This is a genomic window from Trinickia violacea (assembly GCF_005280735.1).
Classification (GTDB): domain Bacteria; phylum Pseudomonadota; class Gammaproteobacteria; order Burkholderiales; family Burkholderiaceae; genus Trinickia_A; species Trinickia_A violacea.
In genome coordinates, this window is the sequence record NZ_CP040077.1 from 3,084,350 (window position 1) to 3,141,273 (window position 56,924).

General features: G+C 62.0%; 55 protein-coding genes, 1 tRNA gene and 1 pseudogene (2 of these 57 running past the window's edge). 25 read left to right on the forward strand and 32 right to left on the reverse strand.

Annotated features, from left to right (window positions below; all coding sequences use genetic code 11):
• From phoR to FAZ95_RS14110, 11 genes are all read right to left on the reverse strand, one after another.
• Positions 1-169 carry the 5' end (the start) of a phosphate regulon sensor histidine kinase PhoR gene (gene phoR / locus FAZ95_RS14055; protein WP_137333024.1) on the reverse strand. It extends 1,145 nt beyond the left edge of the window, so only the first 169 of its 1,314 coding nucleotides appear in the window; its start codon is at positions 167-169; its stop codon lies beyond the left edge, outside the window.
• 135 nt (positions 170-304) lie between these two features.
• A complete protein-coding gene (phoB, locus tag FAZ95_RS14060; RefSeq protein WP_137333025.1) occupies positions 305-1,006 on the reverse strand; it encodes a phosphate regulon transcriptional regulator PhoB in 702 nt (233 codons plus the stop codon).
• Between the two features lie 18 nt (positions 1,007-1,024).
• Positions 1,025-1,729: a phosphate signaling complex protein PhoU gene (gene phoU, locus FAZ95_RS14065; RefSeq protein ID WP_137333026.1), complete on the reverse strand. Its 705-nt coding sequence runs from the start codon at positions 1,727-1,729 to the stop codon at positions 1,025-1,027.
• Between the two features lie 29 nt (positions 1,730-1,758).
• A complete protein-coding gene (gene pstB / locus FAZ95_RS14070; RefSeq protein ID WP_137333027.1) occupies positions 1,759-2,607 on the reverse strand; it encodes a phosphate ABC transporter ATP-binding protein PstB in 849 nt (282 codons plus the stop codon).
• Between the two features lie 15 nt (positions 2,608-2,622).
• On the reverse strand, positions 2,623-3,519 hold the full coding sequence (pstA, locus tag FAZ95_RS14075) for a phosphate ABC transporter permease PstA (RefSeq protein ID WP_137333028.1): 897 nt from the start codon (positions 3,517-3,519) through the stop codon (positions 2,623-2,625).
• Positions 3,516-4,502 (reverse strand): phosphate ABC transporter permease PstC, encoded by a 987-nt coding sequence (gene pstC / locus FAZ95_RS14080; RefSeq protein WP_137333029.1) that lies wholly within the window; start codon positions 4,500-4,502, stop codon positions 3,516-3,518. Before pstC ends, pstA begins: the two co-directional genes overlap by 4 nt.
• A gap of 143 nt (positions 4,503-4,645) precedes the next feature.
• Complete coding sequence (gene pstS, locus FAZ95_RS14085; RefSeq protein ID WP_137333030.1) at positions 4,646-5,677, reverse strand: phosphate ABC transporter substrate-binding protein PstS; 1,032 nt, start codon at positions 5,675-5,677, stop codon at positions 4,646-4,648.
• Between the two features lie 393 nt (positions 5,678-6,070).
• Entirely contained in the window at positions 6,071-7,429 is a 1,359-nt protein-coding gene (glmM, locus tag FAZ95_RS14095; RefSeq protein ID WP_137333031.1) for a phosphoglucosamine mutase, read from the reverse strand.
• Positions 7,430-7,456: 27 nt separating this feature from the next.
• Positions 7,457-8,353, reverse strand: coding sequence for a dihydropteroate synthase (gene folP / locus FAZ95_RS14100; protein ID WP_137334548.1), 897 nt, complete (start codon positions 8,351-8,353; stop codon positions 7,457-7,459).
• Positions 8,354-8,442: 89 nt separating this feature from the next.
• On the reverse strand, positions 8,443-10,332 hold the full coding sequence (ftsH, locus tag FAZ95_RS14105; RefSeq protein ID WP_137333032.1) for an ATP-dependent zinc metalloprotease FtsH: 1,890 nt from the start codon (positions 10,330-10,332) through the stop codon (positions 8,443-8,445).
• Positions 10,333-10,526: 194 nt separating this feature from the next.
• Positions 10,527-11,189: an RlmE family RNA methyltransferase gene (locus tag FAZ95_RS14110; RefSeq protein ID WP_137333033.1), complete on the reverse strand. Its 663-nt coding sequence runs from the start codon at positions 11,187-11,189 to the stop codon at positions 10,527-10,529.
• A 198-nt stretch (positions 11,190-11,387) separates the two neighbouring features.
• On the opposite strand from FAZ95_RS14110, the gene FAZ95_RS14115 reads away from it, so the two are divergent.
• Positions 11,388-11,918, forward strand: coding sequence for a YhbY family RNA-binding protein (locus tag FAZ95_RS14115; RefSeq protein WP_137333034.1), 531 nt, complete (start codon positions 11,388-11,390; stop codon positions 11,916-11,918).
• Positions 11,919-11,993: 75 nt separating this feature from the next.
• Here FAZ95_RS14115 and FAZ95_RS14120 read toward each other — a convergent pair whose 3' ends face one another.
• The 6 genes from FAZ95_RS14120 to gloB all read right to left on the reverse strand — a co-directional run bounded on the left by FAZ95_RS14120 (position 11,994) and on the right by gloB (position 20,881).
• Positions 11,994-12,506, reverse strand: coding sequence for a DUF4149 domain-containing protein (locus tag FAZ95_RS14120; RefSeq protein ID WP_137333035.1), 513 nt, complete (start codon positions 12,504-12,506; stop codon positions 11,994-11,996).
• Between the two features lie 12 nt (positions 12,507-12,518).
• On the reverse strand, positions 12,519-12,995 hold the full coding sequence (greA, locus tag FAZ95_RS14125) for a transcription elongation factor GreA (RefSeq protein ID WP_137333036.1): 477 nt from the start codon (positions 12,993-12,995) through the stop codon (positions 12,519-12,521).
• Positions 12,996-13,136: 141 nt separating this feature from the next.
• Positions 13,137-16,391 (reverse strand): carbamoyl-phosphate synthase large subunit, encoded by a 3,255-nt coding sequence (gene carB, locus FAZ95_RS14130; RefSeq protein WP_137333037.1) that lies wholly within the window; start codon positions 16,389-16,391, stop codon positions 13,137-13,139.
• Between the two features lie 169 nt (positions 16,392-16,560).
• Positions 16,561-17,715: a glutamine-hydrolyzing carbamoyl-phosphate synthase small subunit gene (gene carA / locus FAZ95_RS14135; protein ID WP_137333038.1), complete on the reverse strand. Its 1,155-nt coding sequence runs from the start codon at positions 17,713-17,715 to the stop codon at positions 16,561-16,563.
• Positions 17,716-18,247: 532 nt separating this feature from the next.
• Entirely contained in the window at positions 18,248-19,918 is a 1,671-nt protein-coding gene (locus FAZ95_RS14140; protein WP_137333039.1) for a transglycosylase SLT domain-containing protein, read from the reverse strand.
• Positions 19,919-20,077: 159 nt separating this feature from the next.
• The gene (gloB, locus tag FAZ95_RS14145; protein ID WP_137333040.1) at positions 20,078-20,881 is read right to left on the reverse strand and encodes a hydroxyacylglutathione hydrolase; all 804 of its coding nucleotides are present in this window, start codon (positions 20,879-20,881) and stop codon (positions 20,078-20,080) included.
• 19 nt (positions 20,882-20,900) lie between these two features.
• Here gloB and FAZ95_RS14150 point away from each other — a divergent pair, with 19 nt between their 5' ends.
• The 9 genes and pseudogenes from FAZ95_RS14150 to FAZ95_RS14195 all read left to right on the forward strand — a co-directional run bounded on the left by FAZ95_RS14150 (position 20,901) and on the right by FAZ95_RS14195 (position 29,678).
• Positions 20,901-21,746, forward strand: coding sequence for a class I SAM-dependent methyltransferase (locus tag FAZ95_RS14150; protein WP_137333041.1), 846 nt, complete (start codon positions 20,901-20,903; stop codon positions 21,744-21,746).
• A complete protein-coding gene (gene rnhA, locus FAZ95_RS14155; protein ID WP_137333042.1) occupies positions 21,736-22,182 on the forward strand; it encodes a ribonuclease HI in 447 nt (148 codons plus the stop codon). The genes FAZ95_RS14150 and rnhA overlap by 11 nt, the downstream gene beginning before the upstream one ends.
• Positions 22,183-22,238: 56 nt before the next feature.
• Positions 22,239-22,973: a DNA polymerase III subunit epsilon gene (dnaQ, locus tag FAZ95_RS14160; RefSeq protein ID WP_137333043.1), complete on the forward strand. Its 735-nt coding sequence runs from the start codon at positions 22,239-22,241 to the stop codon at positions 22,971-22,973.
• 72 nt (positions 22,974-23,045) lie between these two features.
• Positions 23,046-23,120: transfer RNA gene (locus tag FAZ95_RS14165), tRNA-Val, on the forward strand.
• A gap of 195 nt (positions 23,121-23,315) precedes the next feature.
• Positions 23,316-24,371: an aldo/keto reductase gene (locus FAZ95_RS14170; protein ID WP_137333044.1), complete on the forward strand. Its 1,056-nt coding sequence runs from the start codon at positions 23,316-23,318 to the stop codon at positions 24,369-24,371.
• A gap of 235 nt (positions 24,372-24,606) precedes the next feature.
• Positions 24,607-25,320 (forward strand): PadR family transcriptional regulator, encoded by a 714-nt coding sequence (locus FAZ95_RS14175; protein WP_137333045.1) that lies wholly within the window; start codon positions 24,607-24,609, stop codon positions 25,318-25,320.
• A 17-nt stretch (positions 25,321-25,337) separates the two neighbouring features.
• A pseudogene (locus tag FAZ95_RS14180) lies at positions 25,338-26,142 on the forward strand (siderophore-interacting protein).
• A 1,196-nt stretch (positions 26,143-27,338) separates the two neighbouring features.
• Positions 27,339-28,157, forward strand: a complete 819-nt coding sequence (locus FAZ95_RS14190) for a TetR/AcrR family transcriptional regulator (RefSeq protein WP_175425606.1) — start codon at positions 27,339-27,341, stop codon at positions 28,155-28,157.
• Positions 28,158-29,132: 975 nt separating this feature from the next.
• Complete coding sequence (locus FAZ95_RS14195) at positions 29,133-29,678, forward strand: hypothetical protein (protein ID WP_137333048.1); 546 nt, start codon at positions 29,133-29,135, stop codon at positions 29,676-29,678.
• Between the two features lie 394 nt (positions 29,679-30,072).
• Here FAZ95_RS14195 and FAZ95_RS40695 read toward each other — a convergent pair whose 3' ends face one another.
• Complete coding sequence (locus FAZ95_RS40695; RefSeq protein WP_137333049.1) at positions 30,073-30,573, reverse strand: CPCC family cysteine-rich protein; 501 nt, start codon at positions 30,571-30,573, stop codon at positions 30,073-30,075.
• Positions 30,574-30,978: 405 nt separating this feature from the next.
• On the opposite strand from FAZ95_RS40695, the gene rpoD reads away from it, so the two are divergent.
• Positions 30,979-33,009, forward strand: a complete 2,031-nt coding sequence (gene rpoD / locus FAZ95_RS14205; RefSeq protein WP_137333050.1) for an RNA polymerase sigma factor RpoD — start codon at positions 30,979-30,981, stop codon at positions 33,007-33,009.
• A gap of 105 nt (positions 33,010-33,114) precedes the next feature.
• Here rpoD and FAZ95_RS14210 read toward each other — a convergent pair whose 3' ends face one another.
• The 5 genes from FAZ95_RS14210 to FAZ95_RS14230 all read right to left on the reverse strand — a co-directional run bounded on the left by FAZ95_RS14210 (position 33,115) and on the right by FAZ95_RS14230 (position 36,254).
• Positions 33,115-33,318 (reverse strand): cold-shock protein, encoded by a 204-nt coding sequence (locus tag FAZ95_RS14210; protein WP_137333051.1) that lies wholly within the window; start codon positions 33,316-33,318, stop codon positions 33,115-33,117.
• A 781-nt stretch (positions 33,319-34,099) separates the two neighbouring features.
• On the reverse strand, positions 34,100-34,567 hold the full coding sequence (locus FAZ95_RS14215) for a hypothetical protein (RefSeq protein WP_137333052.1): 468 nt from the start codon (positions 34,565-34,567) through the stop codon (positions 34,100-34,102).
• Between the two features lie 78 nt (positions 34,568-34,645).
• Entirely contained in the window at positions 34,646-34,876 is a 231-nt protein-coding gene (locus FAZ95_RS14220; RefSeq protein ID WP_137333053.1) for a site-specific integrase, read from the reverse strand.
• Positions 34,873-35,568 (reverse strand): AlbA family DNA-binding domain-containing protein, encoded by a 696-nt coding sequence (locus FAZ95_RS14225; protein WP_137333054.1) that lies wholly within the window; start codon positions 35,566-35,568, stop codon positions 34,873-34,875. Before FAZ95_RS14225 ends, FAZ95_RS14220 begins: the two co-directional genes overlap by 4 nt.
• Positions 35,565-36,254 carry a hypothetical protein gene (locus tag FAZ95_RS14230; RefSeq protein ID WP_137333055.1) on the reverse strand — a complete coding sequence of 230 codons (690 nt, stop codon included), beginning with the start codon at positions 36,252-36,254 and terminating at the stop codon, positions 35,565-35,567. The genes FAZ95_RS14225 and FAZ95_RS14230 overlap by 4 nt, the downstream gene beginning before the upstream one ends.
• 193 nt (positions 36,255-36,447) lie before the next feature.
• On the opposite strand from FAZ95_RS14230, the gene FAZ95_RS14235 reads away from it, so the two are divergent.
• From FAZ95_RS14235 to FAZ95_RS14275, 9 genes are all read left to right on the forward strand, one after another.
• The gene (locus tag FAZ95_RS14235; RefSeq protein WP_137333056.1) at positions 36,448-36,807 is read left to right on the forward strand and encodes a tlde1 domain-containing protein; all 360 of its coding nucleotides are present in this window, start codon (positions 36,448-36,450) and stop codon (positions 36,805-36,807) included.
• Positions 36,808-36,961: 154 nt separating this feature from the next.
• The gene (locus FAZ95_RS14240) at positions 36,962-37,180 is read left to right on the forward strand and encodes a hypothetical protein (protein ID WP_137333057.1); all 219 of its coding nucleotides are present in this window, start codon (positions 36,962-36,964) and stop codon (positions 37,178-37,180) included.
• A gap of 42 nt (positions 37,181-37,222) precedes the next feature.
• Positions 37,223-37,468, forward strand: coding sequence for a hypothetical protein (locus FAZ95_RS14245; RefSeq protein ID WP_137333058.1), 246 nt, complete (start codon positions 37,223-37,225; stop codon positions 37,466-37,468).
• A 154-nt stretch (positions 37,469-37,622) separates the two neighbouring features.
• Positions 37,623-37,868: a hypothetical protein gene (locus FAZ95_RS14250; RefSeq protein ID WP_137333059.1), complete on the forward strand. Its 246-nt coding sequence runs from the start codon at positions 37,623-37,625 to the stop codon at positions 37,866-37,868.
• A gap of 228 nt (positions 37,869-38,096) precedes the next feature.
• On the forward strand, positions 38,097-38,384 hold the full coding sequence (locus FAZ95_RS14255) for a GYD domain-containing protein (protein WP_137333060.1): 288 nt from the start codon (positions 38,097-38,099) through the stop codon (positions 38,382-38,384).
• A gap of 163 nt (positions 38,385-38,547) precedes the next feature.
• Positions 38,548-41,469 (forward strand): AMP-binding protein, encoded by a 2,922-nt coding sequence (locus FAZ95_RS14260; RefSeq protein WP_254699704.1) that lies wholly within the window; start codon positions 38,548-38,550, stop codon positions 41,467-41,469.
• Between the two features lie 183 nt (positions 41,470-41,652).
• A complete protein-coding gene (locus tag FAZ95_RS14265) occupies positions 41,653-42,303 on the forward strand; it encodes a dienelactone hydrolase family protein (RefSeq protein WP_137333061.1) in 651 nt (216 codons plus the stop codon).
• Between the two features lie 105 nt (positions 42,304-42,408).
• Positions 42,409-44,424 carry a thioredoxin domain-containing protein gene (locus tag FAZ95_RS14270; RefSeq protein WP_137333062.1) on the forward strand — a complete coding sequence of 672 codons (2,016 nt, stop codon included), beginning with the start codon at positions 42,409-42,411 and terminating at the stop codon, positions 44,422-44,424.
• A 198-nt stretch (positions 44,425-44,622) separates the two neighbouring features.
• Positions 44,623-45,903, forward strand: coding sequence for a DUF445 domain-containing protein (locus FAZ95_RS14275; protein ID WP_137333063.1), 1,281 nt, complete (start codon positions 44,623-44,625; stop codon positions 45,901-45,903).
• A gap of 133 nt (positions 45,904-46,036) precedes the next feature.
• On the opposite strand, the gene FAZ95_RS14280 is transcribed toward FAZ95_RS14275, so the two are convergent.
• From FAZ95_RS14280 to FAZ95_RS14315, 8 genes are read right to left on the reverse strand one after another with little or no spacing between them, the layout of a single operon-like run.
• A complete protein-coding gene (locus tag FAZ95_RS14280) occupies positions 46,037-46,357 on the reverse strand; it encodes a Rieske (2Fe-2S) protein (protein ID WP_137333064.1) in 321 nt (106 codons plus the stop codon).
• A gap of 1 nt (position 46,358) precedes the next feature.
• Positions 46,359-46,727 (reverse strand): SUF system Fe-S cluster assembly protein, encoded by a 369-nt coding sequence (locus FAZ95_RS14285; protein WP_137333065.1) that lies wholly within the window; start codon positions 46,725-46,727, stop codon positions 46,359-46,361.
• An 8-nt stretch (positions 46,728-46,735) separates the two neighbouring features.
• Positions 46,736-47,188 carry a Fe-S cluster assembly sulfur transfer protein SufU gene (sufU, locus tag FAZ95_RS14290; protein ID WP_137333066.1) on the reverse strand — a complete coding sequence of 151 codons (453 nt, stop codon included), beginning with the start codon at positions 47,186-47,188 and terminating at the stop codon, positions 46,736-46,738.
• Complete coding sequence (locus tag FAZ95_RS14295) at positions 47,185-48,438, reverse strand: cysteine desulfurase (RefSeq protein WP_137333067.1); 1,254 nt, start codon at positions 48,436-48,438, stop codon at positions 47,185-47,187. The genes sufU and FAZ95_RS14295 overlap by 4 nt, the downstream gene beginning before the upstream one ends.
• On the reverse strand, positions 48,435-49,769 hold the full coding sequence (gene sufD / locus FAZ95_RS14300) for a Fe-S cluster assembly protein SufD (protein ID WP_137333068.1): 1,335 nt from the start codon (positions 49,767-49,769) through the stop codon (positions 48,435-48,437). The genes FAZ95_RS14295 and sufD overlap by 4 nt, the downstream gene beginning before the upstream one ends.
• Entirely contained in the window at positions 49,766-50,548 is a 783-nt protein-coding gene (gene sufC, locus FAZ95_RS14305; RefSeq protein WP_137334550.1) for a Fe-S cluster assembly ATPase SufC, read from the reverse strand. The genes sufD and sufC overlap by 4 nt, the downstream gene beginning before the upstream one ends.
• 28 nt (positions 50,549-50,576) lie before the next feature.
• A complete protein-coding gene (sufB, locus tag FAZ95_RS14310) occupies positions 50,577-52,025 on the reverse strand; it encodes a Fe-S cluster assembly protein SufB (RefSeq protein WP_137333069.1) in 1,449 nt (482 codons plus the stop codon).
• On the reverse strand, positions 52,022-52,528 hold the full coding sequence (locus tag FAZ95_RS14315) for an SUF system Fe-S cluster assembly regulator (RefSeq protein ID WP_137333070.1): 507 nt from the start codon (positions 52,526-52,528) through the stop codon (positions 52,022-52,024). The genes sufB and FAZ95_RS14315 overlap by 4 nt, the downstream gene beginning before the upstream one ends.
• Before the next feature lie 1,104 nt (positions 52,529-53,632).
• On the opposite strand from FAZ95_RS14315, the gene FAZ95_RS14320 reads away from it, so the two are divergent.
• The 5 genes from FAZ95_RS14320 to FAZ95_RS14340 all read left to right on the forward strand — a co-directional run bounded on the left by FAZ95_RS14320 (position 53,633) and on the right by FAZ95_RS14340 (position 55,990).
• On the forward strand, positions 53,633-53,878 hold the full coding sequence (locus FAZ95_RS14320; RefSeq protein ID WP_137333071.1) for a hypothetical protein: 246 nt from the start codon (positions 53,633-53,635) through the stop codon (positions 53,876-53,878).
• Positions 53,879-54,260: 382 nt separating this feature from the next.
• The gene (locus tag FAZ95_RS14325; RefSeq protein WP_137333072.1) at positions 54,261-54,599 is read left to right on the forward strand and encodes a 4a-hydroxytetrahydrobiopterin dehydratase; all 339 of its coding nucleotides are present in this window, start codon (positions 54,261-54,263) and stop codon (positions 54,597-54,599) included.
• A gap of 49 nt (positions 54,600-54,648) precedes the next feature.
• Positions 54,649-54,912, forward strand: a complete 264-nt coding sequence (locus tag FAZ95_RS14330) for a hypothetical protein (RefSeq protein ID WP_137333073.1) — start codon at positions 54,649-54,651, stop codon at positions 54,910-54,912.
• A 42-nt stretch (positions 54,913-54,954) separates the two neighbouring features.
• On the forward strand, positions 54,955-55,251 hold the full coding sequence (locus FAZ95_RS14335) for a four-helix bundle copper-binding protein (RefSeq protein WP_137334551.1): 297 nt from the start codon (positions 54,955-54,957) through the stop codon (positions 55,249-55,251).
• Positions 55,252-55,342: 91 nt separating this feature from the next.
• Entirely contained in the window at positions 55,343-55,990 is a 648-nt protein-coding gene (locus FAZ95_RS14340; RefSeq protein ID WP_217497402.1) for a dienelactone hydrolase family protein, read from the forward strand.
• Here FAZ95_RS14340 and FAZ95_RS14345 read toward each other — a convergent pair.
• Positions 55,987-56,924, reverse strand: partial view of a CapA family protein gene (locus tag FAZ95_RS14345; RefSeq protein ID WP_137334552.1) — the 3' portion only. 175 nt of this gene lie beyond the right edge of the window; the window shows 938 of its 1,113 coding nt (coding positions 176-1,113); the start codon falls outside the window, past its right edge; the stop codon is at positions 55,987-55,989. The two genes, FAZ95_RS14340 and FAZ95_RS14345, sit on opposite strands and share 4 nt — an antisense overlap.

A 56,924-nucleotide genomic window follows, 5' to 3' on the forward strand; every position in this document is an offset into this window, starting at 1 on the left:
GCAGGCGCCAGAGGCGCTGCGTGTGATAGAGCGCAAAGAAACCCTGAGCGACGAGCGCGATCACCGCGACTATCAACGCCGCCTTGACGCCGGCGAATGCGCCGAGCGCCACGCACAGAACAGCAAGCAGCACGAGCGACACAATCGAGCGCGCCCAAATGATGTTCATGTGTGTAGAAATCCCGCGATCGAGAGGAAGACGCACGCCGCGATAGAACATCACGGCGGCTGAAACCGGCACCGCCGGCTAGCCCCGGCCGACGGCTGAATCCAACGCTGAATCCAACGGCTATGCAGCGATCGTTTAAGCGCTCTTCGCGAGCCGGTAGCCGCTGCCGCGCACCGTTTCAATCATAGCATCGCAGCCGGCGGGCTTGAGCGCGGCACGCAGTCGCTTGATGTGCACGTCGACGGTGCGTTCCTCCACGAACACGTGATCGCCCCACACCTGGTCGAGCAATTGCGTGCGGCTGTGCACGCGCTCCGGATGGGTCATGAAGAAGTGCAGCAGACGGAACTCGGTCGGGCCGAGATCCAGCTTGATCTCGCTGCCCTCCGCGTGCGCGGCGACGCGATGCGTGGCCGGATCGAGCTTCAGGCCGTTGATCGCGACGACGTCCTCGGTCAGCTGCGGCGCGCGGCGGCGCAGCACCGCCTTGATGCGCGCCATCAACTCCTTCGGCGAGAACGGCTTCGTCACGTAGTCGTCCGCGCCGATTTCGAGGCCGAGCACCTTGTCCTGCTCATCGCCGCGCGCGGTCAGCATGATGATCGGAATGTGCTTGGTGCGCTCGTTGTTGCGCAGATCGCGTGCGAACGCGATGCCTGACTTACCCGGCAACATCCAGTCGAGCAGGACGAGATCGGGCAGCACATCGCTGATCAGGGTCTGCGCCTGCTCGGCGTTGTACGCACGAATCGCACAATGTCCCGCGTGCTGAAGATTGACCGAAATCAGTTCGGAAATCGCGGGCTCATCTTCAATGACGAGAATGCTGCTGGGCATCGGCACCTCTGGACCTTTTTAGCTGAGAGCTTCGCGCTCGAGCGCGTCGCGCGACTTGTGCCGCACGTCCGTACCCTTCACGATGTAGATGATGAATTCGGCGATGTTCTTCGCGTGATCGCCGATCCGCTCGATCGCCTTCGCGATGAACAGGAACTCGAGCCCCGCCGAAATCGTGCGCGGGTCTTCCATCATGTAGGTGACGAGCTTGCGCACGAAGGCGCGGAATTCCTCGTCGATCGCCTTGTCGTCGCGCACGATCTGCGCGGCGGCCACGGTATCGAGGCGCGCGAACGCATCGAGCGCGCGGCGCAGGATCGATACGGCCATGTCGCCCGACACCTTGATCTCGGAGATGTTGACCGTGCGCGACGCGCCGTCTTCCATCAGGCGCTTCACGCGCTTGGCGATCTTCTCGGCTTCGTCGCCGGCGCGCTCGAGATTGGTGATCGTCTTCGAGATCGCGAGCAGCAGACGCAGGTCGCGCGCAGCCGGCTGGCGGCGCGCGATGATGTTGCTGCATTCCTCGTCGATCTCGACTTCCATCGTGTTCAGGCGCTCTTCCGCGGCGATCACCTGATCGGCCACTTCGGCGTCGAATTCGTTGAGGGCCTGCATCGCGTGGGTGATCTGCGATTCGACGAGGCCGCCCATTTCGAGCACCTTCGAAGAGACCAGGTTCAGATCGGCGTCGAATTGGCTCGACAGGTGTTTATCGGACATGATGAGCTCCCGCGGTCCTAGTTTTTGCCTCAGCCGAAGCGGCCGGTAATGTAGTCTTCCGTTTCCTTGCGGACCGGCTTGATGAAGATCTTTTCCGTATCGCCGAATTCGATCAATTCACCGAGATACATATAGGCAGTGTAGTCCGAACAACGCGCCGCCTGCTGCATGTTGTGCGTCACGATCACGACCGTGTAGTCGCTCTTCAACTCCGCAATCAGCTCTTCGATGCGGCCCGTCGAGATCGGGTCGAGCGCCGAGCACGGCTCGTCGAGCAGCAGCACTTCCGGACGGATCGCAATGCCGCGCGCAATGCACAGACGCTGCTGCTGGCCGCCCGAGAGGCCGTAGCCGCTCTGATTGAGCTTGTCCTTCACTTCGTTCCAGAGCGCCGCTTTGGTGAGCGCCCACTCGACGCGGTCGTCCATCTCCGAGCGCGGCAGCGTCTCGAACATCTTCACGCCGAACGCGATGTTGTCGTAGATCGACATCGGGAACGGCGTCGGCTTCTGGAACACCATGCCGATGCGCGCGCGCAACAGCGAGATATCGCGCTTGGTCGTCAGCAGGTTTTCGCCGTCCATCATGATCTCGCCCTCGGCCCGCTGTTCCGGGTAGAGCGCGTACATCTTGTTGAACGTGCGCAAGAGCGTGGACTTGCCGCAGCCCGACGGGCCGATGAACGCCGTCACCTTCCCTTCCGGAATGTGCAGGTTGATGTTCTTCAGCGCGTGGTACTTGCCGTAGAAGAAGTTCAAGTTGTTGACTTCGATCTTCGGCGTGATCGGTGCAAGCGGACGGCCATGCGTCGCGGTGTCGAAACCGGCCGGCGCCGTGGCGCGCTCGATGGGATTGAGGTGGCTCTCTGCCATATTCATCGGATTGCTCCGCCGTTACTTTTTCGAAAACATCACGCGCGCCAGGATATTCAAGCCCAGCACACCCAATGTAATGAGGAACACACCCGCCCACGCAAGCGACTGCCACTGCGCAAACGGACTCATTGCGAATTTGTAGATCGTGACCGGCAGGTTCGCGATCGGCTGATTCATGTTCAGCGAGAAGAACTGATTCGACAACGCCGTGAAGAGCAGCGGCGCAGTTTCGCCGGCGATACGCGCGATCGCGAGCAGCACGCCCGTCACGATGCCGCCCACCGACGCCTTCAGCGTGATCGACAGAATCATCTTCCACTTCGGTGTGCCGAGCGCGAACGCCGCTTCGCGCAGCGCGTTCGGCACGAGCTTCAGCATGTTCTCGGTCGTGCGGATCACGATCGGAATCTGCAGGAGCGCGAGTGCGATCACGCCGGCCCAGCCGCTGAAGTTGCCCATCTTCGCGACGACGATCGCATACACGAACAGACCGACGACGATCGACGGCGCCGACAGCAGGATGTCGTTGATGAAGCGCGTGATTTGCGCGAGCCAGCCCTTCTGCCCGTATTCGGCCAGATAGACGCCGGCGAGAATGCCGATCGGCGTGCCGACAACCGTCGCGAGCACGACGAGCATCAGGCTGCCGACAATCGCATTCGCGAGACCGCCGCCATCGGTGTTCGGCGGCGGCGTCGACTGCGTGAACAGTTCGATCGACAAGCCGCCGATGCCGAGGCGCAGCGTCGTGTACAGAATCCACACGAGCCAGAGGAGGCCGAAAGCCATCGCCGCGAGCGACATCGTGAGCGCGACCGCGTTGGTCGAACGGCGACGCTTCTGCAAGCGATTGCGCACCGCTTCGAGTTGTTCCGGGCTTGCGGAGCCCGGCATTTTCATGGATGGCTGGCTCATTTCGCGCCCTCGCTCTTTTCGAGGCGCAGAAGCATCAGCTTCGAGATCGCCAGCACGATGAACGTAATCACGAACAGGATCAGGCCGAGTTCCATCAGCGCAGACGTATGCAGGCCGGGGCTCGCTTCCGCGAATTCGTTGGCGAGCGCCGAGGTGATGCTGTTGCCGGGCGAGAACAGCGACACGTTGTCGAGCAGGTTCGTGTTACCGATCACGAACGTGACGGCCATCGTCTCGCCGAGCGCGCGGCCGAGGCCGAGCATCACGCCGCCGATCACGCCGGTCTTCGTGAACGGCAGCACGATCTTCCACATCACTTCCCAGGTCGTGCAACCGATTCCATATGCCGACTCCTTCAGGAGCACCGGCGTCACTTCGAAGACGTCGCGCATGACCGAAGCGATGTACGGGATGATCATGATCGCGAGGATCACGCCTGCGCACAGAATGCCGATGCCGATCGGGGGACCCTGAAAGAGCGCGCCCAAAAACGGAATCGGGCCGAGCACGTGGCCGATCGGCTTTTCGAAGTACTGCGCGAAAATCGGCGCGAACACGAGCAGACCCCACATGCCGTACACGATCGACGGAATCGCCGCGAGCAGTTCGATCGCGATGCCGAGCGGACGGCGCAGCCAGGCGGGAGAGAGTTCGGTTAGAAAGAGCGCGATGCCGAAGCTGACGGGCACCGCGATGATGAGTGCAATGAGCGACGTCGCAATCGTGCCGTAGATGGGCACGAGCGCGCCGAAGGTGTCGCTGGGGGGATCCCAGTCGGACGTCCACAGGAAGGCGAGGCCGAATTTGTGGATGGTCGGCAGTGATGCGACGAACAGCGACACGATGATGCCGCCGAGCAGCAGCAAGGTCACGATCGCCGAAAGTCGGGTAAGCCCGCCGAAGATGACGTCGCCGGCGGGGCTTGGCGCGCGCTGCGTCCCCTGGCTGGCAGGTGGCGTCGACGCGAGGTTAATGTCGGACATTTGACCTTTTTCCTGATGTCGCGCGTCACGTACCGCACGACCGATGCCGCAAGCCGCCCAGCCTCTTTCGAGGACTGGGCGGCGGATCACGATGTGCCGCAGTGCCGGTTCAACTGGCGCCGCGGCTGGCCGAAAGCCTTGTATTACTCAGCAACTGCCTTGCCGGAAGCGTCCTTGACCTTCGCCTTCCACTGCGTCTTGATTTCCGTCACAACCGAATCCGGCAGCGAGATGTAGTCGAGTTCGTTCGCGGCTTGCGTGCCGTTCTTGAACGCCCAGTCGAAGAACTTCAGCGTTTCCGCGCCTTGCGCCGGCTTGTCTTGCGTCGTGTGCAGCAGCACGAACGTCGCGCCGACGACCGGCCATGCGTCCTTGCCCGGCTCGTTCGTCAGGATCTGGTAGAACGACTTCTTCCAGTCCGCGCCAGCAGCGGCGGCCTTGAACGTTTCCGTGTCCGGCTGAACCACGGCGCCGGTCTCGTTCTTCATAGCCGTGTAGACCATGTGGTTCTGCTTCGCGTACGCCCACTCGACATAGCCGATTGCGCCCGGCAGACGCTGCACGAAGGCTGCGACGCCGTCGTTGCCCTTGCCGCCCGTGCCCGTCGGCCAGTTGACGGTCGTGCCTTCGCCGACCTTCGACTTCCACTCGGGGTTCACCTTCGACAGATAGTTCGTCCAAATGAACGACGTGCCCGAGCCGTCAGCGCGGCGGACCACAGCGACGTCGGTATCCGGCAGCTTGAGGCCCGGGTTCAGCGCAGCGATCGCCGGGTCGTTCCACTTCTTGATCTTGCCCAGGTAGATGTCGCCGAGCACCGGGCCCGACAGCACGATCTGGCCCGGCTTGAAGCCCGGCAAGTTGATTGCGGGCACCACGCCGCCGACAACCGTCGGGAACTGGAACAGGCCGTCCTTAGCCAGTTCGTCGTCCTTCAGCGGGGCGTCCGAGCCGGCGAAGTCAACGGTCTTGGCGTTGATCTGCTTGATGCCGCCCGACGAACCGATGCCTTGATAGTTGACCTTGCCGCCACCCGACTTCTGGTAGGCATCGGCCCACTTCGTGTAAATCGGTGCTGCGAAGGTGCTGCCCGCGCCGGTAATGTCGGTGGCTTGCGCTGCGATCGCGAAGAGCGCGCTAGCCAGGCCAGCAAACGCGGTTTGCATCAATTTCATGAGACAACCTCCAGGTGGTGTGAGCGGTAAATTGCGACACCGCGAAGGTTAGGGCCTCTCTGTGACAGTAATATGACTATCGGTGAAGGAACTGTGACAGAAACTTTACCGACATGAAAGGAAATTAGCCGATGTTAGGCTGATGTAAGGCGAAGTTAAGCTCTGTCTGTAGAGACTAGACGAAAAAACGCTTGACGGGAAATATGACAATCCCAAAGTCGGGATTCTATATAAACAAGGTTTTGTCCGTTCGCGCATGGATCGCGTGACACGGAAGGAAGCGGCTTTCAAAAAAGCCCAATGAGCAGATGAAAGCTCACGGGGCCGTAGGTGCGACAGTCTGACGCACCTACGGCCCCGCTAGCTGGCTAATTGCCGGTGCATGTGCGCCGCTCAGGCCGTGGCTTCCTTCACCACGCGCGCGATGCTTTCCGCGTGCTGCAACGCGTCCGGAGCACGCTCGGCTTCCACCATCACGCGCAGCACCGGCTCCGTGCCCGATGCTCGAATCAACACGCGGCCCGCGCTGCCGAGCGCACGCTCGGCAGCGCCGATCGCTTGCTTGATCGCATCGCTGCCCTTCCAGTCGGCGCCCGGCCGCATGCGAACGTTGATGAGCGTCTGCGGAAACAACGTGACGCCTTCGAGCAGGTCGGCAAGCGAGCGGCCGCTGCGCTTCATCGCGGCGAGCACGAGCAGCGCCGAGACGATGCCGTCACCGGTCGAGTGCCGGTCGAGCGACAGGATATGCCCCGAGCCTTCCGCGCCAAGCTGCCAGCCGTGCTCGCGCAGCTTTTCGAGCACATAGCGATCGCCGACCGCCGCGCGCACGAACTTCACGCCTTCGCGCTCGAGCGCGACTTCGACCGCCATGTTCGTCATCAACGTGCCGACCGCACCGGGAACGTTGCCGTGCGTCGCGATGCGGTCCTTGACGAGCACATACAGCAGTTCGTCGCCGTTGTAGAGGCGGCCCGCCGCATCGACGACCTGCAGACGGTCCGCGTCGCCGTCGAGCGCGATGCCGAGATCCGCGCGATTCGCCCGCACCGCCCGCACCAGCGCATCGGGCGCCGTGGCGCCGACGCCATCATTGATATTGAAGCCGTTCGGCGCGACGCCGATCGGAATGACGTCCGCGCCGAGTTCGTGGAACACGTGTGGCGCGACGTCATATGCCGCACCATGCGCACAATCGACGACGAGCTTGATCCCGCGCAGATCGAACGCCGCCGGGAACGTGCTCTTGCAAAATTCGATATAGCGGCCGGCTGCGTCATCGAGCCGGCGCGCTTTGCCGAGGCGCTCGGACGGCGCGCACTCGAGCGGCCCCTCGAGCTGCTTCTCGATTTCCAGTTCGACGTCGTCGGGCAGTTTGTTGCCGTCGGCCGAGAAGAACTTGATCCCGTTGTCGAAATACGGGTTGTGCGATGCGCTGATCACGACACCGGCCGCAAGCCGCAGTGCGCGTGTCAGATACGCGACGCCGGGGGTCGGCATCGGGCCGGCCAGCATCACGTCGACACCTGCAGCCGAGAAGCCCGACTCGAGCGCGGCTTCGAGCATATAGCCCGAGACGCGCGTGTCCTTGCCGATCAGCACCGTGGGACGCGTGCCTGTCTTCGCCCAATTGTCCGCGCCGGCGAGCACCTTGCCTGCCGCATACCCAAGCCGCAATACAAAATCCGGCGTGATGGGCGCCTCGCCGACCTTGCCCCGAATGCCGTCTGTACCGAAATAGCGACGTGCCATCTTGAAAAATTCTCCTAATCGACTGACTCAGCCGCGTCGTGTCGCATCGCGCACGGCGGCCCAAATTTTCATCGCGTCCACGGTTTGCGCGACATCATGTACGCGCACGATCGCAGCGCCTCGTTCGGCCGCGCACACTGCCGCTGCGACGCTCGCCGCGACGCGCTCGGGCGCGGGACGCGCGATCACCGCCCCCAGCATCGACTTGCGCGACAGGCCCGCGAGGACCGGAAACGGCCTCGCGCCGACAGGCGGCCGCGGTGCGGTCTCCGGCAAATGCGCGAGCAGTGCATAGTTGTGCTCGATCACCGACTTGCCGAATCCGAAGCCGGGATCGACGCTGATGCGCTCACGCGCGACGCCCGCCTCCATCAACGCGTTGACGCGAGCTTCGAGAAACGCGCGCACGTCGGCGACCACATCGTTATAAGACGGCTCGCCGCGCTGCATTGTCTGCGGTTCACCTAACATGTGCATTACACACAGCCCACAGCCGCTCTCGCGCACCGCGTCGATGGCGCCTTCCTGCCGGAAACCCCAGATATCGTTGATCAAATCGGCCCCCGCAGCGAGCGCCTCGCGCATCACCTGCGGCTTATAGGTATCGACTGACAACGGCACGTTCGCATCACGCAACACCTCGATGAGCGGCACGACGCGCTCGAGCTCTTCGTCGAGCGGCACCGGAGGCGCGCCTGGGCGGGTCGACTCGCCGCCGATGTCGATGATGTCCGCCCCGTCCACGAGCATCTGCTCCGCTTGCCGCAGCGCCTCGCCGCGTTCGACGTAACGACCGCCATCGGAAAACGAGTCCGGCGTGACATTGAGGATGCCCATGACGAGCGGGCGTTCGAAGGTCAAGGTGAACCGGCCGCATTGCAGCGGTTCGGGAACGACAGGGCGGGAGAAATCGGCGAGCGACACGACAGAGGACAAGCAGGTGGGAACTCGGATAAACGAAAAAACGGGCCGGTGTGAAATCACACCAGCCCGTCATTCGATTGCGCGGAAAATCACGCCGGTGCGGTGGCGCTGCCCGGCTTGACTTCGGTGCCGGCACTACCGCTACTGCCCGACGACGTGTTGTCGCTCGGAGAGCTCTTCGGTGAGCGCGGCGGCCGGCCTTCCATGATGTCGTTGATCTGATCGGCGTCGATCGTTTCCCACTCCATCAGCGCGGCGGTCATGGCTTCGACCTTGTCGCGGTTTTCGTCGAGCAGGCGGCGCGCCAGGCCGTATTGCTCGTCGAGCACGCGGCGGATTTCGGCGTCGACCTTCTGCTGCGTCGCTTCCGAGATGGTCCGCGTGAACCCGCGGCCGAACGGCGAAGCATCGTTCTCGTCGTCGACGTAGACCATCGGTCCCAACGCATCGGTCATGCCGAAGCGGGCGACCATCGCGCGAGCCGTCTGCGTGGCCTTGTTGAAGTCGTCCGACGCACCGGTGCTGATCAGGTTCAGGAACAGCTCTTCGGCAACACGGCCGCCGAACAGGATCGCCAGGCGGTCCAGCAGATAGTCCTTCGAGTACGTTTCGTTATCGTGTTCCGGCAGTTGCCACGTCACACCGAGTGCACGGCCGCGCGGAATGATCGTGACCTTGTGAACCGGGTCAGCCTTCGGCAACAGCTTTGCGATGACCGCGTGGCCCGACTCGTGGTACGCCGTCGCGCGCTTCGCCTCTTCGCGGATCACCGCCGACTTGCGCTCCGGGCCCATGAAGATCTTGTCCTTCGCGTCTTCGAAGTCCTGCATCTCGACGATGCGCTTGCCGCGGCGCGCCGCAAAGAGCGCCGCTTCGTTGACGAGGTTCGCGAGGTCGGCGCCCGAGAAGCCCGGCGTGCCGCGCGCGATCACTGCCGCATCGACGTCGTTCGAGATCGGCACTTTACGCAGGTGCACCTTCATGATCTGCTCGCGGCCGCGAATATCGGGCAAGCCGACATACACCTGACGGTCGAAGCGGCCCGGACGCAAGAGCGCCTTATCGAGCACGTCCGAGCGGTTGGTTGCCGCGATCACGATGACGCCCGAGTTCGCCTCGAAGCCGTCCATTTCGACGAGCATCTGATTCAGCGTCTGCTCGCGTTCGTCGTTGCCGCCGCCCATGCCGGCGCCGCGATGACGGCCGACCGCATCGATTTCGTCGATGAACACGATGCACGGCGCGTGCTTCTTAGCCTGCTCGAACATGTCGCGAACGCGGGCCGCGCCGACGCCGACGAACATTTCGACGAAGTCCGAACCCGAGATCGAGAAGAACGGCACTTTCGCTTCGCCGGCGATCGCGCGCGCGAGCAGCGTCTTACCGGTACCCGGAGGGCCGACCAGCAACACGCCGCGCGGGATACGGCCGCCGAGCTTCTGGAATTTCTGCGGGTCGCGCAGGAAGTCGACCAGCTCCGACACTTCCTCTTTCGCTTCGTCGCAGCCGGCGACGTCGGTGAAATTGATGGCGTTGTTGTTCTCGTCGATCAAGCGTGCACGGGATTTGCCGAACGAAAAGGCCCCGCCTTTGCCGCCTCCCTGCATCTGCCTCATCATGTAGAACCAGAACCCGATGATCAGGATCGTCGGCCCGAGGTAGTACAGCGCGGAAACGAGCGCGTTCGGCTCTTCGTCAGCCTTGCCGCTCACCTGCACGCCATATTTCATCAGGTCGCCGACCATCCAGATGTCGCCGGGCGACACGATCTGATATTTCTGACCGTCTGCTGGAGTGACCGTGAGATTCCGCCCCTGGACGATGACGCTCTTGACCTTGCCGTTCTTGGCGTCGTCCATGAACTGCGAATACGAGACGCCTTCCTGGACGCGGGGCTTGTCGAACTGCTTGAACACTGTAAACAGCACCAGTGCGATGACCAGCCACACTGCTGCCTTCGAAAACATATTGTTGTTCAAAGCACCACTCCTTCACTGAAGACCACGCGCCTACATTTTCCTTGCGGCGCTATCAAGCCATTCTAATCCAGACCGGGGGGGCCTGCCATAACGTTTCTCTACCGCTTACATAGCTTGCCGGCCTGTTCCAACGGCCTTTTCGCGGCATTTTTCACGTTTTCGGCAGAACCTCGACCCACCGCACCTCGTGCCCTTTACGCCGGGCGTTTCAGGTGTCTACCCAAAATAAACGTTTCTGACGATTTGTCCCGCGACGCTTTCGGCTTGCGTGCGGCAACCGTCTTAAATTGATGCTTGAACTTTTCGACAATCTGACTGTAACCGCTGCCGTGAAAGCATTTGACTAAAAGGGCTCCATCCGGCTTCAAGTGGTTTTGGGAAAATTCGAGCGCGAGATCGCATACATGCTCGATTCGCGCCGCATCGGCCACGGCCACGCCCGACAGATTGGGCGCCATGTCCGAAATTACAAGATCCACTTTGCGTCCACCGACGACTTCTTCCAATTGGCTCAGGACGCTGTCTTCACGAAAGTCGCCCTGAATGAAATTAACGTCGGCGATCGGCTCCATCGGCAGCATGTCGAGCGCAATGATCGTGCCGTCGATCCCGCCGTCGCGGACCGCATCGCGCCGCGCACTCTGCGCGAGCTTGTTGCGCGCGTACTGGCTCCAGCTGCCCGGCGCCGAGCCCAAGTCGACGATGATCTGCCCCGGACGAATCAATTTGTCCTGCTCGTCGATTTCCTTCAGCTTGTAGGCGGCGCGCGCGCGATAGCCTTCCCGCTGCGCCATCTTCACGTACGGGTCGTTGATGTGGTCGTGCAGCCACGATTGATTGAAGCGGTTTTTTGCCATTAACAGTTGAACTCTTGCTGCGTGATGCTGCGCTTTTAGCGGATAATACGCGTCTTATCGGCGCGGCTGCCGGCTTTCGAGCGGCAATCCGCGATTCTACGTTGTTCTGATGCGCCGCCGCGCCGCATGTACCGCTTGCGGCCCTCCGCCGCCCTGCCGTGCGGGCCCATCATTTTAGTCGAGTCGTCCAGTTTCCCTATGCCAGCCCTCAAAGTCTCCCCCGCCGAACGCGCGGACTTGCGTTCCCAGGCCCACGCGCTCAAACCGGTCGTGCTGATCGGCGCCGAAGGACTGACTGACGCCGTGCTGGCCGAAATCAAAGTCCACCTCGTCGCGCACCAGCTCATCAAGATTCGCGTGTTCGGCGACGAGCGCGAAGAACGCGTCGCAATCTACGAAGAGATCTGCGATCGATTGAACGCGGCACCGGTCCAGCACATCGGCAAGCTGCTCGTCATCTGGAAGCCGGAAGTCGTCGAGCCGGCCCCGAAGACGAAACGCGGAGCCGGGTTGCCGAGCGCGCGCGAAGCCGCCGCCGAAAAACCGGCGCGGGGCGCGGCGCCGCGCGTCGTCAAAGTCGTGAAGCACACGCCCGACAATCCGGTGCGCCACCCGCGTCCGCAAAAAGTCGTCGTTCGCGGCAATGAGCGTGTCACGGCAGGCGGCAACGTCAAACGTGCTAAAAAGCGCCAGACCAGCGCAAAGCGCCAGCATCAGAGCGTGAAGTAAACCGAATGATGCGCGGCGCGCTCGCTGAATGTGCGCCGCGCCGCCGCCCGCTACGGCACCGGACCTACCGCTGCGTCAATGAACCGCGCTCTTGGGCGCGCCGATGTCCACCCGCTCAGCCACACCGTCGCCGGCCGGCAACTTCCATACGAGGACGAGGCCAAGCAGGCTCTCGATCAGGTAAAACAAGCTCGACACGCCGTGCAGCATGCCAAAGCGAGCGGCATAGGCGGAGTGACCGACATCCGTGCCTGCCGTCAGCGCCGCGACACGCAGTGCGTTCATGAACGGCTGCAACGCAAAATACCCTAGCAACACGCAAATCAGCATGCCGGCCAGCACCCAGCGCAGCCGCCGATAGGCCGTCGCACCGCGGCGCACCAGCAAATTGCCGAGCGCGAGCAGCAACACGCCGCACAGCACGCCGACGATTGCCTCGATACGGAAAAGCTGAGCGGCGACCGCACCGGCCGAGATGCGGTCGAGCATCGCGAACAGCGTAGGCGCGACCGCATAGCCAACGGTCAGCTGACTGCCGACCCAGATCACCGTCAGCAGCCGGAACACGCGATGAGGAACCGGAGACACGTACGCGCGCCCTTAGACGTAGCGGACCGCGATGATTTCGTACTCGCGCACGCCGCTCGGCGCCTGCACCGAAGCGACGTCGCCTTCGAACTTGCCGATCAGCGCACGCGCGATCGGCGAGCTGATCGAGATCAGGCCATGTTCGAGATCGGCTTCATCGTCGCCGACGATTTGATAAGTCACGGAGTTGCCCGAATCGAGATCCTCGAGTTCGACGGTCGCCGCAAACACGACACGGCCTTCCGCATCGAGCGCGGACGGGTCGATCACTTGCGCCGCGGCCAGCTTCGATTCGATCTCCGCGATGCGGCCTTCGATGAAACCCTGCTTTTCTTTCGCGGCGTCGTACTCGGCGTTTTCCGACAAGTCGCCTTGCGCGCGCGCTTCGGCGATGGAATTGATGACGGACGGGCGCTCGACCGATTTGAGTCGTTGCAGTTCGTCGCGCAGTTGGTCGGCGCCACGCTTCGTCAATGGAATCGTGCTCATAGCATTCAGTAACAAAAAAACGGCAATAAAAAAGCACCGCGGTTAAGTGCATCCCGCCGGGCGCCGCATGCGAACTCGCGCTGCAGCCCGTGGGACGCCGCTTAACCGCGGCATCGATCGGTTGGACAGATTGTCGAGGTCTTAGTTTAGGCGAGCGTGGAGTCCTTGTAAATCATAGACTTCCAAGTTCTTCAGGTACCGCAAACCCTCAACTGCGGCGCGCGCCCCCGACATCGTCGTGTAGTAGGTGACCTTGTTCGCCTGTGCGCTCATGCGGATCGAACGCGAGTCGGCGATGGCCGCGCGCGTTTCGTCGACGGTCGTGAAGACGAGCGCGATTTCGCCGTTCTTGATCATGTCGACGATGTGCGGCCGGCCGTCCTTCACCTTGTTCACGACCTTCACCGGCACGCCGGCCGCTTCGATCGCCGCTGCGGTGCCCTTCGTCGCGACGAGCGGGTAGCCGAGCTCGTGCAGCATGCGGGCGACTTCGACGGCCTTTGCCTTGTCGGCATCCATCACGGTCAACAGCACGGTGCCCGACTCGGGCAGGCGCGAACCCGCAGCGAGCTGCGACTTGAACAGCGCCTCGCCGAAGGTCTGGCCGACGCCCATCACTTCTCCGGTCGAGCGCATTTCCGGTCCGAGCACCGGGTCGACGGTCGGGAACTTCACGAACGGGAACACGGCTTCCTTCACGCTGAAGTACGGCGGCTCGACTTCCTTCGTGACGCCCTGCTCCGCGAGCTTCTGGCCGACCATCGCGCGTGCCGCGATCTTCGCGAGCGGCAGGCTCGTCGCCTTCGACACGTACGGCACCGTGCGCGAGGCGCGCGGATTCACTTCGAGAACGTAGATCACGTCCTTCACGGAACCGTCTTCCTGCGGCACCTGCTGGATCGCGAACTGCACGTTCATCAGGCCGACCACGTTCAGCGCCTTCGCCATCGCGCCCGTCTGTCGCTTGAGCTCCGCAACGGTTTCCTTCGACAGCGAGTACGGCGGCAGCGAGCACGCCGAGTCGCCCGAGTGCACGCCCGCCTGCTCGATGTGCTCCATCACGCCGCCGATGAACACGGCGTCGCCGTCGGAGATGCAGTCGACGTCGCACTCGATCGCGTCGTTCAGGAAGCGGTCGAGCAGCACCGGCGAATCGTTCGACACCTTCACGGCCTCGCGCATGTAGCGTTCGAGGTCGCGCGGCTCGTGGACGATTTCCATCGCGCGGCCGCCCAGCACGTACGACGGACGCACGACGAGCGGATAGCCGATTTCATCGGCGAGCTTCAGCGCTTCGTCTTCGGCGCGTGCGGTGCGGTTCGGCGGCTGGCGCAGGTTCAGGTCCTGCAGCAGCTTCTGGAAGCGCTCGCGGTCTTCGGCGGCGTCGATCATGTCCGGCGAGGTGCCGATGATCGGCACGCCGTTCGCTTCGAGATCGAGCGCGAGCTTGAGCGGCGTCTGGCCGCCGTACTGGACGATCACGCCGAGCGGCTTTTCCTTGTCGACGATTTCGAGCACGTCCTCGAGCGTGAGCGGCTCGAAGTACAGGCGGTCGGACGTGTCGTAGTCGGTCGAAACGGTCTCGGGGTTGCAGTTGACCATGATCGTTTCATAGCCGTCTTCGCGCATCGCAAGCGCCGCGTGCACGCAGCAGTAGTCGAACTCGATGCCCTGCCCGATCCGGTTCGGGCCGCCGCCCAGCACCATGATCTTCTTGTTGTTGGTCGGCTGCGCCTCGCACTCTTCCTCGTAGGTCGAGTACATGTAGGCGGTTTTCGTCGCGAACTCCGCGGCGCAGGTATCGACGCGCTTGTAGACCGGGCGCACGTTCAGCTCGATACGGCGCTTGCGGACATCCGCGGGCTTGGCGCCCAGCAGCTTCGCGAGACGACGGTCCGAGAAACCACTTTGCTTCAGATAGCGCAACTCTTCCTTCGTGATGCTTTCGAGGGTGCGGCCGGCGAGCGCCTTTTCCTTCAGCACGATCTGTTCGATCTGCGCGAGGAACCACGGGTCAATCGCGGTCTCCTCGAAGATTTCTTGCAGCGTCATGCCGATGCGGAACGCGTCGCCGACGTACCAGATCCGGTCCGGACCCGCCTCGCCGATCTCGCGGACGATCTCGTCGCGGCTCGTGGTCTTTTCGTCGAGCCCATCGACGCCGACTTCGAGTCCGCGCAGCGCCTTCTGGAACGACTCCTGAAACGTGCGGCCGATCGCCATCACTTCCCCGACCGACTTCATCTGCGTCGTCAGGCGCGGATCGGCTTCGCGGAACTTCTCGAACGCGAAGCGCGGGATCTTCGTGACGACGTAGTCGATCGTCGGTTCGAACGACGCCGGCGTCTGGCCGCCGGTGATTTCGTTCTTGAGCTCATCGAGCGTGTAGCCGACGGCGAGCTTCGCCGCGACCTTGGCGATCGGAAACCCGGTGGCCTTCGACGCCAGCGCAGACGAACGCGACACACGCGGGTTCATCTCGATCACGATCACGCGTCCGTCCTGCGGGTTGATCGAGAACTGCACGTTCGAGCCGCCCGTATCGACGCCGATCTCGCGCAGCACCGCGAGCGAGGCGTTGCGCAGCAGCTGGTATTCCTTGTCGGTGAGCGTTTGCGCGGGCGCGACGGTGATCGAGTCGCCCGTGTGGATGCCCATCGGGTCGAGGTTTTCGATCGAGCAGACGATGATGCAGTTGTCCTTTTTGTCGCGGACCACTTCCATCTCATACTCTTTCCAGCCGAGCAGCGACTCTTCGATCAGGAGCTCGCGCGTCGGCGAAAGATCGAGGCCGCGCTTGCAGATCTCCTCGAATTCCTCGCGGTTGTAGGCGATGCCGCCGCCCGAGCCGCCCAGCGTGAACGACGGACGGATCACGACCGGATAGCCCATGCCGCCCGTGGCCGCGGCGATGTCGTTCTGCACCTTCAGCGCTTCTTCCATCGAATGCGCGGTGCCCGACTTCGCCGAGCCCAGGCCGATCTTCGTCATCGCGTCCTTGAACTTCTGACGGTCCTCGGCCTTGTCGATCGCCTCCGGCGACGCGCCGATCAGCTCGACGTTGTACTTCTTGAGCACGCCGTGATGGTGCAGATCGAGCGCGCAGTTCAGCGCGGTCTGGCCACCCATCGTCGGCAGGATCGCGTCGGGGCGCTCCTTCGCGATGATGCGCTCGACCACTTCCCACGTGATCGGCTCGATATAGGTGACGTCGGCCGTGTTCGGGTCGGTCATGATCGTCGCCGGATTGCTGTTGACGAGGATGACCTTGTAGCCTTCCTCACGCAGCGCCTTGCATGCCTGCGCGCCCGAGTAGTCGAACTCGCACGCCTGGCCGATGATGATCGGACCCGCGCCGATGATGAGGATGCTCTTGATGTCTGTCCGCTTGGGCATAACGCTCTCGCTAATGGATTCCTGAGTTCTTGCTGTTGGCGCGCTGCCGTGCGGCGCGCGCTCGTGTTTTGTGCGTTTTCGGGCTTGCGCGGCGCTTCAGGCGAGTGCGTGATCTATCGCGCACCGCCGCTGCCGCCGCGGAATTCGCCGTTACCGCGTGCTGATTTCGTTACGCCGCTGCGCTGCTGCCGGCCCGCTTCGCGTCCATCAACGCCGTGAAGCGGTCGAACAGATAGCCGATGTCGTGCGGACCAGGCGATGCCTCCGGGTGCCCCTGGAAGCAGAACGCCGGCTTGTCGGTCAATTCGAAGCCTTGCAGCGTGCCGTCGAAGAGCGAGATGTGCGTCGCGCGCGCGTTGGCGGGCAGCGTGTCGGCATCGACCGCGAAGCCGTGGTTCTGCGACGTGATCACAACACGCCCATCGGTCAAATCCTTCACCGGGTGATTGGCGCCGTGGTGGCCGGTCTTCATCTTCATCGTCTTCGCGCCGACCGCCAGACCCATGATCTGGTGACCCAGGCAGATGCCGAACGTCGGCACGCCGCGTTCGATGAACGTCTTGGTCGCGGCAATCGCGTAATCGCACGGCTCCGGATCGCCGGGGCCGTTCGACAGGAACACGCCATCCGGATTGAGCGCCAGCGCTTCGGCCGCGCTCGCCTGAGCCGGCAGCACCGTCACATGGCAGCCGCGCTCGGCCAGCATGCGCAGGATGTTGTGCTTGACGCCATAGTCGAACGCCACGACGCGATACTTCGGCGTGCGTTGCGCGCCGTAGCCTTCGCCCAGGCGCCATTCGGTCTGGGTCCATTCAAACGGCTTCGTGGTCGACACGACCTTCGCGAGATCCATCCCGGCGAGCCCCGGGAACGAGCGTGCGAGTTCGATGGCCTTGGCCTCGTCGTCGCTGCCCGCGAGAATGCAGCCGCTTTGCGCGCCCTTGTCGCGCAGCACGCGCGTCAGCTTGCGCGTATCGATGCCGGCGATCGCGACGACACCCTCATCTTGCAAATACTGCGAGAGCGTGCGCTCCATCCGGAAGTTGGATGCGAGAACCGGCAGATCGCGCACGATCAGGCCGGCGGCATGGACTTTCGTCGCTTCGACATCTTCAGCGTTGACACCGACGTTGCCGATATGCGGATACGTGAGGGTGACGATCTGGCGCGCGTAGCTCGGGTCCGTCAGGATCTCCTGATAGCCGGTGATCGCGGTGTTGAACACGACTTCGCCGATCGTGTGACCGGGTGCGCCGATCGAATAGCCACGAAAGACCGTGCCGTCGGCAAGCGCGAGTATGGCGGGGGAAAAAGACGGCAACACGAGAGGCTCCTTGGGGGAACACCCTGTTGCCGACCTGTCTCTCCGCCGTGCGGGCCCTCGCTTGAATCGCGGCACTCGCGCGACTATCGCAGCACTGTGCGTGCGATGAGCCCGCTCGCTGTCGCGGCTGTCGTGGGAGGGCTCGATGAAGTCCGTGGTACGGACGCCTCGGCAGCACGCTCCAGCACGCCAAATCACGCGATTTGCGGCGGATAAACGGTGTGGGGAAGGTAGGCGCTAGGGTGCGGGTTGATTAGTGCAAACTTTCAAATTATAGCGGGAAATGGGCCTTCCCTCAATCGCGAAATAGTGACGGAAGCCCTATGACGGACATTCGCAAGCCGGCTCGCCACGCAGCGGCGCCCCGCGAAGCGCAACAAGCGTGATGCGGCGATCGTACACCCGCCGAAGATCGCCGCAAAAACGAAAACGCCGTCACACACGTGACGGCGCTTGAAAAGAACGAGAGGTGATCGGAGCGCACTTCATGCGCTGCCCCCGCAGCGCATGGCGTCACCTTCGTGGGAGCCGCTTATTCTTGCTTCTGCTTCTGCGTCCCGGCCGCAATCTTCGGGCGGCTAGCTGCAGCCTTCGACGCCTTGTTGGTCGAGCTCGACGAACCGCCGGCTTTCGACGACTTCGACTTGCCGGCCTGTTCGTCCACCTTGACGGCCTTGGCCGTCGCCTTACCCCGACCCTTCTTGCTATCGTAGCGCGAATTGTTCTTCGAGTCCGAAACCTGCGCATCGACCTTTTCGATGCGGCCGCCGGCCGGCATCGCAACGGCGATCTTCTGCGGACCGGGCTCGGCGGGCATGGCCTTGCCGACCGGCACGTGCAGGACGATCACCTGACCCGGCATCACGACATCGCGCTTCGTCTTGTTCCAGCCCTTCAATTGCCCGATCGATACGCCATAGCGGCTCGCCAGCGCCGACATCGGCTGCTTGCGGCGAACGCGGATCAGCATCTTGCGCGTATCGGGAACGTCCGGCTCCATCGCGAGCACGGCGCTTTCGGCAACGTCGGCACTGATGTCTTCGTCGTCATCGTCGGCGCGCGGCACGACGAGCGTCGAGCCCGATTTCAGACGCATACCCGCCGGGATCTTGTTCACCGACATCAGCGTGTCCGCGTCGACGCCGATCTTCTCGGCAAGCGCCGCGGGCGTCGTGCGCGCGTCCACCGTGTAAGTGGTCCACGACGACAGTTGGCCGGAGTACGACTTCAGATTGCGCTCGAAGGCGCTCGCGTTATCGAACGGCAGCAGGATCTGCGGCTGGGTGGCGCCGAGAATAACGGGCTTCGAGAACGACGGATTGAGCGAGCGGAACTCGTCGGTCGTCATATTCGCGAGCTTCGCGGCCGTCGTCACGTCGATGTCGTGCGAGGTCGTCACCGTCACGAAATAAGGGTGGTTCGGGATATCCGGCAGCGACAAGCCATACTGCTGCGGATTCATCACGATGTTCTTGACCGCCTGCAGCTTCGGCACGTAGTTGCGCGTCTCGTTCGGCAAGCGCAGGCTTTGGTAGTCGGTCGGCAAGCCGGCCGCCTGGTTACGGGCGATCGCGCGCTGCACGTTGCCCTCGCCCCAGTTGTACGCGGCGAGCGCCAGATACCAGTCGCCGAACATATCGTGCAGACGGGACAGGTAATCGAGCGCGGCGCTCGTCGACGCGAGCACATCGCGGCGCTCGTCCTGCCACATGTTCTGCTTGAGGTTATAGGTCTTGCCGGTGCCCGGCACGAACTGCCACATCCCCGCGGCCTTCGCGACCGACAGCGCCTGCGGGTTATACGCGGATTCGATGAACGGCAAAAGCGCGAGCTCGGTCGGCATGTTCCGCGCCTCGAGCTCTTCGACGATGTGATACAGATACTTTTGCGAGCGCTCCGTCATGCGCTGGACGTAGTCCGGGCGCTGCGCATACCAGTTGGCCTGCATGTCGACGAGATCGCTTTGCAGATCGGGAATCTGAAAACCACGACGGATGCGGCCCCAAAGATCAGCGTCTTGAGTCTTCAGCTGGTCAACCGAGCTATTGTCGACATCGATGGTTTCGTTGGCGGCGGCGGTCTTGCGGAGGGTGTCGGATACGGCTTGCGGATCGGGGGCGGCTGTTGAATTGGACGCTGTTGGGCCCTGGCTCGCGCACGCGGCGAGCATCAAGACCAATAGCGTACTGAAAATAAATCGCATGGAACGTCTCTGCTTCCAAAGGCTGGAAATTGCAGGCGATGGTACGAAAGTGTGCCCATTGCGTCAATAAGAAAAAGACGAAAAAAAACCTGCTAAATCCGAGAGTTGCCTCGCATTCCCTAGGTTCGGGATGAACTTGTCCCCGAATTCGTCATTTCGTCAGCGGAATCGGTTTTTCCATTCGCGCATCAGCGTGAACGAGGTCAGCCGATCCGGCACCGTTTCATGCAATTGCTCGGCAAGCGTGCTCTGGACTGCGGCGACGTCCGCCCGCAGGAACGGGTTGACGGCGCGCTCGTGAGCGATCGTGGTCGGCAAAGTCGGCTCGTTGCGCGCGCGGCGCGCGAGCGCTTCTTCGCGCCACGCATGCAGGTCAGTATTGTCCGGTTCGCACGCGAGCGCGAACTTAATGTTCGACAGTGTGTATTCGTGCGCACAATGCACTTCGGTTGCGCCGGGGAGTGCCGCGAGCGCGTCGAGCGACGCGAGCATTTGATTCGGCGTGCCCTCGAACAGCCGACCGCAGCCGCAGGCGAACAGCGTGTCACCACAAAACACGTGCGGCGTGCCGTGCGAATCGGCAGCCTGGAAGTATGCGATGTGGCCGCTCGTATGGCCCGGAACGTCGAGCACCTCGAATTCGGCGGCGGGGGATTCCGTCCGCACGCGGTCACCGCCGCGCAGGCGCTCTGTCAGGTGGTCGATCGCCTCGCCCGCCGGACCATACACGGCCAACGGCTGCGACGCGGGCTGAGTGCGCAGCAACTCGGCCACTCCGCCGACGTGGTCCTGATGATGGTGGGTGAGTAAAATAGCGGTCAGTCGCCAGCCTCGCTTCGCCAGATACGCGCGGACCGGAGCGGCCTCCCCCGGGTCGACGGCAAACGCGTCGCGCCCGTCGGAGACGAGCCAGATATAGTTGTCTTCAAATGCCGGCACCGGCACGTATTCCAGCGATTTCATAGGCGACGCCAATATTTATATGCCTGATCGATCGATTATAGACTGGCCCGCCTGGACCGATTCACCCCCTGGACGCTACGTGCTCGCGTGGGAGCAGGCCCAGCTGGACCGGGTCGTGTCCAACGTCTTCGGCTATCACGCGCTGCAGCTCGGGCTGCCCCAGCTCGACGCGCTGCGCGAAAACCGGATGCCGTGCCGCGGCCTGGTCCTCGACGCCGCCAGCGGCGCGAGCGCACCGTACGAGTACCCGCGCGCGAATTCGCTCACGGGCGACGGCGAGTCGGCCACGCCCAGTGACCGTCACGCGCCCGACGGCCGCGCGACCGTCTGGTGCGACCTGCTCGATCTGCCGTTCGAAGCGCAGAGCGTCGATCTGATCGTGATGCCGCACACGCTCGAATTCACGAGCGATCCGCACCGCCTGCTGCGCGAAGCCGAGCGCGTGCTGATGCCCGAAGGCCAACTGATCATCCTCGGTTTCAATTCACTGAGCCTGTGGGGCGCGCGGCAATCGTTCGGCAAGATGGCGGGGCGCCCTTTCGTTCCCGCAGCCCACGATTTGATCGCGTTCACGCGGCTCAAGGACTGGATCAAGCTGCTCGGCTTCGAACTTGAACGCGGACGCTTCGGCTGCTATCGTCCGCCCCTCGCCACCGACAAGTGGCTCACGCGCTATGCGTTCATGGAAGCCGCCGGCGACCGCTGGTGGCCGATTTTCGGCGCGTCCTACATGGTCACCGCGATCAAGCGCGTGCGCGGCATGCACCTCGTGGGCGCGGTGAAAGTGAAGAAACCGGTCTTGGCGCCGGGCCTCACGCCCGCGGCCACACAGAAAACCCATACCACCCGGAACTATGACACCTGAGTTCATCGAAATCTTCACGGACGGCGCCTGCAAGGGCAATCCCGGCCCTGGCGGCTGGGGCGCGCTGTTGCGCTTTGGCGCGCAGGAAAAAGAACTCTTCGGCGGCGAAGCGTCGACGACCAACAACCGGATGGAGCTGATGGCGGTGATCGCCGCCCTCGAAGCGCTGAAGCGCCCGTGCAAGGCGATCGTCCACACCGATTCGCAATATGTGCAAAAGGGCATCAGCGAGTGGATCCACGGTTGGAAGAAAAAGAACTGGATGACCGCGGCAAAAACCCCGGTGAAGAACGCCGACTTGTGGAAGCGGCTCGACGCGCTCGTGGTTCAACACGAGATCGAATGGCGCTGGGTCAAGGGCCATGCGGGACACCCCGAGAACGAGCGCGCCGACGCGCTCGCGAATCGCGGCGTGGCCACGCTCGCCGAGAGCTGAGCCAGCCCCGCCCTTCCCTCCTTGACCTCGACTGAAGAACCCAGCTATCCGACACCATGCGCCAAATCGTTCTCGACACTGAAACCACCGGCCTCAATGCGCGCACGGGCGACCGCATCATCGAAATCGGCGGCGTCGAACTCATGAACCGCCGGCTGACCGGCAACAACCTGCACTTCTATATCAACCCGGAACGCGACAGCGACCCGGGCGCGCTTGCCGTCCACGGGCTGACGACCGAATTCCTGAGCGACAAGCCCAAGTTCGCCGAGATCGCCGATCAACTGCGCGACTTCCTCGGTGACGCCGAGCTCATTATTCACAACGCGCCATTCGACCTTGGCTTTCTCGATGCCGAATTCGCGCTGCTCGGCCTGCCGCCGTTCACTGAGTCCTGCGGCGAGGTGATCGATACGCTCGTGCGCGCGAAGTCGATGTTCCCGGGCAAGCGCAATTCGCTCGACGCGCTGTGCGACCGCTTCGGCATCAGCAACGCGCACCGCACGCTGCACGGCGCACTGCTCGACTCCGAGCTGCTCGCGGAGGTGTATCTGGCGATGACGCGCGGCCAGGAAAGCCTCGTCATCGATATGCTCGGCGAGGCGACGGCGGAAGGCGGCGAAGCTGGGCCGCGCGTCGCGTTCGAGTCGCTCGCGCTGCCGGTGGTGGCGGCCAGCGAAGACGAGCTGTCGGCGCATCAGGCCGTGCTCGACGATCTCGACAAAGCGCTCAAGGGGACGAGCGTCTGGCGTCGCGAACCCGCTCCGGCGGAGCCAGCGGACGCGACTTAAGCTGCGGATACGCTAATCGCTTAAAAAGTGCTTTACGAGACCGCGAAGCTCTGACATAATTCGCCTCTCTTCGGGTGGTTAGCTCAGCGGTAGAGCACTGCCTTCACACGGCAGGGGTCACTGGTTCGATCCCAGTACTACCCACCAGAATTCCTGGTGTTGGTAAAGACAAGCACCGAAGAAAAAAAGCCCTCGGCGAATGCCGAGGGCTTTTGCTTTGTGCGGCGGGTTTCTGCCACGATCGTCGGAATCGCTTTGGAGTCGCCCAGACCAGCGAACGCCGATTCAGCCGCTGACCTATTCTTAGCAAGTCGTCCTTCCCCAACCCACGGAGACTTGCGAATGCGTTACAACCGACTCGGCCGCACAGGCCTTTTCGTTTCGGAACTTTGCCTCGGCACGATGACCTTCGGCGGAGGCACCGGTATCTGGGATCAGATCGGCAACGTGCAGCAGGAAGACGCCGACCGATTGATCGGCCGCGCGCTCGATGCCGGAATCAATTTCATCGATACGGCCGATGTCTATTCGGCCGGGCTGTCCGAAGAGATCACGGGGCAGGCGCTGAAAAACCTGCGCGTGCCGCGCGAGAACGTCGTGATCGCCACCAAGGTGTTCGGAGTGACCGGGAGCACGCCCAACACGCTCGGCGCCTCGCGCTATCACATCATGGACGGGATCAAGGCGAGTCTGCGCCGCCTGCAGCTCGATCACATCGACCTGTACCAGATCCACGGCTTCGATCCCGCGACACCGATCGAGGAGACGGTCCGAGCGCTCGACACGCTCGTGCAGCAGGGCCATGTGCGCTATGTCGGCGTGTCGAACTGGGCCGCCTGGCAGATCGTCAAGGCGCTGGGTATCGCCGAACGCGGCGGGCTCGCGCGCTTCGAATCGCTGCAGGCGTATTACACGCTCGCGGGCCGCGATCTCGAGCGCGAGCTCGTGCCGATGATGAAGAGCGAGGGACTCGGGCTCATGGTCTGGAGCCCGCTCGCGGGCGGGCTGCTGTCGGGCAAGTACGGACGGCAAACGCAGGCGGAAACCGGCAGCCGGCGCACGACGTTCGATTTTCCGCCGGTCGATCGCGAGCGCGCGTATGACTGCATCGATGCGATGCGGACGATCGCCGAGGCGCGCGGGGTATCGGTCGCGCAGATCGCGCTCGCGTGGCTGCTTCATCAGGAAGCGGTGACGACGATCATCGTCGGCGCGAAGCGCATCGAGCAGCTCGACGACAACCTCGCCGCCACGCAGATCGAACTCACCGCCGACGAACTCGCCCGGCTCGACGACGTCAGCCGGCTGCCGGCCGAGTATCCCGGCTGGATGCTCGCGCGCCAGGGCGAAGCGCGCCGCAACCAGCTGCAAGCGGCTCGCCGGCGGACGAGCGAATAAACGCTTCGCTTCGATCGGACCGGCGCGGCGTGACGAGGAGAAACGTCACGCGCGCCGGTCGCCTGGCCTTCGTACCCCCCCTTCCCCGGCCGCGCAGCCATTTTCTTTCGAATTCATTTCAACAGACCACGACCACCCCGACGCAAAAAATCTCCAAATTTCAGGTTGACTTTGTATCTTTCGATATATATCTTTAGATACGTTTTAAGACACACCCCCATTTGGAGCACCTATCATGCGTCACACTCACCACGCTCGTTACCTTTGGGATCGCGAACCGATGTTCGCGGACGCCTTCTCCTTCCGCGCGTTCTGGCACGCGATCGGCCGCCACTCTCACGGGCGCGGCGGCGGTGGCGGCTACTGGGGCGGCCGCGGCGGCTTCGACGGCGATAACGAGGGCCTGCCACGCGGCCGCAAATTCACCGGCGACGATCTGCAACTGCTGCTCCTCGCGCTGATCGCCGAAGCGCCGCGCCACGGCTACGAGCTGATCAAGGCGCTCGAAGCGCGCTCGAACGGCTTCTACGCGCCGAGCCCCGGCATGGTCTATCCGGCGCTGACGTATCTCGAAGAGCTCGGCTACGTGACGGTCCAGGTCGAAGGCAACCGCAAGCGCTATGCACTCGCCGAGCCGGGCCGCGAGCATCTGGCCGAGAATCGCGAACGCGTCGACATGATGCTCGCGAAGCTCGCGCACATCGCCCACCGGATGGATTCCGTGCGGCGCGCCTATGCAGGCGAAGAAGCCGGCGACGCCGAGCCGGGCGGCTGGCTGCCTGAACTCTACGAAGCGAAGAAGGCGCTCAAGCGCGCGTTGTTCCGCCACGCGAACGCATCCACGGCCGAACAGCAGCGCATCGCCGCGATTCTCTTGCGCGCCGCGGCCGAAATCGAAGGCGGCGCAGGCAAGCCCGCCGGCGACCCGGGCACCGGCGAAACCGTTTGAATTTCTGGGAAGACGCTATGCAGAACCACCCCGAATTGACCGTGACGCGCGTGCGTCACCCGCTGAAATTCCGTCTATTGCAGGTCAAGCGCATCCACACGCTGACGCCGCATCTCAAGCGCATCACGCTGACGGGCGACGATCTCGCCGACTTCGAATCGGCGTCCTTCGACGATCACCTCAAAGTGTTCTTCCCCGAGCCCGGCGCGGACAAGCCGGCGATGCCGGTTGCCAGCCCGGACGGTCCGGTGTTTCCGTCCGACCGCCCACGCCCGACAGCGCGCGACTACACGCCACGCCGCTTCGATCGCGCCGCGCGCGAGCTCGACATCGACTTTGTGCTGCACGACGCGGGTCCGGCCACGACTTGCGCAGCCCGGCCAATACCTCGGCGTCGGCGGCCCGCGCGGTTCGTTTATCGTGCCGACCGGCTTCGACTGGCACCTGCTGATCGGCGACGACACCGCACTGCCCGCGATCGCGCGCCGCCTCGAAGAACTGCCGGCAGGTTCACGCGTCGCCGCGATCCTCGAAGTCGCCGATTTCTCGGCGCAGATCGAGTTCAACACGGCCGTGGATCTCCACGTCGTCTGGCGGCATCGCAACGAAGCGGGCGCGCAAGACGATGCCCTGCTGCAAGCGGTGCGCTACACCTATCTCCCGGAAGGCGACGGCTATGTGTGGGCCGCGGGCGAATCCTCGGCGATCCGCGCGGTGCGTCAGCACTTGTGCACCGAGCGCGGCATCGACAAGACGCGCATTCGCGCCTCGAGCTACTGGCGGCGCGGCGCGGCGGCGGTTCACGAAGCGCTCGACGACTGACCCGCAGCCCCCGCCGGACGGACGTCACACACAACAGGCATCAACCAATATGTACGCCCTTTCCTCCAGCCGCGAGCGCAGCCTGCTATGGCTCCTCGCGCTGACCCAGTTCACGCTGAGGTTTTCTCCCGGTCAGAGAGTGTCAACTTAGTCTAGAAAGGCCCAGTAGGTAAGGCTGCCACCGCGTTTGGGACGAGTTGACACCGACGCAGGCGACGCTTTCGCAACGCTGCCTTGACCTTCGACTTGGGAGGACTCACGGAGGTGAGCACCGACATGCTTGTTGATACCATCGACCGGTTATGGTGGCTGGGATGCTTAAACGTCGAACCCAGCACCGATCGCCGGCTTTCCCCACCCAATACTATGTCGCTCGACCTAGTTCTGTGGTTTATAGCGCAGCCATTATTTGGTCGCAAGTAGGTTTATGCCCTGAGTCATCCTGTCCCTGACCCGACACGGCCGCACATTGCGCACATCACGATTAAGCCTCGGGAATGAATGCGTCCTTGTGACTCCTTCGACGCTACATCGGTGAAATGGGGCCGGATTATCTTGCGCACGCACACGCGGCGCAGGTGTTTCCCTTATCCCTCGGCTCTTGCAAAATAGGTCGAACGACCTATACTAGTTATACGGACGATCGGTGATCGATGACATCGGCTCTGGCTTCGGCAGGCCCTGTGTAGATGCCGGCGACCAAAGTGGCATGCGCTCTTTGACGCCATAAAACAATTGCGAGGGCAGACCGCACACGATCAATAGAACATTGGCGTAGCGCCAAAGACTAGGTCACGACGTCAGAAGTGTTGGGTGATTGGAAGGAGAAGTCGATGGCTACCGCGGGAAAATCGCTGCGCCGAATGGTTGAACACTGGCTTTCCCCCGAGCCTGGGCAACGCGTCCGGGTCACTGAGTTCAGAAACAAACACGCAAGGTATCAGCGCTATGTGCGTATTGAGACATCAAAGGCTAGTGGGCCGGTGGCATTGATCTTCTTTCGCCACCAAGACGGCACGTGGTGCATATACCCACCCCGTCCGGAATTTCCAACGATGCGCGTCGCATAACCGGACATACGAAACCCACGTGCCATCGTTTCCAAATGGATGCGAACGCCGCGTAAGCGGGGCAATACGGATGAGTCTTGCACCAAACTGGTCAAATGACCGAGAATGGCACTATCGCGACGAAACATGTCGACAAATTTGTGGCTCGCGGCCAATCAGACCATGCCCAGAGAAACTTCCCCTCGCGAAGGCCTGTTGCAGAGCCAACTCGCGAAAAACGATGCAGCGACTCAAGCCCTTCCGTTTTCCGAACCAGGCGTCGATTCCGGCAAGCGTGCATTGACGGTACGCGGGCGCAATGCGGTCGCCCGAATACTGAAATGCGCGACCGATATGTTCGTCGCCGAAGGGTACGGCGGAATGAGCATGCGCAAGGTCGCATCAAGTGCCGGTATAGCTCTGTCGAACCTTCAACATTACTTCCCTACTCTCGAGGCGTTGTTCGTTGCGCTCATGAGGCAGGCGATATCGGAGTATTCCGATACATATGACAGCGTTAGACATGATCCGTCACTCACGCCGGAGGAACGTTTGGAAAAGGTCGTCCGGCTGCTGATCGAGGACGACAAGCAGCCAAGGACCCAGAGCCTATTCATTAACATGTGGGCGTTGGCGCAGACTCACGATTTCGCGCGACAAATTATGGAGGAAGCCTACATTTACCAACGACGCTGGATTCGTGGCTTTGTTGAGGCAGTCAACCCCGATTTGCCCACATTGGAACTTTCATGCCGGGCGGCACTGATCACTTGTCAGATTGAAGGTTTGTTGGTCTTGATCCCGCAACGCAATCGATTTCCGTCAGACATCAGGGGAATTGAGGACGAGGCAGTGCGCGCCATTATGGCTCTCGCTCGTGCGGAAAGTTCGCGAGGAACCACTACACGAGGCAAGTCTCTCAAATCTGTCGAGAGGAATCCAACATTCCCCGCTTCCGGAGGCTGAAACTTTCTACCCGTTTTTGATGAGGAAGGCAACGATGGCGGGGATCCACTGTTCTGCGGTGTCCGCCCATGAGCCGACATGGCAGACGCCGAAATGGTTACGTTGCGCGGGTCAGAATAGAGGCCGAGGTGGCGATCGGCAAAGAATGATGGGAATGAATCCAGCGCCTGCGTGCGGCGGGGGCGAAGTATGTCGGCCACAGTCCGCGAACTCGAGTTCGACTACATCGCGGTGGGAGCATGTTCGCGTATGTCGTATTGAATGCCGTACCGGCGCAACATGGCCGGGCAGGCACCGCTGGGGGCCCGGACCAGCGGTATCGTGCGCAATTCGATTTGCAACAGCTATGGCCGCCGACGCTGCTCTTGATCAACGCGAACGGCCCGCTCCTCAGTTGCTCCTTAAGTAACTCCACGCCGTTGGCGGAAGTAGCTGCCGTTATCACCGCAATCGGCTGCCCGACTCGCAAGAGTCTCTAGTCCGACCGCCGCCTTCGCAATCCACTCCAACGCCGGTCCTGTACCAAGTCGGAGGCGTTTTCCGATCAATACCGTCAGGCGGGTTGTCGGCCATAGCCGACTTTCGGGGAGCTGTATTGGTGAGGCGGCTCCGGGCCGCTTTCCAGACGTTCGGACTGCAACCGCGGCGAATGTCGGGTCTCGCCGCCAGCGGATGCGTACTATCGACCCTGACCGGACGATCGAGTTGGCACGAGGCGTATGGCCGTTTCCGGGGTACAGCAGCCATCGCCTTCGTCGCTGCTCCACGATGTTAGCTAGAAGTACGGTAAGCCACGAGGCGTTGGTCCGTTGATGTCGCGGACACCTTGCTGTGTCGCCATCACCTCGGAATCACCATCCACGAGCCTGCGGCCGACGAGCGGATGGTCTGATAGCACTTTGCCCACAACCTGACTTTTCTCGCCGTGTGTCGACTGCACTGCGTTGTTCTAGAATTGTTGATACGGGGGCCAACATGAAACTTGGATTGGTATCTGGACTGCTGAGCGGCGCGCTGCTTGTCGGTTGCATGTCCGCTGGGGTCGAAGTGAGGCCTGAACAGATGGCGGCCTTCCGGCGCGGCGTGACGACGCTTCAAGAAGTGACAGCCACCCTCGGTCCGGCATCAGTGCAGACCGCCTTGGACGACGGTTCGATGCTGCTGGTCTACACGTTCGTAAAGTCGAGGCCGCACCCCGAGAACTATATTCCGATCATCGGATCGCTGATTGGTGGTGCCGACACTCGCTCGTCGGCCGCCGTGTTCCTGTTCGATGCGCGCGGCGTCCTCAAGAGTGCGAACACGACGACCTCGAACGTCGGCACGGGCCTGAGCTCCGACCTGCGCAACGCGCATGCGCCAATTGTTGAGGCACCCGTTCGGCCGGCCGCCGTGCAAAGCGTTGCGGCGCCCGTCGTGGACAAGAGCACTGATCCCGCCGCCGTGCAGAGCGTCGAGCCACTACCGGAAGAAGAGGGCCAACCAGCATCGGATAACAACGTTGGACCGCCACCGGAATAATGCGTCCAGCCTGCTCCGGTCGTTGACCTGCGACAGCTTGTCAATGATGAGCGGCCGGTCGTATGGTACGAGACGCCGTGCAACGAAGGTCTCTTCATGGCCGACTGATGTCTGATGCGGTCGGCCGAACGCGACCCTGAAGAGCCCTTCGGTTTTCCCGTTAACCGACAGTCGTGAGCAACGATTCGTATCGTTCGCTCGAGGCGATCAAATATTTGGCTAGCTTCGCAAGGTCGATATACTTTCGTAGCGGCGGGGGAAAGGACACCCCGTCAGGGGCACCAGTGGGTAATGCCGACCGCGCCCAGGGTCTTGGGCACCGTCTGCGTAAGAGTCAGGCGCAGACCATGCCCCGCCGCAGCGCCTCGTTCAAGCTTGCCGCTATCCGTGGCGACTACACTTGCCGAGCCCAATCTACCTCATCGTCCGCCGGTCTTCGAACATGCGGTAATGCTCTTTCCTCACACGCACCGATCATTTCGTAATTGCGGCGAGCCTCCGAGAGAGACGGTCGATTTGCCCCGCCAGAGAAATCAGGATCGCGTGTTTGAATCAAGTCATCCTCCCAGAAGCAGACCGGGCAGATTTCGTATGATCCAGGACAGAGATCGCGAAGGGTACGGTGGCCACAACACTCACACACTCTACGGTAGCCTGGCATACATCGCTGCAAGTCAGAGTTTGGAATAGTCGCCAGCGCCGATTGGCCTGCCCCAAGCGGGAATTCGACTTCATAAGCGGCAACCAATCCGAGACTTGAATGGACGAGCACGACCGTTCCTACAGTTCCTGCCCTCACGCGCAGTGTCGACATCTCGCCGATCTTTTGCGCTTCTACATCCCGGGTAGGGACAACCAGGTCATTTTCCGAGATTGATCGATTCTCTTGAGCCATTGTTGGAATACGTCGGTATTACGACGCCTCGATTTCCCTGACGCGGATTGTCGAGGATCTACACCCGCATGTCGACTGTCCGCTCCTGGCCGATGGTGTCCAGGATCTCGCCATGTTCTTGCTGAATCGCTCTCTTCGGCCAGTTCCGGACGCAAGCAAGGCTTGCATGGGCTGCGACCCTCGACGCCTCTGATGGCGTCGCTGCCTCATTGCCCATCTCACGACCAGCCGTGCCACGCGATCGTCAGCAGCCGCGCAAGGGCACTGTCAACCTGCAAGTCTGGTATGATCCGCAATCCCGCCAGCTGCGCGCACAGCATTCCACGCGAGGCATCCCGGCCTCGACTGCCCGTGCGTCATTCCACGATTCCTTTCGCAACCCGGCAGGCAAAGTGACCTGCTGCCATGCTCGCGCCGATCGTCGGCCAACCTCTCGAGGAGAATGTATTGGCAAATCCTGATCGGGAGGATTCCGCGCCCCGCGCCGTTGCAGTGGCATCAAAAGCTGGTCGCCGAGTCCCAAAGGGAAAAACCTTGTCCGTCGAAACACCGCTGGACGTGGTGTCGATCGCGCTCCGGGACGAGGAGCGTCAACGCCAGATGCGCGCGCTGATCGCGCTTGGCCGTGAGCGGGGCTACCTCACACATGCGGACATCAACGACCACCTGCCCGACAACTTTACGCAAACGGCTGCGATGGAGACGATCGTCAGCACGTTCGGCGACATGGGCGTGGCAGTGTACGAGCAGGCGCCTGACGCCGAGACGCTCCTGTTGAACGACGCTGCTCCTGCCATCGCTTCAGACGATCAGGCGGACGAGGAAGCCGAAGCTGCGCTGTCAACGGTCGATTCGGAATTCGGCCGCACCACGGATCCGGTCCGGATGTACATGCGTGAAATGGGCGTCAGAGAACTGCTGACCCGCGCCGGCGAAGTCGAGATCGCGGTACGCATCGAAGACAGCTTGCAGGACATGATTCAGGCGATCGCCGCGTGCCCGTCGATCGTGTCCGCGATTCTTGCCGATGTGGACCGCATCGTCGCCGGCGAACTGCGAATCGACGAACTGGTCGATGGCGTCAGCGGGGACGCCGACGGAAGCGAAATGACGCAGGAGTCGGAAGAAGATGACGTGGATGCACACGCCTCCGACGATGATCCGGACGGTGACGACACTAAAACGGACGCTGAGGACTCGGAGAAGGCGAGCGCAGCCCGCCTCGAACAGCTCAGGATCCACAGTCTTGCGATCTTTGCGCGCGTGCGCGCTCTGTTCGAGCAGTTGCCGGATGTTCTCGTTACTGGAAAATCCCGTTCCGCGGCGGTTGCGCAAGTGCGCTCGGAGATACAGCGTGAACTGGCGCCGATCCGCTTTACGGCCAAAACCATCAACCGCATGTGCGCAAGTGTGCAGGAACAGGTGATTCAGGTTCGTGCGATCGAGCGCAGCATCCTGCACATCGTCGTCGACCGGTGCGGCATGCCGCGCGAGGTGTTTATCGAGTCGTTTCCGGGCAATGAGACCGACCTTGAATGGACCCGCCGTATGGCGGCGGCTTCGAAGCCGTTTGGCGCGGCACTCGAGCGACAATTGCCGGCGATTCAGGCCGAGCAGCAGAAGCTCATCGACCTTCAAGCCAAGTTCTCGCTGCCGCTCCAGCAACTCAAGCAGTTCAACCGCCAGATGAGCGCCGCGGAGTTGGAAATGCGGCAGGCCAAGCGGGAGATGATCGAGGCGAATCTTCGTCTCGTCATTTCAATTGCCAAGAAATACATGAACCGCGGCATGCAGTTCCTCGATCTGATCCAGGAAGGCAATATCGGCCTGATGAAGGCGGTGGACAAATTCGAATACCGGCGCGGCTGGAAGTTCTCGACGTACGCCACATGGTGGGTCCGGCAGGCCGTCTCGCGCGCGCTTGCCGATCAGGCGCGGACCATTCGTGTGCCGGTGCATATGATCGATGCGATCAACAAGTTGCACCGGATTTCGCGCGAAATCCTGCAGCAGACGGGAGAGGAGGCGCATCCTGCGGTTCTCGCGGGGCGCATGAAGATGTCCGAGGAAAAGGTGCGCAGCATCCTCAAGATCGCCAGGCAACCCATCTCGCTCGAGACCCCTGTGGGCGACGATGGCGACGCGACACTCGGTGACATGATCGAGGATGCCTCTGCAATTTCACCGACAGAGGCCGCCAACCACGCGAACATGCGCGCCGCGATCGATGAAGCGCTCGGCGCGCTGTCGCCGCGCGAGGCCAAAGTCCTGCGGATGAGATTCGGGCTCGATACGACCGCCGACCATACGCTTGAAGAGGTCGGCAAGCAGTTCGACGTCAGCCGCGAGCGGATCCGCCAAATCGAGAGCAAGGCGATGCGCAAACTGGCGCATCCCAGCTGCGCAAACAAGTTGAGACCCTTCCTCGAGCGCTGAACAAAGTCGGGAGTGACGTCCCTTCGACTCTCTGCTCCAAACCCGCAGCGAGCACGCGCCGACCTGATCGCTACCCTGACATGACGTGTTCGCGGCGCGGAAAACTTACAGCGGCTTGATGTTGGCGGCCTGTTTCCCCTTGGGGCCTTGCTTGACTTCAAAGCTGACCTTCTGGTTTTCCTGAAGTGATTTGAAGCCGCTTCCCTGCACTTCGGAGAAGTGCGCGAACAGGTCTTCGCCGCCGTCGTCCGGCGTGATGAACCCGAAACCCTTCGCATCGTTAAACCACTTGACGGTACCTGTTGCCATGTTCTGAATGTTCCAATGAGACTAGTTGTAGATGACACGACCTGCCTGCGCCGATCGTGCGGCTATCTTGTATCACAAGTGAGCCGTCGCAGACAAACTCAGTTTTTTGTTCGGGCCCGACGACCTGTAGCTTATGACGCTCCGCGGGATCCGGGCCGTTACATGCTGCCCGTCTAAGGCGGTGCGCAAACGCGGTCCGCTTTGTCGCCCGTGGGCCGGCAGTTTCTGTTCGTGCTGCGGATAACGCCGTACGCAGCGGCGGGAGGCAGCCCGCAACGATCCCACACTGGATTGTCTGCCGCCGCGAGGATATTGAATTCGGGCTAGTCGCGGAAAGCGATGCCTGTGCAGAGTCTGTGAACAGACTGGTTGAGCGGTAGCGTATGGCACTCGATAGCGAGCACGTCGGTCGGATCGACATCGTTGTGAGGGGTCATAGTACTGTCGACGGGCACCATGTGCCGGTGGACGTCGTGACGCCGCGGCGGCATCAGACATCAGACTATTCCTAGCCAACAACATTTGGCCGGTCCTCGGCCTTATGGAAAGCTTCGCATAAGGCCGATATGCGTGCATTGATCATCGGGCAGGTCTCGGCGCGGAGCAGCCGTTCGAGAGACCGATCTGCAGTATGACCAAGAGGCAGAAACTGGCCGATAGGTGACCACCGGGATGTGGGTCCGGATGGGAATGAACCGCCCCGACGCTACCAACCGGGACTACGTACCGTAGCGTTGACCCGCACCGTGTCGCCGTTGTCTGGACGGCGACACGGTGCGGGTCAGTTGAGTGCAGCCGCCACGTCCTTACTCAACGCGCTGGGCTTCGCATGGACGCTCTGAACACGCGTGCGGCCGGCGACGATGTCGTCCGAATTGATGGAGATGCTTTCCGTCACCTTCGCGCGTGCTGTCGTGATCGGCGACGCCTTGTACGGGTTACCACGCCGGATATAGTCGTCGACGTCGACCTCGATCGCATATTCAAACGACCCGCTTACATCCGTGACGACCAGACGGATAGCGTTGATGGGAATGCCCTTCAGTCTCTCTTCGCATACCCGATTCAAGATATGGTCGCGGACAATCGCCGACGACGCGGGACCTTCAAACGACGATTCGGTGTGCTCAAGATGAACCACGACCAAAGGTTTCGGGGCTTTCGTCAACGCAATGCGATATCGCAAAGCACATGGCGAATTCGCCTCATCGGGATAGATGATGTCGGCGTAGTCGGTGCGGTAGGGCATAGATGCTCCGTAGAGTTGGATATGCCAGCCCGGTTGAACTGGCAAATCCACCCTACGCAGATGGCGCAGAAGTCAAGCTCACACGACGGCCAGGTCCTCGCCACGCGCCGGGATCGTCGCGCGCAACCGGACTACCGTGCGCTGGCTGGTGAGGCCGAGCAGCCTGCATACTTCTTCGTTGGACTTTCCCGCAACAAGCAGGCGCCGCGCGTACGTATTTCGTAGGACGCGCGGACTCATATCCGGTGCCTGGAAGCCGATCGCTTCCAACGCTTCGCGCACGACTACCCCGAGCAACATGTCGTTCATCGGTTTGTCGCTTCGCGGCGACGGGAAGAGCAAAGCATCGTCACCTTGCGCCGCCTGCGCGCTGCGCCACGCCGCGTAAGCGCGAGCGTTGGCACCACGTGGACCACGACGAGCGGGCCGACCGGCAAATGGCATGGACCTTGGTGGTTTCGCAAGATGTCGAGCCGTTGATTGCGGAAGGTGAACGCACGCTCGGCCAAGCCGTCGGCGAAGGCGAACGCCGTGCGAATCGCATGGATGTCCATGGTTTCTTTGCCGCCGGAGTGGCGCAGGTAGAAGTGGTTGTTGCGCAGCACACGATGCGGCGCGTTCGGGCTCGCGCCCACGCGCAGCACGACCACGTGGGCGCCGGCCGCGAGCGGCACGGCCCGGTGCAGCAGGCTACCGGTGACGCGAGGCTCGAGCACGTCGCGCAGAAAGTTCGTGAGTTTGAGCAGTTCTTCGTCGAGATTCGGAATGACGAGGGGCATCACCTCGTCGGCGACGCCGTCGGCTTCGCGAATGCCGAACACCAGGTCCCCGCCGACGGTGTTGGCAAAGGCGCAGACGTCCTCGGCCAGGGCCTGCCGGCCGTCTTTCGACAGATCGAGTTGCTCCTTGTAATCGAGCGTGCGGCTCTCGCGCACGCCGTGGTCGATCAGCTGCCGGATCGCGGCTTCATCAATGTCCTCGAGACGGGCGCGCGGGATCATGCGGCCGCCGCCCGGATCAGCTGCGCCACGCACATCGCCCCGGCGACCATGCTCAGCCCGATGGGCACGAGCAGATCCACGGCGCTCTTCGAATAGGTTCCCGTGCGCAACATGCACTCGATCGCAATCGCTGCTGCAACAAGACGTGGCAACTGATAGGGGTACCGCTGGCCGCCGCTCACGCTGCGCCGCTGACCTTCTGGCCATTGCACGTCAACGGTGAACCCGACATCCCCCAACCAGGGGGAATGGTCGGGATGCTGGACGCTGGGCAGCAGGTCCACGGACGCCGGCTGGCCGAGTTCGGCGTAGGCGCTGGCAAACATGTCGTCCTGTAGCGCCTCGAAGCCTTCGGTCCACTTGGGCTGCCCACGGCGCATCAGGAAGTACGACCGGACGTCATCCGTGAGGCGCCGCTGGATCGCGGCATAACGCAAGCCCCTGTAGTGCTCGACCAGCGCGCGCTGGTCGCGGTCGGTGTCGTCGTGAAACCAGTAGCGCAGGAACACGTAGGCGAGTACCGCCGAGAGCGCGAGCCACACCTTCAGCGGCGTCACGTTGCCCACCTCGGCAAAGCCGAGCAGGGTGCCGGTGGGCTTGAACGACAGGTGAAACATGGTAATCGCGACGATCGCCGCGGAGAGGACAACCACGTTGCGGCGCAGCTTATCGGGCAGGTCATCCATACGCGTCCTTTTTAACGGGTAACCCCTTGGTTCAAGGCAAGGCACACGGGGTGAAGCGGGAATCGAAACTACTGAACATTATGGCGGTAATGTTCAGTAGGTGAAGAGCCTCACGGACAGCGACGCAAAATGGGGAATTGTGAATTTGTCTGATCTTTGTTAGTTTGCTCAATCCTGACCGAGGATTCAGTTAATGCCGATCACCTGCACGTTCAAGTTGAACAACAAGACGTTTTCGACGCTGTATTGTGCTGGCGTGGGTAACTTCACCGCCTTTTCAGGAAGCGACGCGGGCCGCGACAATCCGGCCGCCGTCGCGAAAAAGGACATCGGACCGTTGCCACCCGGGCGCTACTACATCGTCGATCGCCAATCAGGAGGGCTGCTCGGCGGAGTTCGAGATTTTGCGCTTGACCATCTCTACGGCACAGATCGAACGCAGTGGTTTGCCCTGTATCGAAACGCCCCACAGTCAGGGGTAGGATTACTCGTAGATACTGACGGAGGTCACTATGTGGACCTGCCGAAACTGCAATGCGCGGTTTGCCTCTGATCAAGCCGAGCCGGAAGTCGATGAACGGGGGTTTTTCTTCCTCTGTCCAGCCTGTGACTACAGAAACAAGGTCGTGAGCCTCGGGCGAGACGCGAACGGGAATCTCCAGCTTGTCCAAAGCGACGACGAGTAGAGCAATCTTTTGGAGTTAGCATTGGGGTTCGACTACAAACAGTTTCACATCGAGGCGTCATCTCTTGCCGAAGGCGGCCATTTCTACGCCCGCGCAAAGATCTACCGACGCGAGTCGGCGAGTGGCGATGCCGTCGAAGTGAAGTATTCGGGCGACCTCGGCGACTATCACTTCGACACGGACGCTATAGAGGCGGCGCAGCGGTGGGCGATCCAGTGGTGCGACGCGAACAGCGTTTAGATCGCGCGCTTCGATTCCTCGCACATTACTCTGTAGGCCGGCATGGAAGATAGCCTCTTGCTCGAAGGAAATGGGTACTACTGCCATTGCAGCGTCTTCGAAGTGAAGCCCGGGGCATGGGAGGCGTCGGTGCTGTTCGAACGGAAGAGTGATCACGCAACGGGAAAGACGCTTATCGACGGAAAGCGGCACAAACTCAGCGCCACGTTCGCCAGCAGGGATGAGGCGATGCAGGCCGTTTCTAAATACGCGCTCGATCACGCCGCTCGGGACGACACTGGCCTGTAGATTTATCGCGACAACTCCGGAAACGTATCGTGCGCGAAATCGACGCCGACACGTTTAGCCGCCACCGTCAATGCGCCAACTCGGCGACCCGTCTACTCGATTTTGCGGCTTTGGCACATGCTACGATTCCTCCAAAATCACGATTGAGATGCCCATGGCGCGCATCGAATACGCCGACTTCGACGACGACGAAAAAGAGGATTTCGAGCAGGTTTGCCACCAAGCGGGATTCGATCCGGCCCAGTTTACGATTTATGCGGACAGGGAAGATTTCCCCTTGAGACGTGGCCAATACCGTATCGACCGGACGGTGATCGTTGTAAAAGACGGGGTCCGTGTCGACCTCGACGGTCGCAAGTGGGTCGCTGACTTCGCGGATAAGATCGCCGTGTTCAGATAGAGCTTTCACGCTTTGACCTTCCGTACTCGACCACCCACACTTCTATATCTCTGGACGAAGCCGCGGCAAGCGCGAAGCGCTGCGGCACCGCGCAGCTTAGATTCCAGGGGCTGGAGACACGAAACTATAATCAAAGGGCGCACGGATGTTTCCTCCGGGCCGGAAAGCGTTTTCTCTCGTGCGTTTCCCATGCCCAATGGCGTTTCAATTCGTTTGTACGGAGGTCTTATGGCCACGTATGTCATCCTCAGCCGCCTATCTCCCGACGCGTTCAAAGATCCCAAAGACCTGAAACAGCTCGCCGCCACCGTTGCGGAGAAGATCAAGGTCGAATGCCCTGCGGTCACATGGAAAGACAGCTATCTGACGCTCGGGCGGTTCGATGTAGTGGACGTCGTCGAATCGAACGATCTAAAACAGCTCGAAAGAGCGGCGTTGATCATCCGTGCCTATGGACACGCCGCCACCGAAACCCTCCAAGCAACGGCGTGGAACGAGTTCATCGCGGCACTATAGCGCGCCGGCCGTCGACGCTTTGGCACACAGCGGCGGCCACCTTCTAGCGATGTGGGAAGGATAGGCCGCCCCGCCCGGCGCCCGCTGGTCGAAAGCCGGCGTGCCTGCCATGCGGACCCGTCGGAGTTTTATAGGGTCGCAGTTGTGGTCACACCGCAATACCTTGGCTCAGGTATTCGTCGCAGGTGTCGCGCCAATCGACAATCGGCCTGCCGGGCAAACGGACGCGAGCGTCATCCATGTCATGAGCAGATCAACCCACGCAGCGCCGGACTCGGCCACCCGTCAGGAAGCCGAGATCGGACGGGCGTTGCTGGCCATCCTCTGGCACCTGGTTGAGGAACTTCGTCCCGGTGCACAAGCCCTGCCGCGAGCCACGCTCGATGGCAGTCTGGAACGGGAGCTGGGCCTCGACAGTCTGGCCCGTGCCGAGTTGTTGCTGAGAATCGAGCGAAAGTTCAAAGTCAAGCTGCCAGAACAAGTGCTGGGCAGCGCGCAGACACCTCAGGATCTGCTTGCGGCGGTGCTCGCAGCGCGCCACCTGCCCCGCATCGCGATATCGGCCGAATGCCCGCCGGATTTCGGTACACCGGCCCATGCCCTGCCGAAGCGTGCCGCAACACTAGCCGAAGCGTTGCAGTGGCACGTGGATACCCACCCTGATCGGCTGCACATCCGGTTGGAAGGCGGCGAGGAGGGACAAGAGGGCGGCCGCCAGATCAGCTATGCCATCCTCTGGGAGAAGGCCCGGAAAGTGGCCGCCGCGCTGCGCGACCTGGGACTCGATCCAGGACAGACGGCAGGCCTGATGCTTCCCACCACGGCAGACTACTTCTATTGCTTTTTCGGCATCCTGTTCGCCGGGGGCATTCCAGTGCCGATCTATCCCCCGGCGCGGCTGTCGCAGATCGAAGACCATTTCCGCCGCCACGCCGGCATTCTGAGCAACGCCCAGGTTGCGGTGCTAATCACGCTGCCGGAAGCGAAGGTCCTGGCCCGCCTGCTCACTGCGCAGGTGACAGAACTCAGACATGTGGTATCACCCAATGCGCTGACGGGTTTTGCCGGCAGCACTGAACCGTATCGGGCAAGCAGCGAAGATATCGCCCTCCTGCAATACACGTCGGGCAGCACGGGAAATCCCAAAGGAGTCGTCCTGAGTCACGCCAACCTGCTGGCGAACATCAGTGCGATGGGACAGGCAATGCATGTGTCCTCGTCCGATGTGTTCGTGAGCTGGCTGCCGCTGTATCACGACATGGGGCTGATCGGCGCTTGGCTGGGGAGCCTCTATTACGCTTGCCCGTTGGTGGCCATGTCGCCGCTCGCGTTTTTGGCTCGCCCGGAGCGCTGGTTATGGGCCATTCACCGCCACCGGGGCACGTTGTCGGCAAGTCCCAATTTTGCTTATGACCTGTGTATGCGCAAGATCGCAGACGAAGATATTCAGGGTCTCGATCTTTCCACCTGGCGCTGCGCGTTCAACGGCGCCGAGCCGGTGAGCCCGGACACGATGCGCGCATTCGTCGAGCGTTTCGGCCCCTACGGGTTCAGGCCGGAAGCGGTCTTGCCGGTGTACGGGCTGGCGGAAAACTCGGTGGGTCTCGCCTTCCCGCCTCCTGGTCGGGGCCTGCGGGTGGACCGCCTCAAGCGCGACCGTTTCATGTGGACGCGCCGCTCGGTGCCGACTAGCGATGACGACCCTTCTGCCCTGGAGGCAGTTTGCTGCGGGCGGGCTCTGCCGGGGCACGAAATACGCGTGGTGGATGCTGCCGGGCACGAACTCGGCGAACGTGAGGAGGGGCGCCTGGAATTCAAGGGACCATCCGCCACGCGCGGCTACTGGCGCCGCCCCGACCAAACCGCCAGGCTGGTCCATGATGGCTGGCTCGATTCCGGCGACCTGGCATATACGGCCGGCGGAGAGGTCTACATCACGGGACGCAGTAAGGACATCATCATTCGCGGCGGCAGGCATGTCTTCCCCTACGAGTTGGAAGAGGCCGTCGGCAAAATTCAGGGTGTGCGGAAAGGATGCGTGGCGGTGTTCGGCGGCCATGACCGGGTTGCTGGAACAGAGCGGCTGATCGTGCTCGCCGAAACACGGGAAGCCGAAGCAACGGCGCGCGATCGCCTGCGCTCTCTCATCGCTGACACAGCGCTCGAGTTGCTCGGCGCGCCGGCCGACGAAATCGTACTAGGACCGGTGCACAGCGTGCTCAAGACCTCCAGCGGCAAGATCCGCCGCGCCGCGACACGCGAACGTTACGAACTGGGCCTGCGCGGCATCGCCCCGCGCGCCATATGGTGGCAGTTTGTGCGGCTCGCCGCCATGGACGCCTGGCCGGGCCTGCGACGCGCGCTGAATGCGGCCGGTGAAGCCGCTTATGCGGCCTACGCCTGGATGCTGCTGGTGCTGCTGGCTCCGCTTGCCTGGACCGCAGCAGTCGTGCTGGCTCGTCCGGCCTGGGGCTGGAGGTCAAGCGGCTGGTTCGCGCGCATGTTCCTGCGTCTGGCGAGAGTATCGATTGCGGTGCAAGGGCGTGAGAACCTGCCGGGTGACGAACCCTACGTAGTGGTAGCCAACCATGCGAGCTATCTCGACGGGCTCGTGCTGGTGGCAGCTTTGCCGCAGCCGCTTAACTTTATCGCCAAGCGGGAACTGGGCGGACAATTCTTTGCTGGCACTTTTTTGCGCCGTATCGGCGCACGCTTCGTGGAACGCTTCGACCCGCAACACGGCGCCGAGGATGCCGGACGATTGATCGAACTTGCCAAGACGCAACAGTCGCTTGCCTTTTTCCCGGAAGGTACGTTTACGCGGGCCGCCGGACTTCGCCCCTTCCGTCTCGGGGCCTTTGTCGCCGCTGCCCAGGCGGACCTGAAGGTGGTGCCAGTGGCGCTGGCGGGAACACGTACCGTGCTGCGCGGAGACGATTGGTTTCCGCGCCACGGAGCAATTCGCGTGACGATCGGCAAGCCGATCAGACCGCCCGGGTACGGCTGGCATGCCGCGATTCGCCTGCGCGATGCGGCTCGGCAGGAAATTCTCCGGGATTGCGGCGAACCCGATTGGGCGACGTAGAGACGAGTCGGGCTCGCCTCACTGAGCCAGCCTGGTGCGGGTGAGCAAGAGCTCATCGAGCCCGTCTAGCGGGCGCCCGTTCCCCTCGCCGCTACGGCAACCCTTATAGGGCAAAGCGGACGGTGTTGAAGGTCGGCCGCAAGGCGACGAAGGCCACAGCGCCGTCCGGTGGAGGAGGATGACATGGGGTTTCGCCCCGATGCGCAAGAAGTTGTAATTCCGGCCGGAGGCGTGCGCCTACAGGGCACGCTCACGCTGCCGCCAGGCGCAGTCTCCCTGGTCTTGGTTGCGCACGGCAGCGGCAGTTCTCGGCACAGCCCGCGCAACAGGTACGTTGCCGCCGAACTCAATCGAAGCAGTATCGGCACGCTGCTGATGGACCTGCTCTCGCCGCAGGAGGACACCGAGCCGGCCGCCCGCTTTGACATCGATCTGCTCGCCGCGCGTCTGGCGCAAGCGACAGGTTGGGTGGCCGCGCGGCTTGCCACGCCGCTGCCTCTCGGCTACTTCGGTGCTAGCACTGGCGCCGCCGCGGCGATCCGTGCAGCGAACGCGTCACCCATCCAGATCCGCGCGATCGTTTCCCGAGGGGGGAGACCCGACATGGCCGAACCCGCCGCTCTCGCAACGTTGGTTTCGCCCATATTGCTGATTGTTGGCGGGCTTGATACCCGCGTCATCGAACTGAATCGGGCGGCTTTTGCCCTGCTCAGATGTCCGAAGGAACTGGTGATCGTGCCCGGCGCCACCCACTTGTTCGAGGAACCCGACACACTGGAAGCGGTCGCGCGGCTGGCGGTGCAATGGTTCGAGCGCTATCTCGGCAACGCATGAGGTTAGAACCCGTTTCAACAATATCGATGGCCGAGCTTGCAGTGCGTACGATTCTGCGCGACATTTTTCACGACCACCGGTGCGCAAACCCGGCTGGAGACTGCCATGACAAACCGGCTCGCGACAGAAACCTCCCCTTACCTCCGGCAACACGCGGAAAACCCTGTTGACTGGTATCCGTGGAGCGACGAAGCATTTCGCCGCGCCCGTGACGAAGACAAGCCAATCCTGCTCTCCGTTGGCTACGCGGCGTGCCACTGGTGCCACGTGATGGCGCACGAATCCTTCGAGAATCCGCGCATCGCCAGCCTGATGAATGAGCGTTACATCAACATCAAGGTCGATCGGCAGGAGCGTCCCGACATCGACGACGTCTATCAACAAGTCAGCCAGATGATGGGACAAGGCGGTGGCTGGCCGCTCACTGTGTTCCTCACGCCGCAACGGGAACCGTTCTTCGGCGGCACCTACTTCCCGCCGGACGACCGCCATGGCCGCCCCGGGCTGGCGCGCGTGCTCATGAGCCTCAGCGAAGCGTGGCAACATCGGAAAGAGGAACTGCGCGAAACGATTGCTCAGTTTCAGCAGGGTTTCCAGCAGCTCGATCAAGCGTACCTGGAGTGTGAAGCCGACGAAGTCGAGGATCCTCCGGCAGAGACAGTCCGTGCCTTGGCGCGCAATACTGACCCTGTCCACGGCGGATTGGGCGGCGCACCCAAGTTCCCGAACCCAAGCTGCTACGACCTGATGCTGCGCGTCTATCATCGAATTGGCGAGCGCGCGCTGCTTGACGCGCTGGAACGCACGCTCGACCAGATGGCGGCCGGCGGCATCTATGACCAGCTTGGCGGCGGGTTCGCCCGCTATAGTGTCGACGCACGTTGGGCCGTGCCGCACTTCGAGAAGATGCTGTATGACAACGGTCAGCTCGTGAAGCTGTACGCGAACGCCTACCGCCTCACCGGCAAAGAGGCGTGGCGCCGCGTCGTCGAGGAAACCATCGCCTACGTCCTGCGCGACATGACGCACCCCGACGGCGGTTTTCACGCGGGCGAAGATGCCGATAGCGAAGGACAAGAAGGCAAGTACTATGTCTGGACACCCGCCGAGATCAACGCAGTCCTTGGTGAGTCTGACGGTGCGTTGGCGTGCCGGGCTTACGGCGTGACAGAACACGGCAACTTCGAGCACGGTGCTACCGTGCTCCACCGTGCGGTCGAACTCGATGCCCAGCAAGCTGTGTGTCTCGCGGGCTTGCGCGACCGGTTGCTGGCCGCGCGCAGCCGGCGCGCGCGCCCGGCTCGGGACGACAACATTCTCACCGGCTGGAACGGCCTGATGATCCAGGGGCTCTGTGCTGCCTACCAGGCAACGGGCACCGTTGCATACCTCGCCGCCGCAAAGCGTGCCGCCGACTTCATCCAGGCCAGGCTGACCCTGCCTGACGGCGGTGTGTATCGCGTCTGGAAAGACGGGACGGTCAAGGTGCCCGGCTTCCTCGAGGACTACGCCTTCCTGTCCAACGCCCTGCTCGACCTCTACGAGTCATGCTTCGACAAGCGTTACCTCGATCGCGCGGAGGAGCTCGTCGAGCTCATCCTCGATAAATTCTGGGAAGACGGGCTCTATTTCACGCCTCGGGACGGCGAGCCACTGGTGCACAGGCCCCGCGCGCCGTACGACAACGCCTGGCCGTCAGGACTGTCATCGAGCGTGTTCGCTTTTTTGCGCCTGCATGCGCTGACAGGCCGCGATCTCTACCGAGACCGCGCCGAGCACGAGTTCCAGCGGTATCGAGCTGCGACCGTCAGGGCCCCAGCCGGTTTCGCGCACCTTCTGGCTGCACAGGACTTCACGCAGCAAGGCCCGCTCGAAATCATTTTTGCCGGCGACAAACCCGGGGCTGCCGCACTGGTGGAATGCGTTCACCGCGCGTACCTCCCGGCGCGCGTGCTGGCATTTGCCGACGATGTTCCGATCGGCCAGGGACGGCACCCGGTCGAGGGCTGGCCGGCGGCCTACGTGTGCCGAAACCGCACTTGCGCCGCACCGGTGACCGACGGCCGCGCGCTCCTTGAATATTGTGTCCCCGGATGGCAACGTGGCGTCATAACCACCTGAGCGCCATCGACGATGTGCCGTCCGATCAGCGTCGTCGTTAAGATTTACACGCCCCCAGCGCAGCAGGAACGTACTATCTGGCTGCCGTTCCACGCGAGCTTCCAAACCCTGACTCTCGCGGCTGAGCGTGCCCCCCCCAGCCATCGGTTTACCGAACCTTGCCTCGCGAGTTAGAGGCCTCATGACAAATCGATAGAAATGAGCAAGGAACTAGATCTGAAGAAAAACAAGAACAGGGCACTACTGTTGCTATTGATTGCGGCCTGCGTTTTCGTGACGACCGCACTTCTTCCCCGCGGCTTCTGGGTGGACGGCATCAAGGCGGTATCAGAAGCAGCGATGGTTGGCGCGCTTTCCGACTGGTTTGCAGTCGTAGCGCTGTTCAGGCGGGTCCCCATTCCCTTCGTCTCCACGCATACGGAAATCATCCCCAAGAACAAGCACAAGATCGCCGACAATCTGGCGATTTTCGTTCAGGAGAAGTTTCTCGATGTCTCGTCAATTGTCGGGCTGATCAGAAAGCACGATCCGGCGCAAAGGATCACCGAATGGCTGACCACGCCGGCCAATACCGACCTGCTGGGTGGCTACGTCGTGAAACTAATGGACGGCATTCTGGATTTGACGGACGACGTACGCCTCCAGACGTTCATCAAGGATGGCTTCCACGCCGTCATCGACAAGATCGATTTGTCGAAGTCGATGGGCGCCATTCTGGACACGTTAACGAAGGACGGTCGACACCAGGAGTTGCTGGACGAAGGGATCGCGAAGTTTGTTGCGCTGCTGCGCGAGCCGACAACTCGTAGCTTCATTGCCGCGCGTATCGTCGATTGGCTCAAAAGCGAATACCCGACGATGGAAAAGTTTTTGCCCACCAACTGGGTCGGAGAAAACGGCGCGGAGATGATTGCCAATGCCGTCGACACGGTACTCATCCAGATAAGCGAGGACCCCAATCATCAGCTTCGCAAGAACTTTGACGATGTCGTGGGGCGCTTGATCGTCCGGCTCAAGACCGATCGGGCTTTCCTGGAGAAAGGCGCGGAAGTCAAGCGTTACCTGAGGGACGGCGAAACGCTCAATCTGTACATCAAGGACCTGTGGGGTCAACTGCGCGCCTGGCTCAAGCAGGATCTGGCACGCAGGGATTCTACGATGCACGCAAAAGCCGTGGCGATGGGCAAATGGGTTGGTGACGAACTGGCACAGAACGCTCAACTGCGCCAGTCGCTAAACGAGCACATGGCGGACGCAGCGCGAGCTATGGCGCCTGACTTTGCGCAGTTCCTCACGCGGCACATCAGCGACACGGTAAAAAACTGGGATTCCCACGAAATGTCTCGGCAGATCGAGCTGAATATCGGCAAGGATTTGCAGTACATCCGCATCAACGGGACCATGGTGGGTGGTGTCATCGGGTTCGCGCTTTACGGGAGTTCGTACCTGATCGATCTTCTGCGAGCCTATGTGGTGTGACGCAGCAGCGGTCAATCGTGGCTCGGTGCCACCCCTAAGCCTCCTAAACGACATGGATGCGTTGATGACTACGAGAAGCCGAAGAGCGCGGCCAATGCATCGACGATGGGCATGTGATTTAGACCACTACACCTCAATCCCACCGCTCATCACGCACCTGAACGACGCCCGCTTCGATCCGCACCGGAAACACCATCACATCCTCATAAGCGGGCGGTGCCAACACCTTTCCCGTCCTGATGCAAAACCGCGCACCGTGGCGCGGACAGATGACCACGTCGCCGTCCACCGCACCACCCGTCAGGATGCCGCCATCGTGCGGACAGATATCCTCGATTGCATAACAGGTGCCGTCGACGTTGAATACGGCAACCTGCGCGCCATCGACCTCGACGCTGCGAACAGCACCGGCCGGAAAATCCTCGATCGCGGCGACATCCACCCAATCCGACATGTCAAAGCATCCCCAATTGCAGGCGTGCCGCGTCCGACATCCGCTCCCTTGACCACGGCGGTTCCCACACCAGTTCGACATGCACGTCGTTCACACCACACACAGAAAACACGGCATCCTCAACCGTCGCCGGGAAGGTCTGTGCGACCGGGCAGCCGGGCGCGGTCAACGTCATGCGGACCTCGACGCGGCCCTCGGCCTCGTCCACGTCGAGACCATAGACAAGCCCCAGGTCGTAGATGTTGACCGGAATTTCCGGGTCGAAAACGGTGCGCAGCGCGTCGATCACGCGTTCTTCAAGACGTTCGGGAGTTGCACCGCTGCCAGGTTGTGTGGCTTCGGCGCGCTTCAGCCAGTCAAATGTACTCATCGACCGCCTCACTCTGTCGAAACGGGGCGACGCTCGTCGTGCAGCGCGGCATGCAACGTGTGCCAGGCGAGCGTCGCGCACTTCACGCGCGCGGGGAATTCACGCACGCCGGACAGCACCGCCAGCTTGCCCAACTCCGACGCCACTGCTGGCCCTGCTGTGGGCGTTGTCACCATGTCGTGAAAGCGTCCGAACAGCGCTTCGGCCTCTGCTTCCGTTTTGCCTTTCAGCGCCTCGGTCATCAACGACGCCGACGCCGTCGCAATCGCGCAGCCCACACCTTCGAAACTCGCCTCCTTGACGACGTCATCCTCGATTCGTAGATACAGCGTGATCCGGTCGCCGCACAACGGGTTGTAGCCCTCGGCCTTGTGATTGGCGTCAGCCAGCCCATGACAGTTACGCGGCCGCCGGTAGTGGTCGAAGATGACTTCCTGATACAGATCGCGCAGTTCGCTCATGAGCCGAATACCTCTCTGACCTTGCGGAGACCTTCGATCAGCGCGTCGATATCCTGGTGCGTGTTATAGAGGGCAAGCGACGCGCGCACGGTCGCTGGTACGCCGAACCGCTGCATCACCGGCATCGCGCAGTGATGGCCTGCCCGCACGGCGACCCCGTGATGATCGAGAATCGTGCCGACATCGTGTGCATGCACGCCGTCGAGCACAAATGACAGGATGCTCGCTTTGTCGCGTGCGGTACCGATGAGACGCAAGCCCGGTACTGCCTGTAACGCGTCCGTTGCATAAGCGAGTAGTTCGGCCTCATGCGCGGCGACGACTTCAATGCCGATGCTGTCGACGTAGTCGAGCGCCGTGCCTAGCGCAATTGCACCGGCAATGTTCGGCGTTCCCGCCTCGAACTTCCACGGAATCGCGTTGTATTCTGTTTTCTCGAACGTCACCGAACGGATCATGTCGCCGCCCCCCTGCCACGGCGGCATGGCTTCAAGCAGCGCAGCCCTGGCATACAGCGCGCCGATGCCAGTGGGCCCGTAAACCTTATGGCCCGAAAACGCATAGAAGTCGCAATCAATCGTGCGGACGTCGACCGGCAAATGCGCGATCGCCTGTGCGCCATCCAGCAGCACCGGCACGCCCTTCGCGTGCGCCGCGACAACGATGCGGCCTACCGGATTGATGCTGCCGAGCGCGTTAGCGAGATGCGTGATCGCGACCAGCCGCGTGCGTTCGCTCAACAAGCGCTCGTACGCATCGGTATCGAGTGCGCCCGTATCGTCGATCGGCACGACTTTCAGCGCCGCGCCAGTCTGCTCGCAAACCAACTGCCACGGCACAATGTTCGAATGGTGCTCCATCGCGCTGATCAGGATTTCGTCGCCAGGCTTGAGGTGCGGGCGCGCATAACTCTGGGCAACGAGATTGATCGCTTCGGTCGCACCACGCACGAATACGATCTCCTCTGGACGCTGTGCATTGATGAAGCGCGCGATCTTCGCACGTGCTGCTTCGAACGACTCGGTCGCGCGCTGCGACAGCAGATGCACGCCGCGATGCACGTTGGCGTTGCTATGCCGGTAGTAAGCGTTTTCCGCGTAGATGACCGAAGCTGGCTTTTGCGTAGTGGCGCCATTGTCGAGATAGACCAATGGCCGGCCATGCACACGCTCGCCCAGAATCGGAAAATCCGCTCGCCAGTGCTCAACATTGCGCGGATCTGGCGTCTGTGCCTGTTCGAACGGCCTCATAGCAACTCCTTGATGCGCTCGCCTTCCGGGGTGCGCATCAGCAGCAAGTTTTCGAGCCGACCGCGCAGCGAGTCGATGCGCACGCGTTCAACGATGTCGCGTGCAAATGCGTAGGTCAGTAGCGCCCGCGCCATGCGCTCTTCGACGCCCCGTGCACGTATATAGAACAGCTGCTTCTCATCCAGTTGACCGACCGTCGCGCCGTGTGTGCATTTGACGTCGTCGGCGTAGATCTCGAGTTGCGGCTTCGTGTCGATTTCCGCATCGCGTGACAGCAGGAGGTTGTGATTCGCCTGGTGCGTGTCCGTTTGCTGCGCATCGCGATGCACGACGACGCGCCCGTTGAACACTCCGTGCGCAGCGCCGTCAAGCACGCCGCGGTAGTATTCGCGACTCGTGCAGCGCGGCTCTGCGTGATCAATGCGCGTGTGGTGATCGACGTGCTGCCGGCCGCCAACGAAAAAAAGACCGTTCAACGTGGCCTGCGCGTTCGCGGCGTTCAAGCTCGTGCCAATGCCAGTGCGCGACAACGCGGCGCCAAACGCGAACGCGTGCGAGGTAAGACAGCTGGCGCGTTGCTGTGCAGCAGCGACCGACGCGATATGAAACGCCTTCGAGCCTTCCTGCTGCAACCGGTAGTGCTGCACGTCCGCCTGTTCGTCTGCGACGATGCGGGTCACCGCATTGGTCCAATACGCGTCGTCGCCCAGCCCCACGAAGTGCTCGACGATCGCGCAGCCTGAGCGTGCTCCTGCAAGCACGACGTTGAACGGCTGCGCCGCAAGACCGGCTTCGTCGGTTAGAAACAGCATCTGCAACGGTCGATCGATGACCTCACCAGGCGGTAGCAAAACGGCAAATCCGTCTGCCAGAAACGCCGTGTTTAGCGCCGCAAAGCCGTCGGCATGCGTTTGTGAGACCATCGCCGCTTCGAGTCGTTGCGGCATTTCTCTCAACGCCCTCGTGAGCGAACCCACAAACACGCCATGGGGTAAGCCATTCAGTTTTGACAGACGCGGCACATGGCGACCGTTGACGAATACCAGTCGATGGCCAGCAGGGTCCAGCACGAGTTTATCGACGATGCGTCGCAGATCGCCATCGTCGCTGCGGCCGGTGCGTTGCGGCGCGAAATGCCAGGGACGCTTGCCGATCGCCGACACGTTCGTGTATTTCCAGTCCTCGTGCCGCGTGGTCGGAAAGCCGAGCGCGTCGAACTGTTCGAAGGCGTTTCGGCGCGCGGCACGCAGCCACGGCAACTCCGCGCCGGGCAACGTCTTCGCGAGTTGTCCAAAAGCCTGGTGGAAGAATTCGAGAGATTCGTTTTTCATGGATGCCCCGTACTCGCCGCGCTGGCTGATTGCACGGCCTCATCCTCAATCCCACCGTAGCCCTTGCGTTCCAGCTCCAAGGCCAGTTCACGCGACCCCGACTTCACGATCCGGCCGTTCGCCAGCACATGCACGCGATCCGGTACGACGTAATCCAGCAGTCGCTGATAGTGCGTGACCAGCACGATCGCCCGCTCGGGACTGCGCATGCTGTTGACGCCCCGCGCGACGATCTGCAATGCATCGATGTCGAGTCCGGAATCCGTTTCGTCGAGAATGGCGAGCCGGGGCTGAAGCACCGCCATCTGCAGGATCTCGTTGCGCTTCTTCTCTCCGCCGGAAAAGCCTTCGTTCACTGCGCGATACAAGAGGCTCTCATCCATCTGCATGAGGGTCATTCTGTTCTTGACCAGTTGCAGGAATTCCATCGCGTCGAGTTCGGATTCGCCACGATGTCGGCGCTGCGCATTCAACGCTGCCTTTAGCAGGTAAACGTTGCTCACACCGGGTATCTCAACGGGATACTGGAACGCGAGAAACAGTCCTTCGTGCGCGCGTTCTTCGGGCGCGAGCGCCAGCAGATCGCGACCGAGATACGAGACCGAGCCGCCGGTGACGATAACGTCCTCGCGCCCAGCCAGCACGTGGGCAAGCGTGCTCTTCCCCGAGCCATTCGGGCCCATGATCGCGTGCACCTCGCCGGCTTTCACGCTCAGCTCGATCCCGCGCAGAATTCTCTTGCCATCGACTTCCACTTGCAAATGACTGACTTCAAGCATGGTTCCATTCCCCCCGAGTGGCCTCGGGTTATCCCACACTGCCCTCCAGGCTGACGCCTAGCAGCTTCTGCGCTTCGACTGCGAACTCCATCGGCAACTCCTTGAAGACTTCTTTGCAGAATCCGTTCACGATCATCGACACCGCATCTTCGGGCGACAACCCACGCTGCCGGCAATAGAACAACTGGTCTTCGCCGATGCGTGATGTCGATGCTTCGTGTTCGACCTTCGCGGTCGGGTTTTTGACCTCGATATAGGGGAACGTGTGTGCGCTGCAACGGTCGCCGAGCAACAGTGAATCGCACTGCGTGTAGTTGCGCGCACCTTCGGCCGCACGCGCGACCTTCACGAGGCCGCGATACGCATTCTTTCCGCGACCCGCTGAAATGCCTTTGGACAGAATCGTGCTGCGCGTATTGCGGCCGAGGTGAACCATCTTCGTCCCGGTATCGGCCTGCTGATAGTGGTTGGTCAGCGCAACCGAATAGAATTCACCGACCGAGTTATCGCCCTGCAGGATCACGCTCGGGTACTTCCACGTGATTGCTGAACCGGTTTCCACCTGGGTCCACGAAATCTTCGAATTCGCCTCGCGGCAATCGCCACGCTTGGTCACGAAGTTGTAGATGCCACCCTTTCCCGCCGCATCGCCGGGGTACCAGTTCTGCACGGTCGAATAGCGGATCTGCGCCCCTTCCAGCGCAATCAGCTCGACCACCGCGGCATGCAGCTGATTTTCGTCGCGCATCGGCGCGGTGCAGCCCTCCAGATAGCTCACGTACGCTCCTTTGTCCGCGATGATCAGCGTGCGCTCGAACTGCCCGGTGTTCTGCGCGTTGATGCGGAAGTAGGTCGACAGTTCCATCGGGCAGCGCACGCCCGGTGGGATATAGCAGAACGAGCCGTCGCTAAACACGGCGGAATTTAGCGCGGCGAAGAAATTGTCGGTGTGCGGCACCACTGTGCCGAGATACGTCTGCACCAGCTCCGGATGATGCTGCACGGCATCCGAGAACGAACAGAACACAATGCCGAGTTCCGCAAGCTTTTCGCGGAACGTCGTCGCTACCGAGACGCTGTCGAATACCGCATCCACCGCGACGCCGGCCAGGAGTTCACGTTCTCTCAGCGGGACACCCAGCTTTTCGTAAGTACGCAGCAGTTCCGGATCGACTTCATCGAGACTCTTCGGACGATTCTTCTGCGCCATCGGCGCGGAATAGTAGACGATGCTCTGGTAGTCGATCGGCGGATGTCTGATCGTCGCCCAATTCGGCTCGATCATCGTGAGCCAGTGCCGATAAGCGGCGAGGCGCCATTCGAGCATGAACGCCGGCTCGTTTTTTTTCGCGGAAATGAGCCGGATTACGTCCTCGCCCAGACCGCTCGGCAACGCGTCCGCCGCCAGGTCAGTCACGAAACCATGTTGGTATTCGCGACTGATCAGTTCGTCGAAACCGGCTTTTGACGCACTCATGCGTTGCCTCCGTCATTCGTCTTGCGCACTAGTGGCGTCGCACCCGCGCGGCGGTTGGGAACACTGCGCGCGCGGATCGCGCTGATGTCGACCGCGCGCAAGGTCGGTCCCGCCATGTCCGCCAGCGTGACCTGATGTAACGCCTCGTAGATCACGCGATTGACCCTCTGCCAGTTGGCGCGCACCGCGCACGCCGCCTCCTGGATGCACAAGCCTGGCTGCGTGCTGCATTCGGTCATCCCGATCGGCCCGTCAACCGCGGCGATTACCTCCGCCAGCGTGATCTGCTCGGGCGGCCGCGGCAGCAGGTAACCACCGTTGGTGCCGCGCAGCGATTCCACGACACCGCCCCGCGTCAGCACTTTGAGCACCTTCGACACGGTGGGTATCGCGACGCCGGTCGCCGCCGCAATGCTGCTTGCGCTATGGACGGCGTCCGGGTCGCGTGCCATCGCAGTCGTGATCACCGTGCCGTAGTCGGCGAGTTTGCTCATACGCAACATCAGAACACCTCCCATTTTAAATGGGACCAAACCGGTCCTAATTATGAGTTGAAATCCGCACCTTTGTACTGAAGCACACCGTCCAGCGTGGGGATTTCTGGCCACGTCGCCGACCGCTTCCCGGTTTCGGCAGAAGCATTTCCATGTACGACGGGTACGTTGATTTCATTCTAGGCCTGTATGGAAGACCTTGTCAGCGCATCGGTTTTCGTCACGGACGCCTCCGGGAAGACACGCTCGATTGCCCCCGAAAACCCTCTCGCGCGTCCTGATATTAATTGTTTGATATCCAAAATATCGAAAACTGATTCAAAGGCCAGAATCCATACTGGGACGAGCGTGTACGTCGCCTGTATCTGGGAAGGCCCGCCGGGCTGTACTATGGGCTGTTGAAGCTTCCCGACCCAGTGGGGCTCCTGCGCGATCTTTCTGGTGATTGTGGTTGTGCCGGTGCCGAGCAGCGTGCACGCGGACCGAATGCCAGACGCGCTCAGTACCGTCAGGCAATGTGTTTTGCGCACGAGAAGGCCGCGGGGCCGCCGTCACCTTTGCCAGCCTCGTGGCGGCGTCGGCGACGGGGTGATCCGCACACCAGACTGGCAGCAGCCAGTGAAGCTCACGCGACGATGAACGTCTAGGTAGCAGAAGGCTTTGACGCGGCTGCTGGTGTGTTGGACATGCCTTCCGCCATTTGTGGTTAAGAGCGGATACGAATAGACGCCTTCAGCGTGACATGGCGACGCGTAGATCAGCTACGCAGAGCGCATTCGGGCGACGTTAAGCCGCGGGCGCGGCGAAAAGTCAGTTGTCGTCTGATCGGACTGGCGGGCGCTCATGCGGTACCGGCTCGTCATTATCTGCGTCCAGTGCAGATGACTCGGTTTGCGGCGCCGTGCCTGGGAGCGGCTTGTCGCGCGTCGCGGGTGGCGCGGCAGGTTTTGTGGCGGGGTCTGACGGCATCGCGTTCTCCCGATAACTGGGGAAGATCCCCACCACCACACTAGCACTGAATATCATGCGTGGCTTGCGTCCGGAACTGGCGGGCCACCAGCGGCGCATTGGTGACAGATGCTACGATGTCTGGAAATCGCTGCGGAGGTCTCGATGCAAAGCCCCGCTCTGTTCCACGCCCTTCTCGACTACCTCGAAGCACACAACACGCTGCCTATCGACATTCAGCGGTTCGTCGACCGGTGGCACCGACTGCGGCCTCACGACGCGTTTCCGTGCCCAGTCTGCTACCTCGTCGGCGAGGAGCAGCCGCTCGCCGCATTGCCGGCGCAAGGCGACTTCGAGCCATTCAAATGCCCAGGTTGCCAGACACAGTTCGATATACCAATCGACGAATAGCGCCACTACTTCCTAGATGAATGGAACAGGGTAAAACGCCGGTTTGGGCGAGCGCATCGCCTAGAATGCAAGCATGCTGGCGACCTAGCAAGGAGGCTTTTTGGGCGAATTTTGCGCTCAGCGCCGGTGTGCGAAGCTCGTCGCTGTTCCTTCATACTGTCGAAAAAGGTACGAGCGCGAGGCACGCCCATCATCGCAAGCGCAGCGCGGGAGCCTGCAAACGCTATCGAATGTGAAGCCTGTCACATGTCAGACGGAGTCTGGGCGTCACCCAACCACAGTCGGCGTCGAAGCGCCTCATCGAGGTGTGCCGGCATCGTCGACAGGCGTACCGTAGCAATGCGACTGACAGGGTAACTGACGCGAACGGAGGCGACGCGCTATGAATGGCGATTTGCTGTCGAGGCATTGTGTGCCTTGCCGCGGCGACGTTCCGCCTCTCACGGAACTACAGGCCATCGACTGGCTGGCCCAGACACCCGGCTGGGCGCTGGTCGACGAGGGCCGCCGCGTCGAGCGCAAGTTCGGCTTCAAGGATTTCACGCAAGCCTACGAATTCGTGGCCAAGGTTTCCCGCCTCGCGGACGCCGAGGGACACCATCCCGACATCTGTTTTGGCTGGGGCTGGGCCACTGTTTCATGGAAGACGAAAAAGATCAAGGGCCTTCACGAGAACGACTTCATCATGGCGGCGAAGACGAACAGTCTTGCCGGGTCGTAAATCAGCGGATGCCATGGTTGCGGACTGACGTGTCAACGCGAGGTTGAACATGGATCAAACGAAATTGACGGCCCACCTGCCGACGGTCGATGTGGAGATCACCCGACGTACGCTCCCTGATCAAAATGCCGAAGCCATCTCCATTCACATCACCGCAACACCATCATTCGACGCGGCAGCGCGATGGCTCCTGCAGGCGAGTCTATTTCCGATCGCGCCCTCGTTTTCGCTATGGGCAGACATCATGCGCGCCTGGCAGCCGTGGTTGCCGGTCAGTTCCGGGTCGACCCGCTCGCTGCCAGAACCGGAATAGCGACGGCTAGTCGGCAACGTCGGTCGCGCCGCCCAGCCGTCTATTGAAGCCTGCGATGCTTGTGCCGCTGCCTGCGATCGCTGCGCATCCGCCTGCCTCGATGAACCGGGCAGGGTGAACATGGCCAAATGTATTCGCCTCAACGCCGATTGCGCTTCGCTATGCCGCCTCACATCTGCGGCGTTGGCTCGACAAAGCCATTTCGCACCCGAGTTTTGCGAACTCTGCGCACGGATCTGTGACGAGTGCGCCGAGGAATGTGCGCGGCACGCACCCGAGCACTGCGGCACATGCAGCGATGCGTGCCGGAGATGCGCGGAAGCCTGCCGGGCAATCTAATCTCTTGCTCAGTATCAGCGCGCCCGCGAGAGTGACGGCGGGCGCGTCGCGTATTGGGTCGGAAAAATGTTGTACCCGGCTTGAGGATGTCATGGAACCTCGGCTCCAAATGCAGGAAATCACCATTCCGGTGGAAGACGCCTCCCTGATGGGCACGCTCGCGCTGCCACAGGACGCTCAATCACTGGTTCTGCTCGCGCACGGCAGCGGCAGTTCACGGTTCAGCCCGCGTAACCAGTACGTGGCCACCGAACTCAACCGGGCCAGCATGGGAACGCTGCTGATGGACTTGCTCTCCGAACAGGAAGACACCTGTCCCGCTGCCCGCTTCGACATCGAGCTGCTGGCGGTGCGTCTCGCGCAAGCAACGGCCTGGATCGCGGCGAAGCAGACGACACGCCTCTCGTTTGGCTACTTCGGCGCAAGCACGGGCGCGGCCGCGGCGATCCGCGCGGCGCACGTGTCGTCGGTCCCGATTGAGGCGATCGTTTCGCGAGGCGGCAGACCCGATCTCGCCGGACGCGACGTCCTCGCCGTGGCGAAGGCGCCTACGTTGCTCGTGGTAGGCGGCCTCGACGCCACTGTCATCGAAGTCAACCGGGAGGCTTTCGCTCTGCTCGAGTGTCCGAAGGGTCTCGTGATCGTCCCCGGCGCGACCCACCTGTTCGAAGAGCCCGGCACACTGGAAGCCGTTGCGCGGTACGCGGTGCAGTGGTTCGAGCGTTATCTCGGCGCCTAAGCGCCCGCACGCAGCACGAGCGTGTCGTTACCGCTACGCTCCACAGTGGCGCCCAATGGCTGACTCTCCCGATTCAGCGTTTCGTGTAACCATCGAATGCCTTCGTCAGGCGCCCGGTTGATTTGGAAGTGGTGTGTCTGCATCGGCGTCATCGACAGTTCGGCCAGCGTGCCCGTTTCAAGGTCGAGCGTGGGGAAATACATCAGCGCAAGGTCGCTGCGAAACGCTTCCTGACCGGCGATACCTTCATAGTCGTTGATGAAGTCCCCGGCACCGTACAGGACGAGTTTGCCTCGATACAGCTCGATGCCCTTCACGTGGTGCGACGAATGGCCGTGTATGAGATCTACGCCCGCCGAATCGATGAGTTCGTGCGCGAAGTATCGCTGCGAAGCAGGTATGTCGAAATCGAAGTTCTCGCCCCAATGGATCGAGACGATGACGACGTCGGCTGCCTGCCTGACCGCTCGCACCTGCGCCGCGATCGTGCATACGGTGTCAGGCGAAAGATCAGAGAGCCGGTTCACGCCGGGGCGGCCCCGATCGGCGGCCCAGTCCGCGCCCACGCCGCTGCATTCCGTGGCAAAGGCGAAGATCATCACTCTGCCGCCGCCCGCCAGTTCGATCAAGGCAGGCGCGCCCGCCTCGATGTCGTCCTGCCCCGCGCCAGCCGTATGAATGCCGGCTGAACGCAAGGCATTCAGAGTTTCCTTCAACCCGCGATAGCCCCAGTCGAGCACATGATTATTCGCGAGCGCGCAGCAGTCGATTTTCGCGGCGCTCAAGACGGGCGCGTTGGCAGGATGCATGCGGTAGTGGATGCCCTTTCTGGGCGATGCGTCCTCGCTGGATGTGACGGCCGTCTCGAGGTTGATGATGCGCGCGGCAGGACACATGCGCTGCAGTTCGGGCAGCGCATCGCCCCACACGTAGC

Excerpts from the sequence above, each read along its gene's own strand:
- sufU (WP_137333066.1), bottom strand. The coding sequence starts at position 47,188 with ATGAGCGAACTGCGCGATCTGTATCAGGAAGTCATCTTCGACCACTAC.
- greA (WP_137333036.1), bottom strand. The coding sequence starts at position 12,995 with ATGAGCACGATTCCATTGACGAAGCGTGGCGCCGACCAACTGCGCGAC.
- rpoD (WP_137333050.1), top strand. The coding sequence starts at position 30,979 with ATGCTCGCGCCGATCGTCGGCCAACCTCTCGAGGAGAATGTATTGGCA.
- FAZ95_RS14220 (WP_137333053.1), bottom strand. The coding sequence starts at position 34,876 with ATGAACGACATGTTGCTCGGGGTAGTCGTGCGCGAAGCGTTGGAAGCG.
- FAZ95_RS14295 (WP_137333067.1), bottom strand. The coding sequence starts at position 48,438 with ATGAGGCCGTTCGAACAGGCACAGACGCCAGATCCGCGCAATGTTGAG.
- FAZ95_RS14270 (WP_137333062.1), top strand. The coding sequence starts at position 42,409 with ATGACAAACCGGCTCGCGACAGAAACCTCCCCTTACCTCCGGCAACAC.
- FAZ95_RS14255 (WP_137333060.1), top strand. The coding sequence starts at position 38,097 with ATGGCCACGTATGTCATCCTCAGCCGCCTATCTCCCGACGCGTTCAAA.
- phoB (WP_137333025.1), bottom strand. The coding sequence starts at position 1,006 with ATGCCCAGCAGCATTCTCGTCATTGAAGATGAGCCCGCGATTTCCGAA.
- pstB (WP_137333027.1), bottom strand. The coding sequence starts at position 2,607 with ATGAATATGGCAGAGAGCCACCTCAATCCCATCGAGCGCGCCACGGCG.
- FAZ95_RS14110 (WP_137333033.1), bottom strand. The coding sequence starts at position 11,189 with ATGGCAAAAAACCGCTTCAATCAATCGTGGCTGCACGACCACATCAAC.
- pstS (WP_137333030.1), bottom strand. The coding sequence starts at position 5,677 with ATGAAATTGATGCAAACCGCGTTTGCTGGCCTGGCTAGCGCGCTCTTC.
- FAZ95_RS14265 (WP_137333061.1), top strand. The coding sequence starts at position 41,653 with ATGGGGTTTCGCCCCGATGCGCAAGAAGTTGTAATTCCGGCCGGAGGC.
- sufD (WP_137333068.1), bottom strand. The coding sequence starts at position 49,769 with ATGAAAAACGAATCTCTCGAATTCTTCCACCAGGCTTTTGGACAACTC.
- sufB (WP_137333069.1), bottom strand. The coding sequence starts at position 52,025 with ATGAGTGCGTCAAAAGCCGGTTTCGACGAACTGATCAGTCGCGAATAC.
- FAZ95_RS14280 (WP_137333064.1), bottom strand. The coding sequence starts at position 46,357 with ATGTCGGATTGGGTGGATGTCGCCGCGATCGAGGATTTTCCGGCCGGT.
- FAZ95_RS14140 (WP_137333039.1), bottom strand. The coding sequence starts at position 19,918 with ATGCGATTTATTTTCAGTACGCTATTGGTCTTGATGCTCGCCGCGTGC.
- FAZ95_RS14225 (WP_137333054.1), bottom strand. The coding sequence starts at position 35,568 with ATGATCCCGCGCGCCCGTCTCGAGGACATTGATGAAGCCGCGATCCGG.
- FAZ95_RS14245 (WP_137333058.1), top strand. The coding sequence starts at position 37,223 with ATGGAAGATAGCCTCTTGCTCGAAGGAAATGGGTACTACTGCCATTGC.
- FAZ95_RS14315 (WP_137333070.1), bottom strand. The coding sequence starts at position 52,528 with ATGTTGCGTATGAGCAAACTCGCCGACTACGGCACGGTGATCACGACT.
- FAZ95_RS14235 (WP_137333056.1), top strand. The coding sequence starts at position 36,448 with ATGCCGATCACCTGCACGTTCAAGTTGAACAACAAGACGTTTTCGACG.
- FAZ95_RS14215 (WP_137333052.1), bottom strand. The coding sequence starts at position 34,567 with ATGCCCTACCGCACCGACTACGCCGACATCATCTATCCCGATGAGGCG.
- pstA (WP_137333028.1), bottom strand. The coding sequence starts at position 3,519 with ATGAGCCAGCCATCCATGAAAATGCCGGGCTCCGCAAGCCCGGAACAA.
- gloB (WP_137333040.1), bottom strand. The coding sequence starts at position 20,881 with ATGAAATCGCTGGAATACGTGCCGGTGCCGGCATTTGAAGACAACTAT.
- FAZ95_RS14150 (WP_137333041.1), top strand. The coding sequence starts at position 20,901 with ATGCCTGATCGATCGATTATAGACTGGCCCGCCTGGACCGATTCACCC.
- FAZ95_RS14285 (WP_137333065.1), bottom strand. The coding sequence starts at position 46,727 with ATGAGTACATTTGACTGGCTGAAGCGCGCCGAAGCCACACAACCTGGC.
- rnhA (WP_137333042.1), top strand. The coding sequence starts at position 21,736 with ATGACACCTGAGTTCATCGAAATCTTCACGGACGGCGCCTGCAAGGGC.
- FAZ95_RS14275 (WP_137333063.1), top strand. The coding sequence starts at position 44,623 with ATGAGCAAGGAACTAGATCTGAAGAAAAACAAGAACAGGGCACTACTG.
- dnaQ (WP_137333043.1), top strand. The coding sequence starts at position 22,239 with ATGCGCCAAATCGTTCTCGACACTGAAACCACCGGCCTCAATGCGCGC.
- carB (WP_137333037.1), bottom strand. The coding sequence starts at position 16,391 with ATGCCCAAGCGGACAGACATCAAGAGCATCCTCATCATCGGCGCGGGT.
- FAZ95_RS14320 (WP_137333071.1), top strand. The coding sequence starts at position 53,633 with ATGCAAAGCCCCGCTCTGTTCCACGCCCTTCTCGACTACCTCGAAGCA.
- FAZ95_RS14330 (WP_137333073.1), top strand. The coding sequence starts at position 54,649 with ATGGATCAAACGAAATTGACGGCCCACCTGCCGACGGTCGATGTGGAG.
- glmM (WP_137333031.1), bottom strand. The coding sequence starts at position 7,429 with ATGGCACGTCGCTATTTCGGTACAGACGGCATTCGGGGCAAGGTCGGC.
- FAZ95_RS14250 (WP_137333059.1), top strand. The coding sequence starts at position 37,623 with ATGGCGCGCATCGAATACGCCGACTTCGACGACGACGAAAAAGAGGAT.
- FAZ95_RS14170 (WP_137333044.1), top strand. The coding sequence starts at position 23,316 with ATGCGTTACAACCGACTCGGCCGCACAGGCCTTTTCGTTTCGGAACTT.
- phoU (WP_137333026.1), bottom strand. The coding sequence starts at position 1,729 with ATGTCCGATAAACACCTGTCGAGCCAATTCGACGCCGATCTGAACCTG.
- FAZ95_RS14175 (WP_137333045.1), top strand. The coding sequence starts at position 24,607 with ATGCGTCACACTCACCACGCTCGTTACCTTTGGGATCGCGAACCGATG.
- FAZ95_RS14230 (WP_137333055.1), bottom strand. The coding sequence starts at position 36,254 with ATGGATGACCTGCCCGATAAGCTGCGCCGCAACGTGGTTGTCCTCTCC.
- FAZ95_RS14340 (WP_217497402.1), top strand. The coding sequence starts at position 55,343 with ATGGAACCTCGGCTCCAAATGCAGGAAATCACCATTCCGGTGGAAGAC.
- FAZ95_RS40695 (WP_137333049.1), bottom strand. The coding sequence starts at position 30,573 with ATGGCTCAAGAGAATCGATCAATCTCGGAAAATGACCTGGTTGTCCCT.
- FAZ95_RS14325 (WP_137333072.1), top strand. The coding sequence starts at position 54,261 with ATGAATGGCGATTTGCTGTCGAGGCATTGTGTGCCTTGCCGCGGCGAC.
- sufC (WP_137334550.1), bottom strand. The coding sequence starts at position 50,548 with ATGCTTGAAGTCAGTCATTTGCAAGTGGAAGTCGATGGCAAGAGAATT.
- FAZ95_RS14190 (WP_175425606.1), top strand. The coding sequence starts at position 27,339 with ATGTCGACAAATTTGTGGCTCGCGGCCAATCAGACCATGCCCAGAGAA.
- pstC (WP_137333029.1), bottom strand. The coding sequence starts at position 4,502 with ATGTCCGACATTAACCTCGCGTCGACGCCACCTGCCAGCCAGGGGACG.
- FAZ95_RS14115 (WP_137333034.1), top strand. The coding sequence starts at position 11,388 with ATGCCAGCCCTCAAAGTCTCCCCCGCCGAACGCGCGGACTTGCGTTCC.
- FAZ95_RS14195 (WP_137333048.1), top strand. The coding sequence starts at position 29,133 with ATGAAACTTGGATTGGTATCTGGACTGCTGAGCGGCGCGCTGCTTGTC.
- FAZ95_RS14210 (WP_137333051.1), bottom strand. The coding sequence starts at position 33,318 with ATGGCAACAGGTACCGTCAAGTGGTTTAACGATGCGAAGGGTTTCGGG.